The organism is Pseudomonas sp. 22515 (assembly GCF_052044625.1).
In the GTDB taxonomy this organism is placed as follows: Bacteria; Pseudomonadota; Gammaproteobacteria; order Pseudomonadales; family Pseudomonadaceae; genus Aquipseudomonas; species Aquipseudomonas alloputida.
This window is the reverse complement of record NZ_JBQENN010000016.1, coordinates 24,001-81,671: the sequence shown is the minus strand read 5'-3', so window position 1 is coordinate 81,671 and position 57,671 is coordinate 24,001. Positions and strand designations below refer to the sequence as shown.

At 59.7% G+C, this 57,671-nt stretch carries 47 protein-coding genes and 2 pseudogenes (1 of these 49 running past the window's edge); 43 read left to right on the top strand and 6 right to left on the bottom strand.

What is annotated here, in order from left to right:
* From ACTJJN_RS16425 to ACTJJN_RS16230, 40 genes and pseudogenes are all read left to right on the top strand, one after another.
* Window positions 1-1,410: the 3' portion of a flagellar hook-associated protein 3 gene (locus tag ACTJJN_RS16425; protein WP_014755767.1), read on the top strand. The gene continues 156 nt to the left of window position 1, outside the view; only the last 1,410 of its 1,566 coding nucleotides appear in the window; the start codon falls outside the window, past its left edge; its stop codon occupies window positions 1,408-1,410.
* 127 nt (window positions 1,411-1,537) lie between these two features.
* Entirely contained in the window at window positions 1,538-5,116 is a 3,579-nt protein-coding gene (locus ACTJJN_RS16420) for a glycosyltransferase (protein ID WP_012051606.1), read from the top strand.
* 52 nt (window positions 5,117-5,168) lie between these two features.
* Window positions 5,169-7,886, top strand: a complete 2,718-nt coding sequence (locus tag ACTJJN_RS16415) for a glycosyltransferase (RefSeq protein ID WP_440781424.1) — start codon at window positions 5,169-5,171, stop codon at window positions 7,884-7,886.
* Between the two features lie 247 nt (window positions 7,887-8,133).
* Window positions 8,134-8,904, top strand: a complete 771-nt coding sequence (gene rfbF, locus ACTJJN_RS16410; RefSeq protein WP_012051609.1) for a glucose-1-phosphate cytidylyltransferase — start codon at window positions 8,134-8,136, stop codon at window positions 8,902-8,904.
* Window positions 8,886-9,962, top strand: coding sequence for a CDP-glucose 4,6-dehydratase (gene rfbG, locus ACTJJN_RS16405; RefSeq protein WP_033724462.1), 1,077 nt, complete (start codon window positions 8,886-8,888; stop codon window positions 9,960-9,962). The genes rfbF and rfbG overlap by 19 nt, the downstream gene beginning before the upstream one ends.
* Window positions 9,955-11,277 (top strand): lipopolysaccharide biosynthesis protein RfbH, encoded by a 1,323-nt coding sequence (rfbH, locus tag ACTJJN_RS16400; RefSeq protein ID WP_012051611.1) that lies wholly within the window; start codon window positions 9,955-9,957, stop codon window positions 11,275-11,277. Before rfbG ends, rfbH begins: the two co-directional genes overlap by 8 nt.
* A gap of 91 nt (window positions 11,278-11,368) precedes the next feature.
* Entirely contained in the window at window positions 11,369-14,857 is a 3,489-nt protein-coding gene (locus tag ACTJJN_RS16395; RefSeq protein ID WP_440781423.1) for a glycosyltransferase, read from the top strand.
* A 154-nt stretch (window positions 14,858-15,011) separates the two neighbouring features.
* Complete coding sequence (locus ACTJJN_RS16390) at window positions 15,012-16,121, top strand: N-acetylneuraminate synthase family protein (protein WP_012051613.1); 1,110 nt, start codon at window positions 15,012-15,014, stop codon at window positions 16,119-16,121.
* A gap of 2 nt (window positions 16,122-16,123) precedes the next feature.
* A complete protein-coding gene (locus ACTJJN_RS16385; protein WP_033724468.1) occupies window positions 16,124-17,953 on the top strand; it encodes a thiamine pyrophosphate-binding protein in 1,830 nt (609 codons plus the stop codon).
* On the top strand, window positions 17,953-19,083 hold the full coding sequence (locus ACTJJN_RS16380) for an FkbM family methyltransferase (protein ID WP_012051615.1): 1,131 nt from the start codon (window positions 17,953-17,955) through the stop codon (window positions 19,081-19,083). The genes ACTJJN_RS16385 and ACTJJN_RS16380 overlap by 1 nt, the downstream gene beginning before the upstream one ends.
* An 11-nt stretch (window positions 19,084-19,094) precedes the next feature.
* Window positions 19,095-20,036: an NAD-dependent epimerase/dehydratase family protein gene (locus ACTJJN_RS16375; protein ID WP_237143251.1), complete on the top strand. Its 942-nt coding sequence runs from the start codon at window positions 19,095-19,097 to the stop codon at window positions 20,034-20,036.
* Between the two features lie 70 nt (window positions 20,037-20,106).
* On the top strand, window positions 20,107-21,009 hold the full coding sequence (locus ACTJJN_RS16370; RefSeq protein ID WP_029611824.1) for a class I SAM-dependent methyltransferase: 903 nt from the start codon (window positions 20,107-20,109) through the stop codon (window positions 21,007-21,009).
* A 213-nt stretch (window positions 21,010-21,222) separates the two neighbouring features.
* Window positions 21,223-22,158 carry a ketoacyl-ACP synthase III gene (locus ACTJJN_RS16365; RefSeq protein WP_014755773.1) on the top strand — a complete coding sequence of 312 codons (936 nt, stop codon included), beginning with the start codon at window positions 21,223-21,225 and terminating at the stop codon, window positions 22,156-22,158.
* A gap of 252 nt (window positions 22,159-22,410) precedes the next feature.
* On the top strand, window positions 22,411-23,262 hold the full coding sequence (locus ACTJJN_RS16360) for a flagellin domain-containing protein (protein WP_012051619.1): 852 nt from the start codon (window positions 22,411-22,413) through the stop codon (window positions 23,260-23,262).
* A 71-nt stretch (window positions 23,263-23,333) separates the two neighbouring features.
* Window positions 23,334-23,711, top strand: a complete 378-nt coding sequence (locus tag ACTJJN_RS16355) for a flagellar protein FlaG (RefSeq protein WP_017148167.1) — start codon at window positions 23,334-23,336, stop codon at window positions 23,709-23,711.
* 81 nt (window positions 23,712-23,792) lie between these two features.
* Window positions 23,793-25,205 carry a flagellar filament capping protein FliD gene (fliD, locus tag ACTJJN_RS16350; RefSeq protein ID WP_012051621.1) on the top strand — a complete coding sequence of 471 codons (1,413 nt, stop codon included), beginning with the start codon at window positions 23,793-23,795 and terminating at the stop codon, window positions 25,203-25,205.
* Window positions 25,206-25,343: 138 nt separating this feature from the next.
* Window positions 25,344-25,739 carry a flagellar export chaperone FliS gene (gene fliS, locus ACTJJN_RS16345; RefSeq protein WP_012051622.1) on the top strand — a complete coding sequence of 132 codons (396 nt, stop codon included), beginning with the start codon at window positions 25,344-25,346 and terminating at the stop codon, window positions 25,737-25,739.
* Between the two features lie 14 nt (window positions 25,740-25,753).
* Window positions 25,754-26,050, top strand: a complete 297-nt coding sequence (locus ACTJJN_RS16340) for a hypothetical protein (RefSeq protein WP_012051623.1) — start codon at window positions 25,754-25,756, stop codon at window positions 26,048-26,050.
* A gap of 169 nt (window positions 26,051-26,219) precedes the next feature.
* Window positions 26,220-27,695, top strand: a complete 1,476-nt coding sequence (fleQ, locus tag ACTJJN_RS16335) for a transcriptional regulator FleQ (protein ID WP_003254443.1) — start codon at window positions 26,220-26,222, stop codon at window positions 27,693-27,695.
* Window positions 27,696-27,897: 202 nt separating this feature from the next.
* Window positions 27,898-29,115, top strand: coding sequence for a sensor histidine kinase (locus ACTJJN_RS16330; protein ID WP_010955092.1), 1,218 nt, complete (start codon window positions 27,898-27,900; stop codon window positions 29,113-29,115).
* Window positions 29,115-30,470 carry a sigma-54-dependent transcriptional regulator gene (locus tag ACTJJN_RS16325; RefSeq protein ID WP_012051624.1) on the top strand — a complete coding sequence of 452 codons (1,356 nt, stop codon included), beginning with the start codon at window positions 29,115-29,117 and terminating at the stop codon, window positions 30,468-30,470. Before ACTJJN_RS16330 ends, ACTJJN_RS16325 begins: the two co-directional genes overlap by 1 nt.
* A 215-nt stretch (window positions 30,471-30,685) precedes the next feature.
* The gene (fliE, locus tag ACTJJN_RS16320; protein ID WP_003254438.1) at window positions 30,686-31,018 is read left to right on the top strand and encodes a flagellar hook-basal body complex protein FliE; all 333 of its coding nucleotides are present in this window, start codon (window positions 30,686-30,688) and stop codon (window positions 31,016-31,018) included.
* Between the two features lie 15 nt (window positions 31,019-31,033).
* Window positions 31,034-32,812 (top strand): flagellar basal-body MS-ring/collar protein FliF, encoded by a 1,779-nt coding sequence (gene fliF, locus ACTJJN_RS16315; protein WP_012051625.1) that lies wholly within the window; start codon window positions 31,034-31,036, stop codon window positions 32,810-32,812.
* Window positions 32,805-33,824 (top strand): flagellar motor switch protein FliG, encoded by a 1,020-nt coding sequence (gene fliG / locus ACTJJN_RS16310; protein ID WP_003254434.1) that lies wholly within the window; start codon window positions 32,805-32,807, stop codon window positions 33,822-33,824. Before fliF ends, fliG begins: the two co-directional genes overlap by 8 nt.
* Window positions 33,825-33,986: 162 nt before the next feature.
* Window positions 33,987-34,781, top strand: a complete 795-nt coding sequence (gene fliH / locus ACTJJN_RS16305) for a flagellar assembly protein FliH (protein ID WP_012051627.1) — start codon at window positions 33,987-33,989, stop codon at window positions 34,779-34,781.
* Window positions 34,771-36,126 (top strand): flagellar protein export ATPase FliI, encoded by a 1,356-nt coding sequence (fliI, locus tag ACTJJN_RS16300; protein ID WP_012051628.1) that lies wholly within the window; start codon window positions 34,771-34,773, stop codon window positions 36,124-36,126. The genes fliH and fliI overlap by 11 nt, the downstream gene beginning before the upstream one ends.
* Window positions 36,127-36,132: 6 nt before the next feature.
* On the top strand, window positions 36,133-36,585 hold the full coding sequence (gene fliJ, locus ACTJJN_RS16295) for a flagellar export protein FliJ (RefSeq protein WP_012051629.1): 453 nt from the start codon (window positions 36,133-36,135) through the stop codon (window positions 36,583-36,585).
* A gap of 307 nt (window positions 36,586-36,892) precedes the next feature.
* Complete coding sequence (locus tag ACTJJN_RS16290; protein WP_003254426.1) at window positions 36,893-37,198, top strand: STAS domain-containing protein; 306 nt, start codon at window positions 36,893-36,895, stop codon at window positions 37,196-37,198.
* 8 nt (window positions 37,199-37,206) lie between these two features.
* Window positions 37,207-38,898, top strand: a complete 1,692-nt coding sequence (locus ACTJJN_RS16285; protein WP_003254425.1) for a fused response regulator/phosphatase — start codon at window positions 37,207-37,209, stop codon at window positions 38,896-38,898.
* A 48-nt stretch (window positions 38,899-38,946) separates the two neighbouring features.
* Window positions 38,947-39,294, top strand: a complete 348-nt coding sequence (locus ACTJJN_RS16280) for an Hpt domain-containing protein (protein ID WP_004577674.1) — start codon at window positions 38,947-38,949, stop codon at window positions 39,292-39,294.
* Between the two features lie 70 nt (window positions 39,295-39,364).
* Window positions 39,365-40,630 (top strand): flagellar hook-length control protein FliK, encoded by a 1,266-nt coding sequence (locus ACTJJN_RS16275; protein ID WP_440781422.1) that lies wholly within the window; start codon window positions 39,365-39,367, stop codon window positions 40,628-40,630.
* Between the two features lie 219 nt (window positions 40,631-40,849).
* Window positions 40,850-41,347, top strand: a complete 498-nt coding sequence (gene fliL / locus ACTJJN_RS16270; protein ID WP_010955083.1) for a flagellar basal body-associated protein FliL — start codon at window positions 40,850-40,852, stop codon at window positions 41,345-41,347.
* A 9-nt stretch (window positions 41,348-41,356) separates the two neighbouring features.
* A complete protein-coding gene (fliM, locus tag ACTJJN_RS16265) occupies window positions 41,357-42,325 on the top strand; it encodes a flagellar motor switch protein FliM (RefSeq protein ID WP_003254418.1) in 969 nt (322 codons plus the stop codon).
* A 47-nt stretch (window positions 42,326-42,372) separates the two neighbouring features.
* Window positions 42,373-42,837 (top strand): flagellar motor switch protein FliN, encoded by a 465-nt coding sequence (fliN, locus tag ACTJJN_RS16260; protein ID WP_003254417.1) that lies wholly within the window; start codon window positions 42,373-42,375, stop codon window positions 42,835-42,837.
* A gap of 12 nt (window positions 42,838-42,849) precedes the next feature.
* Window positions 42,850-43,284, top strand: a complete 435-nt coding sequence (gene fliO, locus ACTJJN_RS16255) for a flagellar biosynthetic protein FliO (RefSeq protein ID WP_012051632.1) — start codon at window positions 42,850-42,852, stop codon at window positions 43,282-43,284.
* Window positions 43,284-44,039 carry a flagellar type III secretion system pore protein FliP gene (fliP, locus tag ACTJJN_RS16250; RefSeq protein ID WP_012051633.1) on the top strand — a complete coding sequence of 252 codons (756 nt, stop codon included), beginning with the start codon at window positions 43,284-43,286 and terminating at the stop codon, window positions 44,037-44,039. Before fliO ends, fliP begins: the two co-directional genes overlap by 1 nt.
* Before the next feature lie 21 nt (window positions 44,040-44,060).
* On the top strand, window positions 44,061-44,330 hold the full coding sequence (gene fliQ, locus ACTJJN_RS16245; RefSeq protein WP_012051634.1) for a flagellar biosynthesis protein FliQ: 270 nt from the start codon (window positions 44,061-44,063) through the stop codon (window positions 44,328-44,330).
* 7 nt (window positions 44,331-44,337) lie between these two features.
* Complete coding sequence (gene fliR, locus ACTJJN_RS16240) at window positions 44,338-45,114, top strand: flagellar biosynthetic protein FliR (protein ID WP_012051635.1); 777 nt, start codon at window positions 44,338-44,340, stop codon at window positions 45,112-45,114.
* Between the two features lie 2 nt (window positions 45,115-45,116).
* The gene (gene flhB, locus ACTJJN_RS16235) at window positions 45,117-46,259 is read left to right on the top strand and encodes a flagellar biosynthesis protein FlhB (protein ID WP_014755781.1); all 1,143 of its coding nucleotides are present in this window, start codon (window positions 45,117-45,119) and stop codon (window positions 46,257-46,259) included.
* Window positions 46,260-46,483: 224 nt separating this feature from the next.
* Window positions 46,484-46,720, top strand: a pseudogene (locus tag ACTJJN_RS16230) (FHIPEP family type III secretion protein); the annotation flags it as partial.
* A 180-nt stretch (window positions 46,721-46,900) separates the two neighbouring features.
* On the opposite strand, the gene ACTJJN_RS16225 reads toward ACTJJN_RS16230, so the two are convergent.
* Genes ACTJJN_RS16225 through ACTJJN_RS16205 form a run of 5 tightly spaced genes read right to left on the bottom strand, consistent with a single transcriptional unit; the run spans window position 46,901 to window position 52,694 of the window.
* Window positions 46,901-47,815 (bottom strand): D-alanine--D-alanine ligase family protein, encoded by a 915-nt coding sequence (locus ACTJJN_RS16225; protein ID WP_012051638.1) that lies wholly within the window; start codon window positions 47,813-47,815, stop codon window positions 46,901-46,903.
* A complete protein-coding gene (locus ACTJJN_RS16220) occupies window positions 47,812-48,975 on the bottom strand; it encodes a cysteine desulfurase family protein (RefSeq protein ID WP_012051639.1) in 1,164 nt (387 codons plus the stop codon). Before ACTJJN_RS16220 ends, ACTJJN_RS16225 begins: the two co-directional genes overlap by 4 nt.
* A gap of 10 nt (window positions 48,976-48,985) precedes the next feature.
* Window positions 48,986-49,864, bottom strand: coding sequence for an LPD16 domain-containing protein (locus ACTJJN_RS16215; protein ID WP_012051640.1), 879 nt, complete (start codon window positions 49,862-49,864; stop codon window positions 48,986-48,988).
* 33 nt (window positions 49,865-49,897) lie between these two features.
* Window positions 49,898-51,064, bottom strand: coding sequence for a PLP-dependent transferase (locus tag ACTJJN_RS16210; protein WP_014755784.1), 1,167 nt, complete (start codon window positions 51,062-51,064; stop codon window positions 49,898-49,900).
* Between the two features lies 1 nt (window position 51,065).
* Window positions 51,066-52,694, bottom strand: a complete 1,629-nt coding sequence (locus ACTJJN_RS16205) for a B12-binding domain/radical SAM domain-containing protein (protein WP_012051642.1) — start codon at window positions 52,692-52,694, stop codon at window positions 51,066-51,068.
* 93 nt (window positions 52,695-52,787) lie between these two features.
* Between ACTJJN_RS16205 and ACTJJN_RS16200 the strand changes: the two genes are divergently transcribed.
* The gene (locus ACTJJN_RS16200) at window positions 52,788-53,846 is read left to right on the top strand and encodes a D-alanine--D-alanine ligase family protein (protein WP_012051643.1); all 1,059 of its coding nucleotides are present in this window, start codon (window positions 52,788-52,790) and stop codon (window positions 53,844-53,846) included.
* Here the strand turns inward: ACTJJN_RS16200 and ACTJJN_RS16195 are convergent.
* Entirely contained in the window at window positions 53,841-54,536 is a 696-nt protein-coding gene (locus ACTJJN_RS16195; protein ID WP_017148172.1) for a GntR family transcriptional regulator, read from the bottom strand. The two genes, ACTJJN_RS16200 and ACTJJN_RS16195, sit on opposite strands and share 6 nt — an antisense overlap.
* 415 nt (window positions 54,537-54,951) lie before the next feature.
* On the opposite strand from ACTJJN_RS16195, the gene flhA reads away from it, so the two are divergent.
* Window positions 54,952-57,081: a flagellar biosynthesis protein FlhA gene (gene flhA / locus ACTJJN_RS16190; protein ID WP_440781421.1), complete on the top strand. Its 2,130-nt coding sequence runs from the start codon at window positions 54,952-54,954 to the stop codon at window positions 57,079-57,081.
* A gap of 11 nt (window positions 57,082-57,092) precedes the next feature.
* Window positions 57,093-57,671 (top strand): annotated as a pseudogene (gene flhF, locus ACTJJN_RS16185) (flagellar biosynthesis protein FlhF); the annotation flags it as partial.

Here is a 57,671-nt window from a genome sequence, read left to right as displayed (position 1 = left end):
CAGCAGCAACAGAACATGCTCGACCAATACACCCGCAACGTTACCAATGTGCGCAACGCCCTGGGCACCGCAGAAAGCACGCTGAATGCGATTGGCACCATCCTGCAGCGCGTCAATGAGCTGGCCATCAGTTCGGGCAACGCCGGTTTCACCGATGCAGACCGCAAGGCCAATGCGACCGAGCTGGCGTCGCTGGAGGATCAGCTGTTCTCGTTGATGAACAGCAAGGATGAAAGCGGTGCGTACCTGTTCTCGGGGTCCAAAGGTGATACACCGCCTTATGTGCGAAACGCTGATGGTACTTATACCTATCAGGGCGACCAGGGCAAACTGAACCTGCAAGTCGGTGACATGCTTACCCTGGCAGCTAACGAGACAGGCTACGATGCCTTCGAGCAAGCGCTCAATACAAGCCGTAGCGAAACCAGCCTGGTGTCGCCGGCCACCGACGATGGCCGGGTCAATTTGTCCAATGGCCAGGTGAGCGGTAGCGCGACGTATAACGACCGCTTCCGCAGCGGCGAGCCGTACACCATCGAGTTCACCAGCAGCACGCAGTTCAAGATCACCGATGCCGAAGGCAAGGACGTGACGCTGGAAGCCAGCCAGGGGGGCACCTTCGACCCCAATGGCAAGAACACTACGATCAATTTCCGAGGTGTTGACCTGCGCCTGGACATCACCCTCCAGGAGGGCGATGCAGCCGACCCTGATGCGGCCATTGCCGGTCATGTCTTTAGCCTGAGCTCGAAGGCAGATGAAATCAGCGGCACCCGTAGTGCAGGCAACAGCTCGTCGGCCCAAGTGACAGGCGCGACCATCACCGATGCGCAAAAGTACAAGTCCGCATTCCCTGAGGGTGCTGTACTGAAGTTCACCAGCGCTACCGAGTTCGAGCTTTACGCCTCCCCCGTGAGCGCCGACAGCAAACCGATTTCCAAGGGCACGCTCAGTGGCAACACGGCGACCGCCATGGGGGTCGAGTTCACGCTTTCGGACACGCCGAGCGCGGGCGACAGCTTTGGCATCAAGGTCGACACGCATCAAACTCAGAACGTCCTCGATACCATCAGCCAGTTGCGTGCGGCACTGGCCACCCCGGTCGATAACGACCCTGCGGCCAGGCAGAGTTTCCTGGCATCGCTGGACTCGGCGATTGGCAACATCGCCAGCGCCACCAACCAGGTCAGTTCCTCAATATCGTCGATTGGCGGCCGTGGCCAGGCGATCGATGTACAGGTGGAAACCAATGAGGCACTGAGTGGCGAAAACGCCAAGACCCAGAGCTCGATTCGTGAGAGCGATCCGGCCGAGGTGATGATTCGTCTTCAGATGCAGTCCAACATGTTGCAGGCCTCGTTGCAGGCGTATGCCAAGATTGCCGGTCTCTCGCTGGTCAATTACATCTGATGTTCGCGGGCATTTGCCCGTCATGACGCAAGGACAGGCCGGCCAGGGCTGATAACGACCGGCCGGTTCGCCCTTCTGAACGCCTGCTTGTTCCCAAGCGCACCGCCCCTCCATCAAGGTCGTCATCGTGTCAGAGCAGCCACTCGTCAGCATCGCCATTCCTGCCTTCAATGCCGATTTCTTTCAAGCCACCTTGGTCAGTGCGCTTGGCCAAGACTACCCCAACCTGGAAGTCGTCATTTGCGATGACAGTGCTGGTGTGGAAATCGAGGCTATCTGCCAGGCGCTCGGCAAGGGTACGGCGGTGCCCGTGCGCTATACCCGCAACCCGGTTCGGTTGGGTTTTGCACGTAACCTACAAGCATGCCTGGAGCAGGCCAACGGGGCGTTGGTGAAGTTTCTGTGTGATGACGACCTGTTGCTCGACAGTTGCATCAGCCGGCAAGCACAAGTGCTGACGCAGTGGCCCCAGCTCAGCATGGTGATCGGGCAGCGCCTGCTCTGGTCTGCTGATGACATCCTCCTGCCTTCCCGTGCGCTCAACAGCGTGATTGCGCCGCAAAGTGCCGTGCTTGTGGGTACGGACTTGCTGGCCAGCATCGCCGAGAATGTCCCGAATCTGTTCGGCGGTATCAGCCATGTGCTGTTCCGTCGGGCCCAGGTGCTGGAGTACCTGCCGCAACTGGTCCAGGGTGGCCAGGGGTTCGCCGCACGACTGGACCTGGCCTTGTATGCATGTCTGTTGCGCCGCGGGCATCTGGCGAGCCTGGAGCGCATACTGAGTGTGGAGCGCATCCACCCAGGCCGGCTCAGTCATCACTCCAGCATGACCGAGGCCTACAGGCATGAAACCGAATGGCTGCAGCAGATGCTGGCGGCGCGCACCGGCGAGTCGGCGCCGGCCAATGGCTGGGTCCGTTACCTGCCGCTGGAGGCTTACGACCCTGAGGCCGACCAGGCCTGGGAGGAGTTGGACATCCGCCGCTTCCATGCCGGCCAGGTCGCCAATTTCTCGCAGCAGGTAGGCACTCACGCACTCAGCTTCACCGAGCTCTATGCCGAATGGCTGGCCTGCCGCAACCTGTCTGACGGGCAGTTGCGGTTGCTGCCAAAGCGGATCGAACAGTGGCCAGCACAGCCCGGCATCGTTCCGATCGTAACCTGTCGCGAGGGCGATGAAAGCGCACTGCGTGCCACCCTGGACTGCCTGGCTGCACAATCCTATGCCGCCAGCCAGGTGTTGGTGCTGGTGCCTGATTGCTTCGACAGGGTTGACGCGCCAGGCGTGCACTACCTGGCCTTGAGCGGTAGTGGGTACGCTCAACTCAACCAGTGGCTGGCAGATACGCGCGTAGCCGACTGGGTGCTGCTGTTGCGTGCCGGTGATCGCCTACGGCCGCATGCGCTGGTCGTCATGGCCGAGCGTATGGCGCTGCGCGCCGAGAGCATGTGCCTGTACACTGATGAAGACACCTTTGGAGCCCTGGCACCCGGCAGCCCGATTTTCAAGCCGGACTTCAACCTCGATTTGATGCGCAGCGTGCCCTATGTGGGCCGTACCCTGGCATTCAAGCGTACGGCGCTGCTGGCACTGGAAGGGTTCGACACCCAGTTCGAGAGCCTGGCGCCACAGGACCTGCTATGGCGAATGGTCGAGGCTCATGGCTTGCACGTGGTAGAGCATGTCGCGCAGATGCTGGTGCAGTGCCAGTGGGGGTACACAGACTGGATGGGCGAGCCGGCAGGGCAGGCTGAGGCGGCGCGCGTGGTCGAGGCGCACTTGCGTCGCATAGGCGTCGACGCTTTGGTTGAGGGGGCTGCCGGCAGCTTGGTTACGCGTGTGACCTATCGGCATGAGCAGCAGGCTAGTGTTTCGATCCTGATCCCCGCAGGGGCCAACCTGAATGCGCTCAGGCGTTGCGTCGAGTCGCTGTTCCAGTACACCGAATACAGCCAGTTCGAAGTGCTGGTCATCGCCAATGGCGACGAGCCGCAGGCTGTCACCGAGTGGTTGGCGGCGATGCGTGGCCTGGGCAGTGACCAGTTGCGCGTCATCGATGTTCAGGCGCAGGGCAGGGCGGCGATCCTCAATCAGGCCAGTCAGCATGCTCATGGAGCTTACTTACTGTTGCTCGCACCGGAGTGTGCGCTGTTTGAACCGCGCTGGCTCACTACCTTGATGAGTCAGGCGCAGCGTCCCGAGGTCGGCCTGGTGGGGCCGGCGCTATGCGGCAGCAACGGCGAGCTGGTTTCTTCCGGCCTGGTGCTCGGTCTTGGCGGCGGTACAGCAGGTAGCCCATTCTCGGGCAGCTTCCTGACAGCCGAGGGTTACATGGGGCGCCAGCAGTTGGTACAGAACTGGAGCGCACTAAGCCTGGATTGCCTGCTCATTCGCCGGACACTGTTCGAGGAGCTTGAGGGGCTGGACACCTCGGCCTTCCAGGTCGCGTTGTTTGACGTTGACCTCTGCCTGCGTGCGCGTGAAAAAGGCTTCCTGTCGGTGGGGACACCCTTTGCTCGCGTCATGAGGCTAGCGGGTGCTGCTGCTGTCGGGCTGGCTGACGAGCTTGCCAGAGCCGACCGGGACGTTGCTTACGACCGTTGGCTGAGCCGCATTGCCCGGGACCCGGCCTACAACGACAACCTGAGCCTCAAGTTCGCCAACTTCAACCTCGAACCAGGCCTGCGCAGTGGCTGGGACCCCTTCATTGCCCGTGCCATGCCGTCAGTGCTGGCGTTGCCGATCAATACAACGGCAGTAGGGCATTACCGGGTAATTCAGCCATTCACCGAACTTGAGCGGGCGGGCTGGATTCAGGGGCGGGTCAACCATGTCTCACCAGGCATTATCGAGCTTGAGCGTGAAAAACCCGATGTGATGATCCTGCAATGTCGTTACATGCCGGGCAACATCAGGGAAATGGCGCAGTTCAAACGCTTTTCGCATGCGCGGATGATCTACGAGCTGGACGACTACATCATCGATCCGCCGAAAAAGAACGACCATGCCCGCAACCTGCCCAGCAATCTTGCGGAGTTGGTGGCCCAAGGCATCGGGCAGTGTGATCGCTTGGTGTGTTCGACCGAGCCGCTGGCTGATGCGTTATCCAGCATGCATCAGGACATACGCGTAGTGCCCAACATGTTGTCCGCCGCGCTGTGGGCTGGCCTTTCCAGTCAGCGTCAGACCAGTATCCGGCCGCGAGTCGGATGGGCGGGTGGCACTAGCCATCGTGGTGACCTGGAGCTGTTGCAAGAGGTAGTGAAGGCGCTTGCCAACGAGGTTGACTGGATCTTCTTCGGCATGTGTCCGGACCCCTTGCGCCCCTATGTGAAGGAGTTTCACAAGGCGGTTCAATTGGCGGACTACCCGCGTAAGCTCGCCAGCCTCAACCTCGACCTGGCGTTGGCACCGTTGGAGCAGAACCTGTTCAACGACTGCAAGAGCAACCTGCGCTTGCTGGAGTACGGTGCGTGTGGTTTCCCGGTGATCTGCAGCGACACCAAGGCCTACGCCGGCTACCTGCCATGTACCCGGGTCAAGGACAACACCACCGAGCAATGGCTGGACGCGATTCGCATGCACCTGGCTGACCCGCAGGCCAGTTACCGTCAGGGTGATGCGCTGCGCGAGGAAGTGCTGCGTGACTACATGCTGATGCCGCACCATTTGCAGCATTGGGCCAACGCCTGGTTGGCAGACTGAACGTTGGCGTGGGGTGATGCCCGCGCCTGATTGACAATTGGACAGGTGCAATATGATCGATACCGCAATCGGCTCGCGCAATGATGTGACCGTTGTTTTGCTGGGCGAGGATCAGGCGCACAGCCGCGTCCGCGCGCAGCACTACTACCAGCAGGCTCAGGTGCCCTGTGTGGCGTTTGACTTGCCGCCTGGGTCGAGTTCGGCTGGGTTCGTTCAGGCCCTCGCGGAATGTCTGGCGGGGCTCGCCACGGCTTATGTGGTGCTGGCGCTGGATACCGACTTCGTGCTGGCCTCGTCTCTGGACAATGCAGCGGCGTGTCTGCACGCGCAACCTGGGGTGGTGGCTGCGCAAGGCCAGTTGTTGGGCTACAGGCCTGCGAGTGGCAAGGTCGAGTACTACCGGGTAGGTTCGGCATTTGCACCTGCCCTTGCCGAAACCGCTACAGCCAGGCTTTTGCAGTACGCCCAGTCTGGGCAGCAAGCCTGGCGTGCGGTCATGCGTGTGTCGACTTTGCAAGCCGTGTTGATGGCTTTGCCAGACAGCCTGGATGCGCCTGCCGTGCGTGTGGCGATGTCCCTTGCAGTGTTGGCTCAAGGGCCGGTTGCACACCTGGCCCAGACCGATGTGGTGAGTGAGCATGAGCCCGCCGGCTACAGTCCGGTAGAGCGTGAAGAGCGCCTGACTCAGCTGGTACGCGGCCTACGCCAGTGGGACGCTGAGCTGTATCGGCTATGTGGTGACGAACAAGGCTTCACGGCCCTCAACCGGTTTGTGCGCAGCACCTACGATCTGAGTGCGGCGTCGTTGATCTTCACGTCCAGCTGGCGCAGTGTTATCGATGACCCTGAGCGGTTGTTCGAGCCACATCAGGACGTACAGCTGCCCTATTACAATGGCGCCCTGTTTGCACGGTTGACCGAGCTTGAGTTTCTCTGCCACGCATGGCCGACCAGCCCGCAGCAGCAACGTGCGCTGGAAGGGATCTGGGTGCAGCAGCGTGACTTGCTGCAAGCGCACCCCAACGATACTGCTGAAAGCCTGAGCCACCGCTATTGGCAGGCCTTGGCGTTGAGCCTGTTCAACCGCGAGGTCTGCCATCTGCTGTTGTCCACGCTGGACAGGGCAGAGGAAGCTGCGCATGTTCGTGAGCTGACGGATTGGCTGGCACGCCTCGAACAGGTCCCGGGTATCCATGAGCAATGCCGTTTGCAAGGTACTCCGTCGGGTCAGGTGATCGATGCCATCGCTGCCGCTACACCGGATGAGGCGGGGCGCCAGCGCGTGCTCCGGTACCTGGCAAAGCACCCGGCCGAGCAGATCGCCTTCGTGGTTCTCGATCTTGAAAACGACGATCAAGCGCTTCAGGCTACGTTCGACAGCCTGCTTGCCAGCGGCATACGCAATTTCAAGCTGCTAGTGCTCAAGGCTGGCAAGCCACCGGCCATCACCACGCCGCGCGACACGCTGCATTTCATTCAGGTCAGTGACAGCAATTGGGTGAATCACCTGAATCAGGCGGTACGACAGTTGCCGAGTGCCTGGCTGATGCTGCTGAGTGCTGGTGATGTGCTGCTTACCGGAGGTCTGTTGCGCCTGTCGGTGGAGCTTGTCGACGCCCCGGCCTGCCATGCCATCGCCGCCAATGAAGTCCAGCGTGACAGTCAAGGGCGTTTGCACAGCGTCGAGCGCCCAGGTGCGGACCTCGATCTGCTGCGCAGTCAGCCTGGGTTGATGTCTCGGCATTGGCTGGTACGTCGCCAGGCGGTACTGGACCTGGGTGGGTACAGTGAAACCTGCCGCGAGGCGCTGGAGCTCGACCTGCTGTTGCGACTGGTAGAGGCCCAGGGCTTGAGCAGCCTGGCGCACATGGCCGACTATCTGGTAATCGGTGAGCAGGGCGATAGTGCACTGGATGAGGAAGCTGCCAAGGTGGTTGGTCGGCATCTGACGCAATTGGGTTATCGCGCGCAGGTGAAGATACAGGCAAATGAAGGGTTGTCTATCGACTACCGCCATTCGTCCACGCCGTTGGTAAGCGTGCTCGTCGCGAGTGAAGGCGATGCCTCGCAGCTGCAGGCTTGCCTGCGGAGCGTGCTGCAGCGTACCCGTTACCCACGCTATGAAGTGCTGGTGGTGTGTGCCGAGCACGAGGTTGCGGCGCTGCAGCCGTTCGCCGGCAAGGTGCATGTTCTGGTCGGTCAGCCGGGCGGGTCGCGCAGCCAATGGCTGAACCTGGCGGCGAGCCAGGCACGAGGGGCTTATCTGGTCCTGGTGTCTGAGCGCAGTCAGGTCATTACCCCTGCCTGGATCGAGGCGCTGCTCAATGAGGCTCAGCGCCCGGAAGTGGGTGTGGTCGGTGCTTGCCTCGAGGGGGGCGATACTGCGCTTCTGCATGCAGGTTATGCCTTGCTGCAGGGGCCGCAGGTGGCTTCGCCCTGGCAGGGCATGAAGCCGCTAGCGAGTGCTGAAGCCCGGTGGCCATTGGCAGTGCGCGGTTGTCAGGCGGTCAGTGCCGACTGCCTGATGGTGAGCAAGGAGGTGTTCGAGCATTGCGCGGGTTTGCAGGTTGCCCAAGGTGCCGATATCGACTTGTGCCGGGCCGTTGTCGAGGCCGGGCAACTGGTGGTCTGGACGCCGCAAGCCAGGCTGCTGCTCAGCGCCCTGCCTGAAGCGGATCGTGCGTTGGCGCAGGCGCTGTTCGATCGCTGGCCCTCGGCCTTCAGCGAGCAGGCTGCGTCGTCCTTAGGCTGGCTGGAACAGGTTGAATAGGTCGAGGCGGATTATTGACAGGGCTGCAAGCTGACATCGCAGCCCTGTGGTGCCTGTTTCGACACTACCCGCGAGCCCGGCCGTTCAAGGCCGGCTCCACGCTTGAGCGGTATCTCCCGCTGCACGCGCATTTACCTTGCCCGGTCAGGCTGATTGGCAATCTTTTTGCTAGACAACGGCAACGTACTGAATTGGTCAGTATTTTGTCAGCCCGCTATGGGCGTCAGCCTGTCAAGGTGTGTCGACAATGAAAGCAGTCATCCTGGCCGGTGGCCTGGGTACCCGTATCAGTGAAGAGTCGCATCTGCGCCCGAAACCGATGATCGAAATTGGTGGCAAGCCCATCATTTGGCACATCATGAAAATCTACTCCCACCACGGGATCAACGATTTCGTGATTTGCCTCGGTTACAAGGGCTATGTGATCAAGGAGTACTTCGCGAACTATTTCCTGCACATGTCAGATGTCACCTTCGACATGTCGGAAAACCAGATGCATATCCACAACCGTCATGCCGAGCCTTGGCGAGTCACGCTGGTGGACACTGGCGAGAATACGGCAACTGGCGGGCGCCTCAAGCGGGTACGCGATTACGTTGGCGACGAAACCTTCTGCCTGACTTACGGCGACGGCGTTGCCGATGTGGACCTGCCAGCCCTGATCGATTTCCACAACCGCCATGGCAAGCTGGCGACCGTCACTGCCGTTCAGCCGCCCGGGCGTTACGGTGCACTGGATGTGCGGGGTGAGCAGGTGCATGGCTTCCAGGAAAAGCCACTGGGCGACGGCGGCTGGATCAATGGTGGCTTCTTCGTGCTCGAACCTGGGATCTTCGACTATATCGAGGGCGACGCTACCACTTGGGAATATGAGCCGATGCGTGCCTTGGCGCAGGATGGCCAACTGATGACCCACGTGCACCGTGGCTTCTGGCAGGCCATGGACACGCTGCGCGATCGCAGTTACCTGGAAGAGCGCTGGAAGGCCGATGAAGCACAATGGCGCATCTGGTCATGAGCCGTAGCTTCTGGTCGGGGCGTCGGGTTTTCCTGACAGGGCACAGCGGCTTCAAAGGCGGCTGGCTAGCCCTTTGTCTGCGGGAGATGGGCGCCGAAGTGTATGGCTACTCGCTGGCCCCCGATACCTCGCCCTCGCTTTATGGCAGCGCCAGGCTGGCTGAGTGCGTGGCTGGCGAGTTTGCCGATGTTCGTGATGCTGACCGGTTGCTGCGCAGCGTTGCGGCATTTCGCCCCGAGATTGTCCTGCACCTGGCCGCGCAGCCGTTGGTGCGCGAGTCCTATCGCAGCCCGGCGCAAACATACGCCACCAACGTTATCGGCACGCTCAACCTGCTTGAAGCCGTACGGAAGTGCGACGCGGTGCGTGCCGTACTGGTTGTCACCAGTGACAAGTGCTACGAGAACCGCGAGTGGCAATGGCCATACCGCGAGCAGGATGCCTTGGGGGGGCATGACCCCTACAGCAGCAGCAAGGCGTGCGTCGAGCTGCTTTGCGCCTCATGGCGCGAGTCATTCCTGCGCGAGCGCGGTGTGGCGCTTGCGACAGCGCGTGCGGGCAACGTGATCGGTGGTGGCGACTGGTCAGCAGACCGGTTGCTGCCCGATATCCTGCGTGCCTGGGAAGCCGGGGAGTCGGTGACCTTGCGCTATCCCGATGCCGTGCGCCCGTGGCAGCACGTACTCGACCCGCTTGAGGGCTACCTGCTGCTGGCCCAGGCGTTGATCGCGCGTGGTCAGGACGTGGCAGAGGCCTGGAATTTCGGCCCTGACAGCGGTGGGACGGCAACCGTGGGTGAGTTGGTCCATGCCATGGCGCAGTTGTGGCCAGGCGAAGCGGGTTGGTCTGTCGACCCGTACGTGCAGCCCCATGAAGCAGGCTTGTTGACCCTTGACTCCTCCAGAGCTCGCCAACGCTTGGGCTGGCGGCCCAAGTGGGGCCTGAAGCAATCGTTGCGTCACACCCTTGAATGGCATCGCGCCTGGCGCGATGGCCAAGACATGCAGCAATACTGCCGCACGCAAATAGCGGCACACGAAGGTGAGTTCAATGACTGATCAAACGGCGCAGCAGTTGCGCCAGCAAATTACCGAGCTCGTTGGCCGTTATGCCGAGTTGGAGCTGGCCGCGCCCGTTTTTGTACCTGGCCAGCATGCGGTTCCGCCCTCTGGCAAAGTCATTGGCGCACCCGAACTGCAAGCCATGACCGAAGCGGTACTGGACGGCTGGTTGACCACCGGGCGCTTCAACCAGGCATTCGAAAAACGCCTGGCACGCTACCTGGGGCGGCGTGGCGTACTCACCGCCAACTCCGGCTCTTCGGCGAACCTGTTGGCGTTTTCCGCCTTGACTTCGCCACGCCTGGGGGATCGTGCCATTCGTAAGGGGGACGAGGTGATTGGCGTGGCGGCGGGTTTTCCTACCACCGTCAACCCGATCCTGCAATTTGGTGCCGTGCCGGTCTTCGTCGATATCGAGATGGGTACGTATAACGTCGACCCGGCCTTGATCGAGGCGGCAATCAGCCCGCGGACCAAGGCGATCATGCTGGCCCACACGCTGGGCAACCCGTTCAACCTGGCCGTGGTACGAGAATTGTGCGACCGCTACGGTTTATGGTTGATCGAGGACTGCTGCGATGCGCTCGGCGCCACCTACGATGGCCGCCAGGTAGGCAGCTTCGGCGACCTCGGTACGCTCAGCTTCTATCCGGCCCACCATATCACCATGGGCGAGGGCGGGGCGGTTTTCACCGATTCTCCGCTGCTCAAGCGTATCGTCGAATCGTTCCGTGACTGGGGGCGTGACTGCTATTGCGGACCAGGCGAAGACAATACCTGCAGCAAGCGTTTCTGCTGGCAGCTGGGCGACCTGCCGCAAGGTTATGACCACAAGTACACCTATTCCCACCTGGGCTACAACCTCAAGATCACCGACATGCAGGCTGCCTGTGCGTTGGCACAGATGGACCGGGTGGACGATTTCATCGCTGCACGCAAGCGTAACTTTGCCTGGCTCAGCGAGCGCTTGTCCGGGTGTGTGGAGCAGCTGATCCTGCCACATGCCACCCCCAACAGCGACCCGTCCTGGTTCGGCTTCCCGCTGACGCTGCGGGATGGTTGTGGCGTCGAGCGGCTGGATCTTTTGCGTCATCTCGATGCGCAGAAGGTGGGTACTCGCCTGCTGTTCGCTGGCAATCTTACACGACAGCCCTACATGAAAGACCAGCAATACCGGGTAGCCAGTGACCTGACGGTGACAGACAAGATCATGAAGGACACCTTCTGGGTCGGTCTGTGGCCAGGGCTTGGCGAAGACCATCTTGAGCATGTGGCCGACAGCATCGAAGCCTATGTACGGAGGCTGCGTTGATGGGCGTATTCGCGTGTGAACGGTTTGCCGGGCGCGGCCGCAGGTTGTTCGCCCGAGCCAGCGTCGCACGCCCGTCGTTGCCACATCCAGGATGCAGCTTGTGAGCACTCAGCACTATCCGCCATTGCACGTTGTGTCGCCGCGCCCGTATTACATCGTTGCGCCCGCCTACCGGCATAACTCGGCCGGTATCCGGGTGATGCACATGTTGTGTCACCTGCTGAACCGGTGCGGCCAGGATGCCTACCTGTACAGCTCCACGACCAACCCGATGTGGCACACCCCGCTGCTCACCAATGAGCTGAGGCAGCAGCATGAGCAGGCCGGGCGCCAGCCTATCGTGGTGTACCCGGAGGTGGTCTCGGGGAACCCGACCAACGCACGGTCGGTAGTGCGTTACTTGCTCAACGTGCCAGGGTTGATCGCAGGGGATACGGAGTTTGCCGACTCGGAAATGATCTTTGCCTACGGTGAGCATCTGCTGCCCAAGGGGGCAGGGGCTGAGCGCATACTGTTTCTGCCGCCGATCGACACGTCGCTGTTCAACAACCATGGCAACCCCTATGACGGCCATCGCAAAGGTTGGCTGATCTATCCGGGGCGCCATACCCATGCACTTCAGGAACACCCCGAGCTGGCGGCGAGGTGCACGCTCATTACCAACGAATGGCCAGCCACCCCTCGGGAAATGGCTGAGCTGTTCCGGCGCAGTGAGGGCATTTATTGCTTCTCTTCCACCGCAACTGCGCTGGAAGCGATGTTGTGTGGTTGCCCGGCCGTGGTGCTCAAATCGCCCTTTTTCGATGGTACGCCGCTTGGTATTGGCGAGTTCGGCACACACGGGCTGGCCTTCGAAGACACGCCTGAGGCTATCGAGCATGCCCGATCGGGTTTGGCCATCGTTCAGCAAAAGTACGCTGACTTGCAGGGCCGGTTCTGGGAACAATTGGCCAGTTTCATCGAACAGACCCAGGCCATGCCTTGCACAGACCTGCAACCAGATGCCATGCAGGGGGCAGGTCGGCCAGATGCACAGGTTGCCCAGTGGCTGCGGTCCCGTCGCCCTACTGATGCCCAGGCAGAGCTGATCGCCCGGCGTCTGGAAGACAGGCGCGTGGATTTGCCCTGGTTCGATTTCGTCATCATCCCGGACGGCCCGCCAGCTGCGGTCGAGGCGACGCGCAAAAGCCTGCTGGGGCAGATGTATCAGCAGGTCGCCGTCCACTTGCCCGCTGATTGCGAGCTTGCCACGCTTAACCAGTTGGTCCTGCAACAAGGGACCGGGCAGTGGCTCTGCTTTGTGCGTGCGGGTACCACGTTCACACCATTCGGGCTGTTGATGCTCGCGCTGGAGCTGCTCGACGGCGACCAGGTGCGTGCGGTGTATGCCGATGAGCTGGTTACCACCCCACAGGGCACCCAGCATGCACTGCTGCGCCCCGATTTTAATCTCGACATGCTGCTGGCCAGCCCGGCCCAGCTGGCGCGGCATTGGTTCTATCGTCGCGAGGTATTCCTCGGCGCCGGCGGTTTCGACCTGGCCTGCGCGGGGGCGGCGGAGCTGGCGTTGCTGTTGCACTTGATCGAAGATGCCGATGGCCTCGACGGGTTGGCTCATGTCTGCGAGCCTGTGTGCATTTCGCCGGGCGAGGCGCCTGTTCACAGCCCTCAGGAACAGGCGGTGCTGCTGCGCCATTTGCAGCGGCGCGGCTATACCCAGGCGCAGGTGCGCATGCACCGGCCAGGCATTCATCGCATCGATTATGGTCACGCCGAGCAGCCATTGGTTTCGCTGGTTGTGCCATGCGGCGGGCGTCTCGATCACGTACAACGCTGCGTGCATGCGTTGCTTGAAAAGACCCGTTACCCCCACTTCGAGATTTTGCTGGTAAACGATGGCAGCGGGAGCCCGGCTACCCGAGCCTGGCTGGCTGGCCTTGTGGCGCGGGAGCAAAACCGGGTCAGCGTGCTGAGTGACGCGTCGGTACGTGACCATGCCTCGGCCTGTAATCTGGCGGCCAGGCATGCGCGGGGCGAGTACTTGGTGCTGCTGCACGAGGATACTGTGGTTGTGCACGATGACTGGCTGGATGCTTTGCTCAACCACGGCCAGCGCCCGGAAGTAGGCATTGTCGGCGCCAGGTTGATGCATCCCAATGGCATGGTCGAACAGGCTGTGCAGGTCCTGGGCTTGAACGGCCCTGGCAACTCGGCGTTTTCCGGGCTTGTGCAGGATGAGGGGTACATGCGCCGGCTTGAGCTGGATCAGAACCTGAGTGCCGTGTCTGGCGCTTGTCTGCTGATTCGCCGGGCGCTTTACCAGGGTGTGGGTGGAATGGACGAGCGCCTGACGCAGCGCACGGGTGCCAGCCTTGATCTATGCCTGAAGGCGCGGCAGGCTGGTTATCTTACGGTGTGGACCCCCCATGCTGTGTTGGTGTGCGAAGGGCAGGGTGGGTGTCTGCCTGCCGAAGCGGTCGAGGCCGAACAGGAAACGGTGTATGGCAGGTGGCTGCCTGTCATCGCCCGCGATCCGGCCTACAACCGCAACCTGTCTTTGCAGGGGGCGGGTTTTGAGCTCGAGACTGACCCGGGCCTGACATGGAACCCCCTGAGCTGGCGTCCGTTGCCCGTACTGTTGAGCATGCCGGGCGAACTTGCCGGCGCCGCTCGTAGCCGAATCGTCGATCCTGCCTTGTCCATGAGTATTGCCGGCCTGGCTGATGTCCGACTGGCCTTGCGGCCTTATCTGCCCGCCGAGGTGGAGCGGTTGCAGCCCGACAGTTGGGTCATGGGGCGGCCGGCAAACGACGCGCAAATTCAGGCGTTACGTTGCAACGCCCGGTTCTCCCGCGCATTCAAGGTGGGTGATGTGAATGCCGACTTACCTGGCCTGGCTGAAGACGATATTGCAGGTGCGCTGCGGTGGTCTGTCGGCGTTGTGGACCGGCTGGTAGTGCCAACCCAGGCTTTGGCTGAAGCGCTGCAAGGCTTCTGCGCCGATATTCGTGTCGTGCCGGATCGTCTGCACCCGGCCCGCTGGGGGGCGTTGGCCACTCGACGGCAGCCAGGTAGTCGCCCTCGTATAGGGTGGGTGGGTGAGCAGTTCGACGCCCGCGTTCAGCGCCTGATGCTGGAGATCGTTCAGGCCATGCGTGCTGATGTGGACTGGGTCTGTCTGGGTGAATGCCCGCCCCAGTTGCAGCCCTACCTGCGCGAGTTACATGGCCCGGTGCCCTACGATGACTACCCGCAAAAGCTCATGTCGCTGGGGCTCGACCTGGCGCTGGCACCTCTAGGCGATGGCTGGCTTGACGCGTGTCGCAGCAATGTGCGGCTTCTGGAATATGCCGCGTGCGGCTATCCGCTGGTTTGCAGTGACGTGTTGCCCTATCAAGGGTTGCCCGTGACCCGGGTCAGGAACACGGCCGGTGACTGGGTCAGTGCTATCCAGGCGCACCTTGCCGAGCCTGCTGCTAGCGCAAGGGGCGCGCAAGCACTGCGCGAGCAGGTGCTGGCACGGCACATGCTGGATGAAGGGTATGCACGCCAATGGCTTGACGCCTGGCTGCCAGGTTGAGGGCAGACCACACACTGAGAGCGAACAGTCAACCATTCCAACAGCCGCCGGGCACGTCCCAAGGCGGCGTGTACTGCCGGCATCAGCCGCACATAAAACACAGCATGCCTTGGGGTCAAATCGACCTGGCCCACGGCAACCAGGGGAGTATCCGGTGAAAACCATTAGTCAGCGTGACAAAGATCTGTTTGAAAACCTGTTCGTACTGGAGCTCGCCAACAATCATTGGGGCAAGCTGGAGCGCGGGCTGAAAATTGTCCGCGACCACGGAACGATCGCGCGTTACAACAACGTCAAGGCTGCCATCAAGCTGCAGTTTCGCGATGTCGATGAGTTCATTCATCCTGATTTCAAGGGTACCGCAGACCTTCGCTATGTGAAGAAGACCGAGGACACTCGCCTGACCAAGGCAGAGTTTGCCCGCATGGTGGAAGAAGTCCGCAACCTGAGCTGCATTCCCATGGCGACCCCATTCGACGAAGCCTCGGTCGACCTGTGCGTCGAATTCGACATGCCGATCATCAAGATCGCCAGTTCCGACATGAACGACTGGCCGCTTATCGAGAAAATCGCGTCCACCCGCCGGCCAACCATCATTTCCACGGGCGGCGCATCGGAAAAAGACCTGGACGATATCGTTCGCTACTTTGAAAAGCGTGATATCCCGCTGGCCATCAACCATTGTGTTTCGCTGTACCCCAGCGAGGACGACGAGCTGCAGCTCGACCAGATCGACTACCTGCGCAACCGTTACCCTGGGCATGTCATTGGCTTGTCTACCCATGAGTACCACGACTGGCACTCGTCCATGCTCATTTCCTACGGTAAAGGTGTACGTACCTGGGAAAGGCACATTGATATCCAATACCAAGGTGTGCCGGTTTCCAACTACTGCTCGCTCCCTGAGCAATGCGATACCTGGTACAAGGCCTTCCACAAGGCCAAGGAAATGTGCGGGGGTGTCAGCGGCACTCGACGCATCATTTCGCGTAAAGAAACCGAGTACCTCAATGCACTCGTGCGCGGTGCCTATGCACGTCGGGACCTGTCGCCGGGCTACGTGCTGAACCGGGACGAGTTCGAAAAGGACTTCTACCTTGCAATCCCGCTGCACAAAGGGCAGCTGTCCTGCCGGGAAGTGATGAACGGTGAAACGCTGCTGCAGCCGATCAAGGCAAACGAACGCCTGACCATCGACCACATTGACGGGCCTTACAGTGAAACCCCGGCACTGAAAGAACTGATCCTGGGCCGAGGGCTGTGATGATGGCGACCGTATCCCAGCAAATTGCGCAATGGTTAGTTCAGCAAGGGGTCGAACAGGTTTTCACCGTCACCGGCGGCGGTGCCATGTTCCTCAACCAGGCCTTGGGTGGCCATGAGCAGCTGCGTTGCACGTTCATGCACCATGAGCAGGCTTGTGCCATGGCCGCCGAAGGTTATGCGCGCATCACCGGCAAGCCGGCCGTGGTGATGTTGACGACCGGTCCGGGCTCTATCAACGCGCTCAACGGCGTGCATGGGGCGTTCACCGACTCCATCCCCATGATCGTGCTGTCCGGCCAGATCAAGCGCGAAACCTGTGTGTCTTTCCAGGATGTGCCAGGCCTGCGTCAGTTGGGTGACCAGGAGGGGCCGACCATCGCCATGGCCAGCCCGGTCTGCAAGTACGCGCAGATCGTGCGTTCGGAGCAGGATGTGGAGGTCATGCTGCCCAAGGCGTTCGCCGAAGCAGTAGGCGGTCGCCCCGGGCCTGTCTGGCTCGATATCCCACTGGATATCCAGCAATCCAAAGCACAGCTCGATATCCCCGCGCCATCGCTGATCCAGTCGCCTCGAGCCGAGGATTTGCGCGCCGCCTGCCGTGATATCGTCGGCAAGCTGTTGCAATCGCACCGCCCAGTGGTGCTGGGCGGCACTGGCGTGCGCCTTTCACGCACCGAGCAACGGCTGCTGGCGCTGGTGGAGCGCTACGGCATCCCCCTGGCGACCGCCTGGACCCATGATCTGATCGCGTCTGATCACCCATTGTTCGCCGGTCGCCCTGGCACTATCGGTACCCGTGCCGGCAACTTCTGCTTGCAGGCGGCTGACTTTGTGCTGGTGCTTGGGTCGCGTCTGAATGTGCGGCAGACCAGCTACAACTGGCAGGCATTCGCCAAGCACGCCTGGGTGGCTCAGGTCGATATCGACGCCGCTGAGCTGAACAAGCCCACCGTGCGCCCGGACTTCGGCGTTGCCGCCGACCTGGCAGACTTCCTCGATGTCTTCGAGCAAGAGCTGGCAAAGGCCACCCTGCAGAGTTTTGCGCCGTGGGTGCAATGGTGCCAGCACATCGGGCGTACCTATCCGGCATCGGCGGAGCACACGCAAAAAGCCGATGGGCCTTTGAACCCGTACCTGATGGTGCAGCGCATCTTTGCGCAGATGCGTGCGGATGACATCGTGGTGTGTGGCAATGCGTCAGCCTGCATCCTGCCATTCCAGATAGGCGCCTTGCAGAGGGATCAGCGCCTGTTCAGCAACTCGGGCTCCGCGTCGATGGGCTATGACCTGCCTGCGGCCATTGGTGCGGCGACGGCAGCCAAAGCGGAAGGTGCACGCCGGGTGATCTGCTTTGCCGGTGACGGCAGCCTGCAGATGAACATCCAGGAACTGCAAACGCTCAAGACCATCGGCGTCAATGTGATCGTGATTGTGCTCAACAATCGGGGTTACCTCTCGATCTGGCAAACACACGAAAACTTCTTTGGCCGGGTGATCGGCGCCACGCCTGAATCAGGCGTGGAATTCCCGAACTTCACTGCCGTGGCCAGCGCTTATGGCCTGCGCGCCGAAAGCATCGCTACACAGGGCGACCTGGCGCGGCTTGATGCACTTCTGGAAAGTGATGGCCCGATGTTGATCGACCTGCACGTCGACCCTCGGCAGGAGTTCGTGCCGCGTATCAAGTCGCGGGTCGATGCCAACGGGGCGTTCGTCACTCCGGAACTGGATGACATGCACCCGTTCCTCGAGCCGGAAACGATGGCGCAAATTCGGGCAGAAGCTGCAGCGCTGCGTTCCGTCCCCAACACCGATAAAGGTGGTATGTGATGGCTGAGAAGAAAAATCGCTTTCAAGACTTCATTGCTCTGCGTGACCGGGCAACTGATGTCGTACCTGCGCGCATCGACACAAAGCGGCCGTTGTGGATCTTCGGCGCGGGGAACTTCGGTCGTAGCCTGGCCGCCGCCGCACAGCAGCAAGGTATTGCTGTTGGCGGCTTTGTAGAGACATCGCCACGCATCGATTCGGCCCTAGGGTTGCCCGTATTGAACTGGCACGCACTGGCCCTTCAGGCGCCCGAAGCGCAACTTGCACTCGGTATTTTCAACCGCGATGCGCCTTACGATGAGTTGTTGTCGATCGTTGCCGAGGCAGGCTTTGCCAAGCCATTGATGCCTTGGGAGTTGTACGAACAGTTCGCTTCGGCCCTGGGGTGGCGGTTCTGGCTGAGCAGCCGTAGCTACCTGCTGGACGCCATGGAGCGTATCGGGCGCGTGGCAGACAAGCTGGCTGATGATGAAAGCCAGCAGCTTCTTTATCGGATGTGTGCATTCCGGCTCGGGTTAGACCTGGAGTACGCCAGCTTCCTGTCGGAGGAGGAACGGTACATCAATGCGCTGACGTTGCCGGCCTTGCAGGGGCGCGATATCACGTACGTCGATTGTGGTGCCTACGACGGTGACAGCTACGAAGAGTTGATTGCCTGGCCCGAAATTTCCTGCAACCGAGCGTTTCTACTTGAGCCTGACCCTGAAAACTTCGCTCGGTTGGTGCAGCGAGTGGGGGCTGAAGATACCCGCGCAATTTGTTTGCCATTGGCGGCCGCTGAGCATTACGGCATTCTCACTTTCAACGCTGGCCAGGGTGAGGCTTGCTCTATCAGCCAGCACGGTGGGGGCGTATCGATTGCTGCCGTCGCCTTGGATCAGATGCTGCCAAGCGCGCCGGTCGACCTGATCAAACTGGATGTCGAGGGCGCTGAAGCACAGGTGTTGCGTGGTGCTGAACAGATCATCCGGCGTTGCCGTCCGGTACTGATCGTGTCGCTGTACCATAACCCTCAGGATGTGTGGGAACTGCCGGAATTGCTGTTCGAGTTTTGCTCCGATTACCGGTTCCATATTCGGCAACACTGCCCGAACACGTTCGAGTCGGTATTGTACGCAGTGCCGAACTGATGAACCTGCTATTGACCGGCGGTACCGGCTTTTTTGGCAAGGCGCTGTTGCGCCACTGGCTGGAAATCGCCGATGCAGGTTTGCAGGTGCCATCGGTAACGGTATTGAGCCGGTCGCCAGAGGCGTTTCTGACCCGGCATCCTGAGTTTTCCGGCCTGGCGTGGCTGCATCTGCACTGTGGGGACATACTGCAGCCCGCGTCCTTTCCTGAAGCAGCAGGCTTCACGCATGTGTTGCACGCGGCAGCCGATTCGACCGCCGGCGCGCAGCTCACGCCATTGCAGCGCTATATCCAGATCGTCGATGGCACCCGTCATGTGCTGGATTATTCCGTCAGGCAACGTATCCCGCGCTTGTTGATGACCAGTTCCGGTGGCGTGTACGGCCCCCAGCCGCAGGGCATGGAGCAGATTCCCGAGGATTACCATGGCTTGCCCGACCCGTTGGAGCCTGCCCATGCCTATAGCGTTGCCAAGCGCTGCGCCGAGCATCTGGGCATTTTGTACCAGCAGCAGTTTGGCCTGGAGGTGGTCATCGCCCGCTGTTTCGCCTTCGTCGGCAGGGACCTGCCGCGCGATGTGCACTTCGCGATAGGCAATTTCATTCGCGACGCCCTTGAATCGAACGCCATACGCGTCAGCGGGGATGGAACGCCTGTGCGGTCTTACATGGACCAGCGTGACCTGGCTCACTGGCTGGATGTGATGCTGCGTCAAGGTCGCGCGGGCACTGCTTACAACGTCGGGTCGGATAAGGCGGTGACGATCGCTGAGCTCGCTCATCAGGTGCGTGACGTGCTGTCACCACAAAAACCTGTGCACATCGCAGCTGCACAGGCTGCCGTGGGGAGTTTCCGGAACCGGTATGTGCCGTGCATCGACAAGGCGCGCTCGGAGCTCGGGTTGCAGTTGCGTCATGGCTTGCAGCAGTCGATCAAGGACGCGGCGATTTAGAGGGCTGCCCGGTTGAACTGGCCGCGGCGCAATAACCCCATTTTTACCTGGACATGCTAGGTCTGACTTCATGATCAACGATGTGTTTCCCGCCAGTGCACGCGAACGCGTTGCTACCCGGTGCGTTTGCTGTGGGTCGGCGCAGTTGTCGCGGTCTCCTGCGGTGCTGATGCCTTTTGTGTCGCATCGGGCGCTTGGTTGGGCGCCTGCCGTCATCGACGACAGTTGGGGGTTGAACAGTATCCCTCAGGGAACGGCCTACTGCGTGTGCAATACCCTTCACTGCGCGCGGTGTGAGTTCCTGTTTCTGGATATCCGGTTTTCGGAACGGGAGATGCAGCGCCTCTATGACGGTTACTACGGCAAGGCTTATGAAGATTTGCGAGAACACTATGAGCCAGGCTTCAGGGAGCGCAACAAAGCACTGAGCGCGCCCAGCGAGCTGCTTGGCCTGACCCGTTCATACATTCTTCGGCATATCGCGCCCACGCAGGTTCTGGATTGGGGTGGAGGGGATGGCTCCAATACACCTTTCAAAGGGCAGGGCTATTCGACCGATATCTACGATATCGACAAAAAGCCCACCGTGCCCGGTACCAGCAGCGTGACCAAGGACGAGGTGCGAGGCCGCTCCTACGACTTGATCGTGTGCCGGCATGTGCTTGAGCATGTTCCTTATCCAACGGACACACTTGCGCAGATAAGCGCCTGCATGCACGACGATACGTTGTTGTACGTTGAGTTACCCCACGAGGTGTTGATGGTTGGCAACAATCAGGTTTCGGCTGAGCAAAAGCGGCACTGGCATGAACATATCAACTTCTTTTCGGTGGCAGCGCTTACCCATCTGTTCGCACTTGGCGGTTTCACCGTCCTGGATATTCAGTCAACCGCGTTTGCCAGCGATGCCAAGCTGGGTTCGGCAGGGCACCTGCTTCAGGCGGTTGTGAAAAAGGCACCTGGAGGCGCGTGACCTTAGGGGGATGAGGCGCTCGGGCTGCGTGAAAATCATGCAAAAGCGGCCCCGGCATTGCGGCATTTGCAGCTTTGGTCGTATAACCGTGACTTGGCAGTCGAAACGTGCATCTTTAATCTATCAAGTCAGCGGGCAGCTACGTCGATGGCCTGACGAGGCCAGTTTCAGGCCCGATCCCGCACTATCCGCCATGTCAACCGGGAAGCCACAATGATTGGCATTAAAAGCATCGCCAGTTACGTACCTGTGAATGGTGTAGACAACTACGCCCAAGGTGCGAAATTCGGCAAGGATCAAGAGTTCATTTTCGGCAAGATCGGTTCCACCTTCTTGCCGCGCAAGGATGCCAACCAGGAAACATCCGATCTTTGCGTCGAGGCAGCCAATGCATTGTTTGCCGCCAACCCGTCGCTGAATCCAGCTGCCATTGACGCAGTGATAGTGGTCACTCAGAACGGCGATGCCGAAGGTCTGCCGCATACCGCGGCGATTGTTCAGCACAAGCTCGGGCTTTCGACCGCCGTTGCGGCCTTCGATATTTCACTGGGCTGCTCGGGCTATGTCTACGGCTTGTATGCGATGAAGGGTTTCATGGAGGCCGCGGGCCTCAAAAACGGCCTGCTGATCACTGCCGACCCTTACTCGAAGATTGTCGACCCGGAAGATCGCAATACCACCATGCTGTTTGGTGACGCCGCTACCGCCACCTGGATGGGTGAGGACGCTGCCTGGCAATTGGGCAAGTCGTTGTTCGGCAGCGATGGCGCGGGTGCCGAGCACTTGCGTACCACCGATGGCAAGTTCTTCATGAATGGTCGCCAAGTCTATAACTTTGCCTTGGTCAAGGTGCCGGCGCACTTGCAACAGTTGCTTGAAGCCAGCTCACTGCAGGCCGACGACATCGACCTTTACTGCCTGCATCAGGGCAGCGCGGCGATCGTGGATGCCGTTTCGTCGCGCTTCGATGAAGGCGAGCACAAGCAGAAGTTCGTCAAGGATATGGTCGAAACGGGCAATACCGTGTCCTCGAGCATACCGCTGCTGCTGGAAAAGCACGTGCTTGGCTCCGGCTGCAAGCGCGTGGCGCTGAGTGGCTTCGGGGTGGGCTTGTCGTGGGGCTCGGCCATTATCGAACGCTGTGACTGACCGTTCGTCGCCTTCAACAACGCCGTCATCGTCTGACGGCGTTTTACTTTCTATCCTGCATCAAAATGGCGCCTGTAAATTGGCGTCAACTCCTTGATTTCATTGGGCTGGCACGGTGCCAGCAATTTTTTTTGAAATTGCGCTAAAGCAAGACGCCCTGACGACGATAACTATTACGAAGGTTCTCTGTGCCACCTCCGGCGAATTGCCAAGGCCGGAAGCCGTAGTACCCAATCCAACGAGGAATTCGTCATGGCTTTGACTGTAAACACCAACACCACCTCCCTGGGCGTTCAGAAGAACCTGAACCGGGCTTCCGATGCACTGGGCACCTCGATGACCCGTCTGTCTTCCGGCCTGAAAATCAACAGCGCCAAAGACGACGCTGCCGGCCTGCAGATCGCTACCCGCATGACTTCGCAGATCCGTGGCCAGACCATGGCGATCAAAAACGCCAACGACGCTATTTCCATCGCCCAGACTGCTGAAGGCGCGATGCAAGAGCAGACCAACATCCTGCAACGTATGCGTGAATTGGCTGTTCAGTCGCGAAACGACAACAACAGCGAAGCAGACCGCGATGCACTGGATAAAGAATTCCAGTCGATGCTCAAAGAGATCGACCGTATCGCCGGTTCGACCCAGCTGAACGGCAAGAACCTGCTGGACGGTAGCGCCAGCGACATGACCTTCCAGGTTGGCTCCAACACCGGCAGCGACAACCAGATCACCATCAGCCTGAGCGATGCCATGAACACCACTGGCGCGCTGAGCGGCCTGAGTGGCCAGAGCATCACCGGTGCTGACAGCGCCGCTGCCGAAGCGACCTTCACCGCCGCCCTGAGCGCTATTGATGACGCGCTGAACGCGATCAACAGCACCCGTGCCGATCTGGGTGCCGTTCAGAACCGTCTGACCAGCACCATCAACAACCTGCAGAACATCAACGAAAACGCCGAAGCCGCCCGTGGCCGTGTACAAGACACCGACTTCGCCGCCGAAACTGCTCAGCTGACCAAGCAGCAGACCCTGCAGCAAGCTTCCACTTCGATTCTGGCCCAGGCCAACCAACTGCCATCCGCCGTACTGAAGCTGCTTCAGTAATCGCTGATGGTGATCGGCGGGGGAGTGCATTCTAAGGCACTTCCCCGCCTTTTCGTTATGAGGTGGTAGACATGGACATGAGCGTCAAGCTGAATCTGTCCTACCCGGCATCCCGCCCCGCCGAACAGGCTGGCGAAAAACCGGTTGCTCGCGCTGAGGAGGCTTCGCGCGGCGGCAGTGACACGCTGGTACCCAATGCCATCAGTGCTGCCGAGCACAGCAATGATGCCGAAAAAGTGAAAAGCGCTGTTTCGGAAATTGAAAAGTTTCTCAGCGCCACCCGACGCAACCTGGAATTCTCCACGGACGAAGAATCCGGAAAGATCGTAGTTAAGGTCATCGCCAGTGAAACCGGCGAGTTGATCCGCCAGTTGCCTTCTGAAGAGGCATTGCGGATTGCGCATAACCTGAGCGATGTAAACAGTATTTTGTTCGACGCCAAGGTTTGATCGGCGGAGAATGTGCTAAAGCAGGAATCACGTCAGGCTTGCAGGAGCAGGCCCTGACGGTCAACAAAGAGGGATAACTGTATGGCGAGCACCCTGGTTTCCAGTATCGGTCAAGGTACGGGTCTGAATATCACCGAAATGGTCGCGGCGCTGGTCAATGCCGACACGGCGGCCAAGAAGGCGCAGATCACTCGGCAGACCAGCAACAATACCGCGATGATTTCCGGTGTGGGCTCGCTTCGCAGTGCCCTGACGGCGTTTCAGGACGCCATGGCAAAGCTGAACAGCTCCACCAGCCCCGCTTTCAATGCGTATGCCGCCAAGTCGGCCAATGAGTCGGTGGTCAAGGTGACGGCTGGCAATACGGCAGTGGCAGGCAGCTATGACATTGTGGTCAACAAGCTGGCGACCGGTTCGAAAGTGGCCAGTGCCCCGATTGCTGGTGGTGCGGCTGCAACGGTTACCGGGGGGACGCTGACCATTGAGCAGAATGGCAATACCTATGAGCTCGAAGTTGAAGATGGCGCCTCGTTGCAGTCCGTGCGCGACCAGATCAACAAAGAGCTGGCCGTTCAAGGCATCTCCGCCAACATCGTGAACGGCAAGGACGGTGCGCGGCTGGTGTTCAGTTCAACCACCACCGGTGCCGATACCGACCTCATGGTCAGTGGCGTCCCTGAGCTTGAGATCGACGGTACTCAGCAGATGTCGGATACCGGCGCCGGGTTCATTACCGCCATGGCGCAGGATGCCGAGCTGACCATCGACGGCCTGGTGGTCACCAACAAGAAGAACACCATTACCGACGCCATCAGTGGCATCACGCTGGAGTTGACGGGCGTCAGCGCCAGGTCGGGCGCCGACGGTGTGCCCACCAATGTCTCGGTGTCGCAGGACAATGATGGCCTGAGGAAGTCGGTTCAGTCGTTCGTCGATGCCTATAACACGTTGCAGAAAACCATTACTGCGCTGACAACGTCCACGCGTGATGAGGATGACAACCTGTCGCTCGGCCCGTTGAGCAACGACCCGACCACCCGTTCGCTGGTCAACGATATTCGCAAGGTGCTGTCGGAGGTTGGGGCGGGTGACCAGCTGACGACCCTGAGCCAGTTGGGTATCAACACCACGAAAGATGGCACCCTCGAGTTCAACTCGACCAAGTTCACCGCGGCGATGAACGACAAGAAGCTGGGCTCCGAAGTTCAGGAGTTGTTCACCGGTTCCAATGGGCTGATCGAGCGCATGAACAAGGCCATCGATCCGTACAACTCCACGGACGGCAGCTTGGCCACACGCAAGAGCAACCTGGATAAGGTGGCGAAGAACCTGGCAGACCAGCAGACTGCGCTGGATCGTCGCACCGAGGCTTTGACCGAGTCGCTGACCAAGAAGTGGGTGGCAATGGACACCGCCGTGGCCAAGCTGAATGCCCAGGCCGACCAGATCAAATCGGTTTTCGACGCTATCAACGCTCAGGCCAAGAACTCCTGATCGTTCTCGCCTTTTGCCATGTAAAAGCCCGGCAGCGACCCTTGTCGCTCCGGGCTTTTTGCGTTGGCACTAAAGTTTTTTGACGCTCAGGCGATACACAGGTACAAGCAACCTTTTTCGCTGCAACGAGGTAGATCCATGAACCCGATGTTGGCCCTTCGGCAATACCAGAAAGTCAACGGCGTGGCGCAGACGTCCGAAGCCAGTCCACACCGCCTGGTACAGATGCTTATGCAGGGCGGCCTGGATCGTATGGCCCAGGCCAAAGGTGCCATCGCGCGCAATGACATTGCGCAGCGAGGTATTCTGCTCGGCAAGGCCATCGACATCATCGGTGGGCTGCGTGAGGGGCTGGACCTGGAAAACCATGGTGACAACCTGGCTGAACTGGATAGCCTGTATATCTACATGAGTCGCCGCCTGACCGAAGCCAATCTCAAAGGCGACCCGACCATCATCGACGAGGTCGCGCGCCTGCTGATCACTGTAAAGGAAGGCTGGGACGCAATCGGCGACCAGTCGTCGGCCTCCTGATAAAGGAGCAAGACATGAGCGAAGTAATCACCCGAATCGAACAGACCCGCGACATGCTGTTGGCGGCGTTGGCCGACCGCGACTGGGAGGCGGTGGGGGAGTTGGACCTGGAATGCCGTTTGCGCATCGGTGACATGGTGTCCGAAGCCAAAGGAAATGAGGCGGACGTGAGTGCCAGTCTCGAGGAATTGCTGGTCGTTTACCGCCAACTAATCGAGGTTGCAAGTGGCGAGCGTCAATCCTTGGTCAATGAAATGACGAAAATCCGTCAGGCGAAGAACGCGGCAAAGGTATACCATTTGTTCACCTGACCACCGATGTTGCAAAAAGCCGTGCGCCATTAATTTGACTGATCGGTGTTTTTTGACTTTACTAGTGGCTGTTTTCGAATTTCAGACGTCCGAACACTGACCATTCAGTCGGAATGATGTCGAGCACGCCCCTGCAGGGCGCCGATATGACTAGGGAAGTTGCTATTGCATGTGGCGTGAAACCAAGATTCTGCTGATCGATGACGACAGCGCGCGCCGCCGCGACCTTGCGGTGGTGCTGAACTTCCTCGGCGAAGAAAACCTCGCATGTGCCAGCCATGACTGGCAGCAGGCGGTCGAGCCATTGTCCTCGAGCCGCGAAGTGCTGTGCGTGCTCATCGGCACCGTGAATGCTCCGGGCAATCTCCTTGGGCTGCTTAAGACAGTGGCTACCTGGGATGAGTTCCTTCCGGTTCTGCTTTTAGGTGAAATTTCTTCTGCCGAGCTGCCGGAAGACCTTCGCCGCCGGGTGCTTTCCAACCTGGAAATGCCGCCAAGCTACAGCCAGCTGCTGGATTCGCTGCACCGTGCCCAGGTTTACCGCGAAATGTACGACCAGGCGCGCGAGCGCGGTCGCCAGCGCGAGCCCAATCTGTTCCGTAGCCTGGTGGGCACCAGCCGTGCCATTCAGCACGTGCGGCAAATGATGCAGCAAGTGGCGGATACCGACGCCAGCGTGCTGATCCTGGGTGAGTCGGGCACCGGCAAGGAAGTGGTAGCGCGCAACCTGCACTACCATTCCAAGCGCCGTGAAGCGCCGTTCGTGCCGGTCAACTGTGGCGCGATCCCGGCCGAGCTGCTGGAGAGCGAACTGTTCGGCCACGAGAAGGGCGCCTTTACCGGGGCCATCACCAGCCGTGCCGGGCGTTTCGAGCTGGCCAACGGCGGTACCCTGTTCCTCGACGAAATCGGCGACATGCCGTTACCGATGCAGGTCAAGCTGCTGCGTGTGCTCCAGGAACGTACCTTCGAGCGCGTGGGTAGCAACAAGACCCAGAGCATCGACGTGCGCATCATCGCTGCGACGCACAAGAACCTCGAAACCATGATCGAGGACGGCACCTTCCGCGAAGACCTGTACTACCGCCTGAACGTGTTCCCTATCGAAATGGCGCCGCTGCGTGAGCGGGTGGAAGACATCCCGTTGCTGATGAACGAGCTGATTTCGCGCATGGAGCACGAGAAGCGCGGTTCCATTCGCTTCAATTCCGCCTCGATCATGTCGCTGTGTCGTCACGGCTGGCCGGGCAACGTGCGCGAGCTGGCCAACCTGGTCGAGCGCATGGCGATCATGCACCCGTACGGGGTCATTGGCGTGTCGGAACTGCCGAAGAAATTCCGCTATGTCGATGACGAAGACGAGCAGATGGTCGACAGCCTGCGCAGCGACCTGGAAGAGCGCGTGGCGATCAATGGCCACACACCCAATTTCAGCAACCACGCCATGCTGCCGCCCGAAGGCCTGGACCTCAAGGACTACCTGGGTAGCCTGGAGCAGGGGCTGATCCAGCAGGCGCTGGACGATGCCAACGGTATCGTTGCGCGCGCGGCTGAACGTTTGCGTATTCGCCGTACCACCCTGGTCGAGAAAATGCGCAAATACGGCATGAGCCGCCAGGGCGGTGAGGAACAGGCGGAAGATTGAAGCCTGGCGGTTGCCTATGATGGCTTCTTCGCGGGCACGCCCGCTCCCACAGGATCGATACACATCTTCAATTCAGTGATATCCCTGTGGAAGCGGGCGTGCCCGCGAAGAGGCAGGCATAAATCCCTATCTCCGGCACGGCTATTGCTACATCGCTGGCAACACACCGTTTTTATGACGGTCAGCCACGCGAGAGAGCACGATGCCCCAGGCCGCCCACGTATCCCGAGCCCCCGATCAGCAGGGGCAAACCCCGGTCGCGCAGGACAGCGGCCAGGGTATCGCGCAAGCCTTCGCCCTGTTCAATCAGGTGTCCAGCCAGCTGAGCCAGTCCTACAGCCTGCTTGAAGCCCGGGTCAGTGAACTCAAAGGTGAGCTGGCCGTGGTCAGCGCCCAGCGCATCGACGAACTGAGTGAAAAGGAACGCCTGGCCAACCGCCTGCAGAACCTGCTGGACTTGCTGCCCGGCGGGGTGATCGTGATCGACGGCCAGGGCCTGGTGCGCGAAGCCAACCCGGCCGCCTGCGAGTTGCTCGGTGAGCCTCTGATCGGTCAATTGTGGCGTCAGGTAATCGCCCGTAGCTTTGCCCCGCGCAAGGACGACGGCCACGAAGTCTCGCTGCGCGACGGTCGCCGCCTGTCGATCGCCACCCGCTCACTGGATGCCGAGCCTGGCCAATTGGTGCTGCTCAACGACCTGACTGAAACCCGTCGCCTCCAGGACCAGCTGGCTCGCCACGAGCGGCTGTCGTCGTTGGGGCGCATGGTTGCCTCGCTGGCCCACCAGATCCGCACGCCGCTGTCGGCAGCCATGCTGTATGCCGGCCACCTGGCCGACAACGAGCAAGCGCTGAGCGCGCAAACCCGTCAGCGCTTCGCCGCGACCTTGAAGGAGCGCCTGCACGAACTGGAACACCAGGTGCGCGACATGCTGGTGTTTGCCCGTGGCGAGTTGCCGCTGGGGGATCGGGTGACCCCGAAAGCGCTGTTCCAGGCCCTGCAACAGGCGGCCCAGGCGCATGTGCAGGGGCACGCCGTGCGCTGGCAGTGCGACAGTCATCTGGGTGAGCTTTTGTGCAACCGCGACACCCTGGTCGGTGCCTTGCTCAACCTGATTGAAAATGCCCTGCAGGCCAGCGATGGCCCGGCACGGCTGAAGGTGCACCTGTACCGCCGCGAACGTAGCTTGCACCTGTGCGTCAGCGATGCCGGCAGTGGCATCGATGCAGGCTTGCTCGGCCGTTTGGGCGAGCCGTTCCTCACCACCAAGGCCACCGGCACCGGCCTGGGCCTGGCCGTGGTCAAGGCGGTGGTGCGTGCGCACCAGGGCACGATCAACCTGCGCTCGAAGGTCGGCCGTGGTACCTGCGTGCGGGTAGAGCTGCCATTGATCGACGGGCAATTGGCGGAGGGGGTGTAATGGCAATCAAGGTGCTGCTGGTCGAGGATGACCGCGTATTGCGCCAGGCGCTGGGCGATACCCTGGAAATCGGCGGTTTCGCCTACCAGGCCGTGGGCAGTGCCGAAGAAGCGCTGGAGGCCGTACTGGATGACGCGTTCAGCCTGGTGGTCAGTGACGTCAACATGCCCGGTATGGACGGGCATCAGTTGCTCAGCCAGCTGCGCCGCCAGCAGCCACAGTTGCCGGTGCTGTTGATGACGGCGCATGCCGCCGTCGAGCGTGCGGTCGAGGCCATGCGCCAAGGCGCCGTCGACTACCTGGTCAAACCGTTCGAGCCCAAGGCGCTGCTCAGCCTCGTAGAGCGGCATGCCGCCGGGCGTGTGACCGGCGAAGAGGGGCCGGTGGCCTGCGAGCCGGCCAGCCGCCAGTTGCTGGAGCTGGCGGCCCGTGTGGCGCGCAGTGACTCGACCGTGCTGATTTCCGGCGAGTCCGGTACTGGCAAGGAAGTGCTGGCGCGCTACATTCACCAGCAGTCGCCGCGTGCGGCGCAGCCGTTCGTGGCGATCAACTGCGCGGCGATCCCCGACAACATGCTCGAGGCCACCCTGTTCGGCCACGAGAAGGGTGCCTTCACCGGCGCTATTGCGGCTCAGGCGGGCAAGTTCGAGCAGGCCGAAGGCGGCACCCTGCTGCTCGACGAAATCTCGGAAATGCCCATGGCCTTGCAGGCCAAGCTGCTGCGTGTGCTGCAGGAGCGCGAGGTGGAGCGGGTAGGCGGGCGCAAGCCGATCAGCCTGGACATTCGGGTGCTGGCCACCACCAACCGCGACCTGGCCGGCGAAGTGGCAGCCGGGCGCTTCCGCGAAGACCTGTACTACCGCCTGTCAGTGTTTCCGCTGGCCTGGCGCCCGCTGCGTGAGCGGCCGGGCGATATCCTGCAGCTGGCTGAGCGCTTGCTGGCGCGCCATGTGGCCAAGATGAAGCACACCCCGGTGCGCCTCTCGCCAGCGGCTCGGGCCTGCCTGCAAGCCTATGCCTGGCCGGGCAACGTGCGCGAACTGGACAACGCCCTGCAGCGGGCGTTGATTCTGCAGCAGGGTGGCGTGATCGAGGCGGCGGATTTTTGTCTGGCAGGCGCCATTCCATTGTCAGCTGGCACCGAGCCATCTCTCGACGTGGTTGCTGATGCCGGCGGGCTGGGGGATGACATGCGTCGTCACGAGTACCAGATGATCATCGACACCCTGCGCGCCGAGCGCGGCCGCCGCAAAGAGGCGGCCGAACGCCTGGGGATCAGTCCACGTACGTTGCGCTACAAGCTGGCGCAGATGCGCGATGCCGGGTTTGACGTCGAGGCCAGCCTGTTCGGCTGACAGGCCAATCATCTTCAACTGGCGCGGACCTCTGTGGGAGCGGCCTTGCGTCGCGATAGGGGCGCAAAGCGGCCCCGGCGATCTTTGCGNCCGCTCCCACAGGAATTGTGTGATCCCTGGGAAATGAGTTGCGAAGGCTGGCACCTTTGTTGCTTTAGGTAGGTCATTCGCCGCATGACTGTCAAAAAAATGCGGCCGCAGGAGAGAGAAGGGTCATGAGCCAAGGTGTTGAATTCAATCGTCTGATGTTGGACATGCGGGCCATGCAGGCCGATGCCATGTCGCTGCCCAAGGTAACGGCCGCCCCCGAGCTGGCGCCAGGGCAAAGCACCTTCGCCGACATGCTCGGCCAGGCCATCGGCAAGGTGCATGAGACGCAGCAGGCCTCGACCCAACTGGCCAACGCGTTCGAAATCGGCAAGAGCGGCGTCGACCTGACTGACGTGATGATCGCTTCGCAGAAGGCCAGCGTGTCGATGCAAGCCATGACCCAGGTACGCAACAAGCTGGTCCAGGCGTACCAGGACATCATGCAGATGCCGGTTTGAGGACGGATGTAACCCATGGCTGAAGCAGTCGTCGAAAACGCCCCCGCCAAAGCTGGCTCGCCAGCGGCCAAGCCGCCGCTGTTTGGCATGGCGTTTCTGGAAAACATCTCGCAGATGCCCATGCTGCGCCAGATCGGCCTCATGGTCGGCCTGGCGGCCAGCGTGGCCATCGGCTTTGCCGTGGTGCTGTGGTCGCAACAACCCGATTACCGTCCGTTGTACGGCAGCCTGTCGGGCATGGACACCAAGCAGGTCATGGACACCCTGGCCGCTGCTGACATCCCCTATAACGTGGAGCCCAACTCGGGGGCCCTGCTGGTCAAGGCCGACGACCTCTCCCGTGCGCGCCTGAAACTGGCAGCCGCCGGCGTGGCGCCGAGCGACGGCAATGTCGGCTTCGAGCTGCTCGACAAGGAGCAGGGCCTGGGCACCAGCCAGTTCATGGAAGCCACCCGCTACCGCCGCAGCCTTGAAGGCGAACTGGCCCGTACCGTTTCCAGCCTCAACAACGTCAAGGCTGCGCGCGTGCACCTGGCCATCCCGAAAAGTTCGGTGTTCGTGCGTGATGAACGCAAGCCCAGCGCCTCGGTACTGGTCGAGCTGTACCCAGGCCGTGCACTGGAAGCCGGGCAGGTGATGGCCATCGTCAACCTGGTCGCCACCAGCGTGCCGGAACTGGATAAGTCCCAGGTCACCGTCGTCGATCAGAAAGGCAACCTGCTGTCCGAACAGATTCAGGATTCCGCGCTGACCCAGGCCGGCAAGCAGTTCGACTACAGCCGCCGGGTGGAAAGCATGCTCACCCAGCGTGTGCACAACATTCTGCTGCCGGTGTTGGGCAACGACCGCTACAAGGCCGAGGTGTCCGCCGACCTCGACTTCAGCGCGGTCGAGTCCACCTCCGAACAGTTCAACCCCGACCAGCCGGCGTTGCGCAGCGAGCAGTCGGTCGACGAACAACGTGCCAGCAGCCAGGGCCCGCAAGGCGTGCCTGGCGCGCTGAGCAACCAACCGCCAGGCGCCGCTTCGGCACCGCAGACCACCGGTGGCGCGGCTACCCCGGCTGCCGCCATTCAGCCTGGCCAACCGCTGGTGGATGCCAACGGTCAGCAGATCATGGACCCGGCCACCGGTCAGCCGATGCTCGCGCCGTACCCGTCAGACAAACGTCAGCAAAGCACCAAGAACTTCGAGCTGGACCGTTCCATCAGCCACACCCGCCAGCAGCAGGGGCGCATGACCCGCCTGTCGGTAGCGGTGGTGGTGGACGACCAGGTCAAGATCGACCCGGCCACTGGCGATACCACGCGGGCACCGTGGGGGGCCGAGGACCTGGCGCGCTTTACCCGCCTGGTGCAGGACGCAGTCGGCTTCGATGCCAGCCGTGGCGACAGCGTGACGGTGATCAACGTGCCGTTCGCCGCCGACCGTGGCGAGGAAATCGCCGATATCGCCTTCTACCAGCAGCCCTGGTTCTGGGATATCGTCAAGCAGGTGCTGGGTGTGGTGTTCATCCTGGTGCTGGTGTTCGGCGTGCTGCGGCCAGTGCTGAACAACATTACCGGGGGCGGCAAGCAGGCTGCCCCGGACAGCGACATGGAGCTGGGCGGCATGATGGGTCTGGATGGCGAACTGGCCAACGACCGCGTCAGCCTGGGTGGCCCGACAAGCATTCTGCTGCCTAGCCCGAGCGAGGGTTACGAGGCACAGCTCAACGCAATCAAAGGCCTGGTGGCCGAAGACCCGGGCCGTGTGGCTCAGGTCGTGAAAGACTGGATCAACGCCGATGAGTGATAACCGAGCCGTTACCGCCAAGCTGAGCCGCGTCGACAAGGCGGCGATCCTCCTGCTCTCGCTGGGCGAGACCGATGCGGCCCAGGTGCTGCGGCACATGGGCCCGAAGGAAGTGCAGCGGGTGGGTGTGGCCATGGCGCAGATGGGCAATGTGCACCGTGACCAGGTCGAACAGGTGATGAGCGAGTTCGTCGACATCGTCGGCGACCAGACCAGCCTGGGCGTCGGTTCTGATGCGTACATCCGCAAGATGCTCAACCAGGCCCTGGGCGAGGACAAGGCCAACGGCCTGGTCGACCGCATCCTGCTCGGCGGCAATACCAGCGGCCTGGACAGCCTCAAGTGGATGGAACCGCGTGCCGTGGCCGACGTGATCCGCTACGAGCACCCACAGATCCAGGCCATCGTGGTCGCCTACCTCGACCCGGACCAGGCCGGTGAAGTGCTGAGCAACTTCGACCACAAGGTGCGCCTGGACATCGTCCTGCGCGTGTCATCGCTGAACACCGTGCAACCCGCGGCGCTGAAGGAGCTGAACCAGATTCTCGAGAAGCAGTTCTCGGGCAACTCCAACGCTGCGCGTACCACCCTGGGTGGCATCAAGCGGGCGGCCGACATCATGAACTTCCTCGACAGCTCGGTGGAAGGCGCACTGATGGACGCGATCCGCGAAATCGACAGCGACCTGTCGGAGCAGATCGAGGACCTGATGTTTGTCTTCAACAACCTGGCCGACGTCGACGACCGGGGCATCCAGGCGCTGTTGCGCGAAGTGTCCTCCGACGTGTTGGTGGTGTCGCTCAAGGGCGCCGACGAGCGGGTCAAGGACAAGATCTTCAAGAACATGTCCAAACGTGCTTCGGAGCTGCTGCGCGACGATCTGGAGGCCAAAGGGCCGGTACGGGTCAGTGACGTGGAAACCGCGCAGAAAGAAATCCTCACCATTGCCCGGCGTATGGCCGAGGCCGGCGAGATCGTCCTCGGCGGCAAGGGCGCCGAGGAAATGATCTAAGGTATTCGCGATCCCATAGCCGACGCCGCCTTTTGTAGGCGCGGGTTTGCCCGCGAAGGCGTCGGCCCTGGCAATCGAGGTTGTCGCTGCCGACGCATTCGCGGGTGAACCCGCTCCTACAAGGGACCGTGTTGGCCGAACATGGTTTGAGAACATGACAGCATGCCTACCAAAGAACACCACCCCAGCGACCTGATCCGCGCCCGCGACCTTGAGGGCGTGGACGTGTGGACGCTGCCCAGCTTCGACCCGGAACCGGAGCCTGCGCCCGAGCCAGAGCCGGAACCCGAGGTCATCGCGGAAGAAGTCGAGGAAGTGCCGCTGGAAGAAGTCCAGCCGCTGACCCTGGAAGAGCTCGAAGCCATCCGTCAGGAGGCCTACAACGAGGGCTTCGCCACCGGGGAGCGCGAGGGCTTCCACAGCACTCAGCTCAAAGTCCGCCAGGAGGCCGAAGAGGCCCTGAAGGCCAAGCTGGAAAGCCTCGAGCGGCTGATGGCCAACCTGATGGAGCCGATCGCCGAGCAGGACACGCAGATCGAGAAAAGCCTGGTGCACCTGATCGCGCACATGAGCCGTCAGGTGATTGGCCGCGAGCTGCGCAACGATTCCAGCCAGATCACTCAGGTGCTGCGCGAAGCGCTCAAGCTGCTGCCCATGGGCGCGGACAATATCCGCATCCACCTCAACCCGCAGGATTTCGAGCTGGCCAAGGCCCTGCGCGAACGCCATGAGGAGAACTGGCGGCTGTTGGAAGACAGCGCGCTGCTACCGGGTGGTTGCCGCATCGAGACGGCCCACAGCCGTATCGATGCCACCATGGAAACGCGTATCGAAAAAGCGGTGGCGCAGCTGTTCGACCAGTTGCACGACCATTCCCTGCACCCGGCGGCGCCAGACCTGTCGATAGACCTGGACGCGCCGGCCGAGCGTGCCGTGGACAGCCCAGATGCACCTTGAACGCACCAGTTTCGGCAAGCGCCTCGGCTCTTACGCTGAGGCCATCGCGCTGCCGGCCCAGCCCATCGTCGAAGGCCGCTTGCTGCGTATGGTTGGCCTCACCCTGGAAGCCGAAGGCCTGCGCGCAGCAGTCGGCAGCCGCTGTTTGGTGATCAACGATGACAGTTATCACCCGGTGCAGGTCGAAGCCGAAGTCATGGGCTTTGCCGGGCCCAAGGTGTTTCTGATGCCGGTGGGCAGTATCGTCGGCATCGCGCCGGGGGCCCGGGTAGTGCCGCTGGATGACGGCGGCCGCCTGCCCATGGGCATGAGCATGCTGGGCCGGGTGCTCGACGGCGCTGGCCGTGCGCTGGATGGCAAGGGCGGGATGAAGGCCGAGGACTGGGTGCCGATGGACGGCCCGGTGATCAACCCGCTCAACCGCGACCCTATCAGCAAGCCGTTGGATGTGGGCATTCGCAGTATCAACGGCCTGCTTACCGTCGGCCGTGGCCAGCGGCTAGGCCTGTTCGCCGGTACCGGGGTGGGTAAATCGGTGCTGCTGGGCATGATGACCCGTTTCACCGAGGCCGAAATCATCGTGGTCGGCCTGATCGGTGAGCGGGGGCGCGAGGTGAAGGAGTTCATCGAGCACATCCTCGGTGAGGAGGGCCTCAAGCGCTCGGTGGTGGTGGCTTCGCCGGCCGACGATGCGCCGCTGATGCGCCTGCGCGCCGCCATGTATTGCACACGCATTGCCGAGTACTTCCGCGACAAAGGCAAGAATGTGCTGTTGCTGATGGACTCGTTGACCCGTTTCGCCCAGGCCCAGCGGGAAATTGCCCTGGCCATCGGCGAGCCACCGGCCACCCGGGGTTACCCGCCCTCGGTGTTCGCCAAGCTGCCCAAGCTAGTGGAGCGGGCAGGCAATGGCGAACCTGGCGGTGGTTCGATCACTGCGTTCTATACCGTGCTGTCTGAAGGCGACGATCAGCAAGACCCGATCGCCGACTCGGCGCGGGGCGTGCTTGACGGCCACTTTGTGCTGTCGCGTCGGCTGGCTGAGGAGGGCCATTACCCGGCCATCGACATCGAAGCGTCGATCAGCCGGGTCATGCCCCAAGTGGTCGATGCCGACCACTTGCGCCAGGCGCAGAAGTTCAAGCAACTGTGGTCGCGTCTGTCGCAAAGCCGCGACCTGATCAGCGTGGGGGCTTATGTGGCCGGCGGTGATCCGGAGACCGACCTGGCCATTGCCTTGCAATCGAAGCTGGTTGAGTTCCTGCGCCAAGGCCTGGGCGAGAATGTGGGCATGGCGCAGAGCCGCGAACAGCTGGGGGCGATTTTCACGCCCCCGGCAGGTTGATGAGCCATGGCGCTGCCCGGACGTGCCGCGCGCCTGGCGCCGGTGGTGGACATGGCCGAAGAGGCCGAGCGCAAGGCGGCTCAGCGCCTTGGCCATTTCCAGCAGCAGGTGGCCACGGCCCAGGCCAAGCTGGCTGAGCTGGAGCGCTTTCGCGAGGATTACCAGTTGCAGTGGATCAACCGCGGCGGGCAAGGGGTCAATGGCAGCTGGCTGGTCAATTATCAGCGTTTTCTGGGGCAGCTGGAAACGGCCATGACCCAGCAGCGGCAAAGCCTGGTCTGGCACCAGAACAACCTCAATAATGCCCGTGGTGCCTGGCAGCAGGCCTATGCCCGGGTGGAAGGTTTGCGCAAGCTGGTACAGCGCTACCAGGACGAGGCCCGGCGCGCTGAAGACAAGCGCGAGCAGCGCTTGCTGGATGAGCTGTCGCAGCGCCTACCGCGGCAAAACCCTCTATAGGTGTTCGCCGCAGGCCTTGCAGCGGAATAATTGGCCCGAAACAAATGCGATGTCTTGCCCGCGAATGCGGTGGCGGCTGCGACGGTGTATGACCGGGTATATTGGCTGGCAGGTCCGGCCTATTCGCGGGTGAACCCGCTCCTACCACGGTATTGGGCGACACCACCGATTGATGTAGGAGCGGGTTTACCCGCGAAGAGGCCGTACAGGCCATCAAAGCCACGAGCCTGCATCCGCTTGCCACCCCCACCATCGCCTGCTAAACCTTAGAGCAGTTGCATCCGCCATCATCGAAGGAATCGCTAGCATGGCAGTCGAGACTGATTTTTCGCAGGACGGGAAAAAGCTGACCATCAAGATCAAGGGGCGCTTCGATTTCGGCAAGCATCAGGAGTTTCGCGACGCCTACGAACGCCAGCCCAGGCGCCCGGATTCGGTGGTCGTCGACCTGAAGGACACCACCTACCTCGACAGCTCCGCGCTGGGCATGCTGCTGTTGCTGCGCGATCACGCGGGCGGCGACGAGTCGGATGTGCGGGTAGTGCATGCCAGCTCCGACGTGCGCAAGATTCTCGCTATCTCCAATTTCGAAAAACTCTTCGATATCAGTTGAGCGCCGACATGCCGGCCGAACAGGCGTTGACCGTGCTGGTCGCCGAAGACAGTGCTGTCGATCGCCTTCTGCTTGCGCAGATCGTGCGCCGCCAGGGGCATCAGGTATTCACTGCGGAAAACGGCGAGCAGGCGGTAGCGCTGTACCTCGAGCGGCGCCCGCAACTGGTGCTGCTGGACGCCCTGATGCCGGTCATGGATGGCTTCGAGGCGGCGCGGCAGATCAAGGCATTGGCTGGCGAAGCGCTGGTGCCGATCATTTTCCTGACGTCGCTGAATGAAGAAGAAGGCCTGGTGCGTTGCCTGGAGGCGGGGGGCGATGATTTCATGGCCAAGCCCTACAGTGCGGTGATCCTCGCTGCCAAGATTCGCGCCATGGATCGCCTGCGTCGCTTGCAGGCAACGGTACTGGAGCAGCGCGACCAGATCACCCGGCATCACCATCACCTGCTTAACGAGCAGCGGGTGGCCAAGGCGGTGTTCGACAAGGTGGCCCACTCTGGTTGCCTTTCAGCGCCCAACATTCGCTACCTGCAATCGCCTTACGCGCTGTTCAATGGCGACCTGATGCTGGCGGCATTTACCCCGGCCGGCGACATGCGTGTGCTGCTTGGCGATTTCACCGGTCACGGCCTGCCGGCGGCGGTCGGCGCCATGCCGATGGCTGAGGTGTTCTACGGCATGACCGCCAAGGGCTACGGCATGGCGCAGATCCTGCGCGAGATGAATGCCAAGCTCAAGCGCATCCTGCCGGTGGACATGTTCTGCTGTGCGCTGCTGCTCAACCTCAGCATGCAGCGCGGCTCGGTGGAGGTATGGAATGGCGGTATGCCTGATGGCTATCGCCTGTCGGTGGATGGCCAAGTGCTGTCGGCACTGAGTTCGCGGCACCTGCCGCTGGGCATTCTGGCCGCTGAGCGCTTCGATGACAGCACAGAGGTGTTGCCGCTGGCACCGGGCGAGCGCCTGTTGCTGCTGTCAGACGGTGTGCTCGATACCGCCGACGACCAGGAGCGCCTGTTTGGCGTACAGCGCCTGCGAGCGGTGCTGGCCGACAACCGCGACCCTGTGCAGTTGTTCGATGAGCTGATGCTGGCCCTGGAGCGTTTTGGTGGGCAGCCACGCGATGACATCAGCTTGTGCGATATTCGCATGTTCACTGCCGAGGAGCGGGTGCCGGCACCGATGATCTACTCTGATAGTGGCCGCTCCAGCCCGCTGGACTGGTCGCTGAGCTTCGAAGTGCGTGGCGAAAGCCTTAAGCGCTTCAACCCTGTGCCTTACCTGGTGCAGTTGTTGCAGGAAATTCATGGCCTGCGCGCACGTACCGGCAACTTGCACAGTGTGCTTAGTGAGTTGTATGCCAATGCGCTGGAGCATGGTGTGCTGGGCCTGGACTCACAGCTCAAGCGCGATGTGCAGGGCTTTACCGACTATTACCAGGAGCGCGCCCGGCGCCTGGGCTCGCTGACCGAAGGCTTTGTAAGCATCGATTTCAAGGTTGAACCGCATGGCGGCGGTGGGCGTCTGATGATCGAGGTGCGCGACAGCGGTGCCGGCTTCGACGTGCAGCAAGTGCTTGCGCGGCCTTCGCTGGATCAGGGGCTGAGCGGTCGCGGTCTGAATCTGGTGCGGCAGTTGGCCAGTGACGCGCGCTGGAGTGAAGGCGGGCGTTGCGCGCATGTGGAGTTCGTATGGTGAGCCACGGGTTGGCTCGGGCATAATCTGGCTTGATCAAGGAGTGAACAAGTGACTGACATGCATATTGACCACAAGGTACTCAGTGACCTGCGTGAGGTCATGGAAGATGGCTACCTGCAGTTGGTGCAGACTTTTCTCGACGACTCAGAGCGGCGTCTTGGCCAGCTGCACGCGGCCAAAAGCGCCGAGGAGCTTGGCGCGGCAGCCCACAGTTTCAAGGGCAGCAGCAGCAACATGGGCGCGGTGGCCTTGGCCAGCCTGTGCCAGCAGCTCGAAGAGCGCGCACGGCGGCCCCCGTTATATGGAATTGAAGACTTGATCAGCCGCATCGACATGGAATTCGTCGTGGTGCAGCACTTTTACCGCGGTGAGCAGCAACGTATTTCCGCAGGCTGATACGCGAGTTGGCGCGAGTCTTGCCTGTCTCTGCCCCGATGATTTTTGTTTCTGGCGCGGAGACCGCTCGATGCCTGTCGCACCCAACCCTTTGTTGCAAGCCAATGCCATTGCCAAGACCTCGCGTTCGGCCGCCGTGCAGGCGGACAAGCCGCTGCAGGCGCTGGGCGACAAGGGCGATGCCTTTGGCCAGGTGATGGCCAGGCAGGGCCGCGACAAGGTTACCGGGCAGGACGACAAGGTTGCTCAAGCCAAGCCCAAGGACAAACCTGATGCGGCAGCCGGCGGCAAGAAAGACCCGGCTGGCAAAGCTGCAGTTGCCGATGACGGCAACAAGTTGCCAAAAGAGGATTCGGCCCAGGCCGATACGGGTGTGCGTGATGCCAGCCTGGTGGCCGGTCAGGTCACTGATGCCCAGCCCGGCGCACAACTGATCCAGGCGCAGGCCGAGGCGGTGGCGCCCGTGCTGCAGGCGGCCACGGCGCAAACCCAGGTCGCCGCGGCACTGCCTGAAGAGCCGTCCGGCGAGGAGGCCTTCGATCCGGATGCTGACCCTCTGGCCAACCTGCCAACCCTGCGCTTCGCGCTGGAGCACAGTGCCCAGGCCAAGGGTGGCACCTCGGCACATGCCCTCGATGCTGCCCAGGCTCAGGGCGAGGAAGGGCAGGCGGCCGTCAATACCTTGGCGAATTTGGTCGAGAATGCCGATGGCGAAAGCACCGAATCCGGTGACAAGGCTTTTGGCAGCTTGCCTGAGGACGGCCTGAAAGACACCAAGAGTGCCAGCAGCGACACCCGCATCGATGATTTTGCCAACCGCCTGGCCAGCCTGACCCAGGCGGCCACGGCCAAGACCGCCAATGCCGTGCCGGCCAATGCGAACCCGCTGCATCAGCCATTGCCAATGAACCAGAACGCTTGGGCAGAAGGCCTGGTCAACCGGGTCATGTACCTGTCCAGCCAGAACCTCAAGTCGGCTGATATCCAGCTGGAGCCAGCAGAACTCGGTCGCCTCGACATTCGCGTCAATGTTGCGGCGGACCAGGCGACCCAGGTCACCTTCATCAGCGGCCACGCCGGCGTACGTGATGCCCTCGACAGCCAGGTGCACCGCCTGCGCGAACTGTTTGCCCAGCAGGGGTTGGCGCAGCCGGATGTCAACGTGGCTGACCAGTCGCGCGGGCAGCAACAACAGCAGGGGCAGGCGCAGGGCAGCAACTTTTCCGGGGTGGCGGCGCGCCGCTCCGAGCAGGGTGGGGTCGAGGCGGTCGATAGCGCCCGGCCTTTGGAGCAGCAGGTGGTTGTCGGCGACAGTGCGGTCGATTATTACGCCTGATAACGGTTGGCCTGGGCTGGCTTCTTCGCGGGCGAGCCCGCTCCAACAGGCGTTTCGTTGATTTCGAACCCTGTGCGGTAGCTGTGGGAGCGGTCGTGGCCGCGAAGCAGCCAGCACCGCAAAACCTGCTGGAATCCATCCCCTGCAAAATCTGGCATAACACTTGCTCAAGCCAAGCCATCCTCCCTTGAACCCCCCGATGGACGACGGATTATTGGCATGGCGAAGAGCGAAGCAGTCAAAGACCCCGCCACTAAAGGCAAACTCAAGCTGATCCTGCTGGCTGTCGTCGGCCTTTTGCTGGCGATCGGCCTTTCGGTGGGCGCTACCTGGTTCATCATGCACAAGAGCGAGCCGGCTCCGGCCGCCGAGGCCACGGCCAGCAACGTCAAGCCAGGGGCGATCTACGAGGCGCTGACCCCGGCCTTCGTGGTCAACTTCAACCAGAACGGCCGCCAGCGCTACATGCAGCTGAGCATCACTCTGCAGGCGCGTAACCAGGCCGACCTGGATGCCCTCAAGGTGCACATGCCGGTGATCCGCAACAACCTGGTGATGATGTTCTCCGGGCAAGGGTTCGACACCCTCGCCAGCAGCCCGGTAGGGCAGGAGATGCTGCGCCAGAAGGCCACCGCGGTGGTCCAGGAAGTGGCGCAGAAGGAAGTCGGCAAGCCGGTCATCGACCAGTTGCTGTTCACCAATTTCGTATTGCAGTAGGAGTCCGCAATGGCCGTACAGGACCTGCTGTCCCAGGATGAAATCGATGCCCTGTTGCACGGTGTCGACGACGGGCTGGTGCAGACTGAGAGTGCATCCGAGCCTGGCAGTATCAAAAGCTACGACCTGACCAGTCAGGACCGTATCGTGCGGGGTCGCATGCCGACCCTGGAAATGATCAACGAGCGCTTCGCCCGCTACACCCGTATCAGCATGTTCAACCTGCTACGCCGCTCCGCGGACGTGGCCGTGGGTGGCGTGCAGGTCATGAAGTTCGGCGAATACGTGCACTCGCTGTACGTGCCCACCAGCCTCAACCTGGTCAAGATCAAGCCGCTGCGCGGCACATCGCTGTTCATCCTCGACGCCAAGCTGGTGTTCAAGCTGGTGGACAACTTTTTTGGCGGCGATGGCCGCCACGCCAAGATCGAAGGGCGTGAGTTCACCCCGACCGAACTGCGTGTGGTGCGCATGGTGCTGGACCAGTGTTTCGTCGACCTCAAGGAAGCCTGGCAGGCGATCATGCCGGTCAGCTTCGAGTACATGAACTCCGAGGTCAACCCGGCCATGGCCAACATTGTCGGCCCCAGCGAGGCGGTGGTGGTGTCCACCTTCCACATCGAACTGGACGGCGGCGGCGGCGATCTGCACGTGACCATGCCGTACTCGATGATCGAGCCGGTGCGGGAAATGCTCGACGCCGGTTTCCAGTCGGACCTGGACGACCAGGACGAGCGCTGGGTCAAGGCCCTGCGCGAGGACGTGCTGGACGTGGCCGTGCCAATGACCGCCACGGTCGCCCGACGCCAGCTGAAGCTGCGCGACATCCTGCACATGCAGCCGGGTGACGTGATCCCGGTGGAACTGCCCGAGCACCTGGTGCTGCGCGCTAACGGGGTGCCAGCGTTCAAGGCGCGGCTGGGCTCGCACAAGGGCAACCTGGCCCTGCAGATCATTGACCCGATCGAACGCCGCTGACGGTGTGCCGGTCGCTTACAACGAATTGAATGCCTGTCGAGGAAATCATGGCTAACGAAAACGAGATCACCTCCCCAGAGGACCAGGCACTGGCCGATGAGTGGGCCGCAGCGTTGGAAGAAACCGGTTCTGCCGGCCAGGCCGACATCGATGCACTGCTGGGCGGGGACACCGGCAGCAGCGGCCCGGGCCGCCTGCCGATGGAAGAATTCGCCAGCTCGCCGAAGCCGAACGAAAATGTCAGCCTCGAAGGCCCTAACCTGGACGTGATCCTGGATATCCCGGTGAACATTTCCATGGAAGTGGGCAGCACCGAGATCAACATCCGCAACCTGCTGCAGCTCAACCAGGGCTCGGTGATCGAGCTCGACCGCCTGGCTGGCGAGCCGCTTGACGTGCTGGTAAACGGCACCTTGATCGCCCATGGCGAAGTAGTGGTGGTCAACGAAAAGTTCGGCATCCGCCTGACCGACGTGATCAGCCCCAGCGAACGTATCAAGAAGTTGCGCTGAGTGAAGGGCACGATGCGCGCCATCGCCGCGGCAGCGGTGCTGTTCGCCAGCCACGCTTGCCTGGCTGCGGCCACGCCAGCGGCCACCCCGGTGGCTCAACCTGGCAGTCTCGGCGGGCAGTTGGCGCAGATGGTCTTGGGCCTGCTGCTGGTGGTGGGCCTGATCTTCTTCCTGGCCTGGCTGCTGCGGCGCCTGCAGAGCACCGCTGTGAAGGGTGGGCAGGTGATCGAGATTGTCGGCAGCCGTGCCATCGGCCCGCGTGACCGCCTGCTGCTGGTGCAGGTAGGCAAGGAGCAGATCCTGATAGGCCATACCCCCGGCACCATCGAGGCCCTGCATGTACTGGCCGAACCCGTGGAAGTACCGGCAAGCGTCCGTCAGGCGACGCCGGAGTTTGCCCAGCGGCTGATGGAGCTGATGGGCAAGGACCCTAAGGACAACAAGTGATGAGCGGCGCGCTGCGTACGTTGTTGACTCTGGCGCTGCTGCTGGCTGCGCCGCTGGCCCTGGCCGCCGACCCGCTGTCGATTCCGGCCATCACCCTGTCCAACACCCCGGACGGGCAACAGGAATATTCGGTCAGCCTGCAAATCCTGCTGATCATGACCGCGCTGAGTTTCATCCCGGCGTTCGTCATTCTGATGACCAGCTTTACCCGCATCATCATCGTGTTTTCGATCTTGCGCCAGGCCCTGGGCCTGCAGCAGACGCCCTCGAACCAGTTGCTCAACGGCATGGCGCTTTTCCTGACCATGTTCATCATGGCCCCGGTGTTCGAGCGAGTGAACCAGGATGCCCTGCAGCCGTACCTGAAGGAGCAGATGACTGCCCAGCAGGCGATCGACAAAGCCCAGGGCCCGCTCAAGGACTTCATGCTGGCGCAAACCCGGCAGAGCGACCTTGACTTGTTCATGCGCCTGTCCAAGCGCACCGACATCGCCGGCCCCGACCAGGTGCCGCTGACGATCCTGGTGCCGGCATTCGTCACGTCGGAGCTCAAGACCGCGTTCCAGATCGGGTTCATGATCTTCATCCCGTTCCTGATCATCGACATGGTCGTGGCCAGTGTGCTGATGGCCATGGGTATGATGATGCTGTCGCCGCTGATCATCTCGCTGCCGTTCAAGATCATGCTGTTCGTGCTGGTCGACGGCTGGGCGCTGATCATGGGCACCCTGGCCAGCAGTTTCGGCGGCGTCTGACGCCGTCAAGGAGAGCCGCCGATGACACCTGAAGTTGCTGTCGACCTGTTCCGTGACGCCCTGTGGCTGACCACCCTGCTGGTCGCCGTGCTGGTTGTGCCAAGCCTGTTGGTGGGTCTGGTGGTGGCGATGTTCCAGGCAGCCACGCAGATCAACGAGCAGACCCTGAGCTTTCTGCCGCGCCTGCTGGTGATGCTGATCACGCTGATCATTGCCGGGCCGTGGCTGGTGCAGAAGTTCATGGAGTACATCACCAGCCTATACACCAGCATCCCGCAGCTGATTGGTTGACGCGACAATGCTGGAACTGACCGATACGCAGATCGGCACCTGGGTCGCCACCTTCATCCTGCCGTTGTTCAGAGTAACGGCGGTGCTGATGACCATGCCGATTTTCGGTACCCGCATGTTGCCGGCGCGGGTGCGCCTCTACGTGGCAGTGGCGATTACTGTGGTGATCGTGCCTGCACTGCCACCGCTGCCTGAATTCGACCCGCTGAGCCTGCGCGGTTTGCTACTGTGCGCCGAGCAGATCATCGTTGGCGCGCTGTTTGGCCTGGCCTTGCAGTTGTTGTTCCAGGCTTTCGTGATTGCCGGGCAGATTGTTGCGGTGCAGATGGGCATGGCCTTCGCCTCGATGGTTGACCCCGCCAACGGGGTCAACGTCACGGTAATCAGCCAGTTCATGACCATGTTGGTGAGCGTGCTGTTCCTGTTGATGAACGGGCACCTGGTGGTGTTCGAGGTGCTGACCGAGAGCTTTACCACCTTGCCGGTGGGGAGTGCGCTGGTGGTCAATCACTTCTGGGAGCTGGCCGGACGCATGGGTTGGGTGTTCGGTGCTGGGCTTTTGTTGATCCTGCCGGTAATCGCTGCGCTGCTGGTTGTGAACATCGCCTTTGGCGTGATGACCCGTGCGGCACCGCAGTTGAATATCTTCTCGATCGGTTTCCCGTTGACCCTGGTCATGGGCATGGCCATTTTCTGGATCGGCCTGGCCGATATCCTCTCCCACTACCAGGCATTGGCCAGCGAAGCGCTGCAATGGTTGCGTGAATTGGCAAGGGCGCGCTGATCATGGCGGAAAGCGAGAGCGGTCAGGACAAGACAGAAGAGCCCACCGAGAAGCGCAAGCGCACTGCCCGCGAGAAGGGAGAGATCGCGCGCTCCAAAGAGTTGAACACCGTGGCGGTGACGTTGGCCGGCGCGGGTGGCTTGCTGGCGTTTGGTGGGCACCTGGCCGAGACCTTGCTTGCCATGATGCGCATGAATTTCAGCCTGACCCGCGACATCATCGTCGACGAGCGCGCCATGGGGGCCTTTCTTCTGGCTTCGGGCAAGATGGCCATCTGGGCGGTACAGCCGATACTGATCCTGTTGTTCGTGATCGCCTTTGTCGCACCCATCGCCCTGGGCGGTTTCCTGTTTTCCGGCAGCCTGTTGCAGCCGAAATTCAGCCGCATGAACCCGTTGTCGGGGATCAAGCGCATGTTCTCGATGAATGCCCTGACCGAGTTGTTGAAGGCGCTCGCCAAGTTTTTCGTGATTCTGGTAGTGGCGATAGTGGTGCTGGTCAACGACCGCCAGGCGTTGCTCTCCATTGCCAACGAGCCTTTGGATCAAGCGATCATACACAGTGTTCAGGTGGTTGGCTGGAGTGCGCTGTGGATGGCGGCAGGGTTGTTGCTGATTGCGGCGGCGGATGTACCATTCCAGCTGTGGCAGGCACACAACAAGCTGAAGATGACCAAGCAGGAGGTGCGTGACGAGTACAAGGACTCCGAAGGCAAACCCGAGGTCAAACAGCGTATTCGCCAGCTGCAGCGCGAGGCTTCGCAGCGGCGCATGATGGCGGCGGTGCCTGATGCAGACGTGATCATCACCAACCCGACGCACTATGCGGTGGCCTTGCAATACGACCCGGAGAAGGGTGGGCTGGCGCCACTGTTGCTGGCCAAGGGGACCGACTTCATTGCCTTGAAGATCCGCGAGATTGGCGTGGAGCACAAGGTCCAGATTCTCGAGTCGCCAGCGCTGGCGCGGGCGATCTATTACTCCACCGAAATTGAGCAGGAAATCCCTGCTGGCCTGTACCTGGCGGTGGCCCAGGTGTTGGCGTATGTGTTCCAGATTCGCCAATACCGATCCGGCAAAGGCAAGCGCCCAGAGCCGCTGAAAGACGACCTGCCGATCCCGCCGGACCTGCGCCGCGACAGTTGACCTTGTATCACGGCTTCTGGCCCTTTCGCGGGCGCGCCGGCTCCCACACGGTGGTGGACACCTGTCGGTGGTTGGGCGCAGGCCGTCGTGTAGGAGCGGGTTCACCCGCGAAAGGGCCGGTACCAGCCACATAAATCCCTCGCCGAGCAAAGTTGGAAAGCTTCTTGCAAAGCCACGCCCAGGCGCCCCCTGGGCGTCAAAGTTTTGCATCAAGAGGACGCGCGGTGGATCGCACTCAGTTAATCAGCAACGCCCGCAACAACCTGGCCGGGCTCGGCCGGGGCAACCTGGGGGTGCCGCTGTTGCTGCTGGTGATGTTGGCAATGATGATGTTGCCGATACCGCCGTTCCTGCTCGACGTGTTCTTCACCTTCAACATCGCCCTGTCGATCGTGGTGCTGCTGGTGTGTGTATACGCCCTGCGTCCGCTCGACTTTGCGGCGTTCCCGACCATTCTGCTTTCCGATTCCGCCGGATTTGCGGCGTGACAGTTGAAAGTTTCTTGACCGTTTCTGGGATTGCTCAAGATCGAGCGCCGTTTGAGCGGCGCTTAATCTCAATTGGGTGATCAATAAATTACCATCCGAAAAACACCAACGACATCCAATAGCCTGATGGTACGAATTATACTTGTTGTTCGGTCAGCAGTATTGGCTAGGATCCAAGTTGTTTAAGATAAGTACCAGTTTGTCAAATTCGATACCATGTTGCTGGCATGCTTTCGGAAAAAGACTATGGCTTGTAAGCCCGGGAAGGGTGTTAAGCTCAATAAGGTACGGCTCTGTGTTGTGGACGATGAAGTCTGCTCTAAAGTAATCAAGCTCAAGTGCCTCAGCGATAGCAGAGCAGTAGTTGGTGACTAGTTGATGGGTGCTCCTGTCTAGGATGGAGAGGGTGGCATTCGTCTTGGTGGATATGAATTTCGCATCATAAGAGAAGAAATCACTCTCAAATTCAACTGTATAGATGGGTAGCGTGGATTTGTTTAAATAGCATACGGATAACTCGGGCCCACTTATAAATTCTTCTATTAGAATTCCAGTGTGAAATTTTGCTGCTGCGTTTATAGCAGGCTGGAGGTCAGCTTTGAGGTCGCGGACCAGAGACACACCGAAGCTACATCCTTCACGGTTAGGTTTGACGATGCAGGGTGTTCCTAGGCGTTCACTGATTTCTTCAAAACAAACGTCATCACCGTTTTTCGAGTAAAGATAGTTTGCGACATTTATTCCAAGTCCTCTTGCAATATGCTTCGTTAGAAGCTTGTCCATGCAGATTGCGCTGGCCTGAGGAGAAGGGCCATTATATGGGATCCCTAGTCCTTCTAAATATGCTTGTGCCATCCCGTTTTCACCGAAACCGCCATGAAGCGCCAAAAAGACTCTGGTGAATTTAGCGAGGTCCAGACTAAGCAGTTCTCTATAGTCCGAAATGGTGAAAATCTCATGGCTGATTTGGAGGGTTTTCAACGATTGTGAGACAGCTTCGGAAGTTTGAAGGGAAACCTCCCGCTCCGAGGAGTTTCCACCCGTTATAATTGCAATATTTTCAATCATTTCATTTGCCCCCTATGATTTAAGTGGATAAGCTGAAGCACCTTTTGTGAAAGCGATTCTGCACCTGCTCGAACGGTTTTGATGTCCATGTCGCTGGTAAAGGATAAGCGGATCGCACTGTTGGCCCTCATTGCGCTGTGCCCAATCCCGGTGATGACGTAAGAGGGGGAAAGATTGTTAGAGTTGCAGGCTGATCCGGAAGAGATGCAGACGTTTCTCAAGCAACTAATCAAGGTTTCTGAGCGCATCCCAAGAATGGAAATATTCAAGATGTGAGGTGTCGAAACAGCGTCTGGAGAATTAATTAGGAACGCGATGTCATGCTTGTTTAGTGTTTCAAGTATTGCATTTCTCAGTTGTTTCGCAGCGGACCATGAGGCAGGGTAATCCTTGTTCTTTAGTCGACGTGCCGCAGCGCCGAATCCGGCGATCAGTTGAGTGGGAAGTGTGCCGCTACGGAGTGAAGATTGACCGCCGCCAAATGTGAGAGGACGCAAACGAGAAAAGCTGGAGGAAGAAACATAGAGGGCGCCGATGCCCTTTGGCCCTTCGATTTTATGGGCTGAAATCGAAGCGCAATCTACGCCAAGTTCTTTGACGTTGATAGGTAGCTTGCCCAACGCTTGAGCGGCATCGATATGGAAAAGTGCATTTGAGTTTTCTAATGCCTTTTTGATTTCTAGAAGGTTTTGAAATGTGCCTATTTCGGAATTCACATAAGAAATAGAGAGCAGTGATGTGTTTTCATCCAGTAGGCTGTTTAGATGCGTTAGATTGACTCGTCCGTCTGAATCGATTTTCATTCGTCGAATCTCTATGTTGCGTTTTTCTAATTCTTCTGCGGCTAAAAGACTGGATTTGTGGTCGATAGGGCATATAATTATATTGCTTCTTGCGGTGGTGGCGCTTCCAAGAATCGCAATGTTATTGCTTTCCGTGGCGCCAGATGTGAAAACTATTTCAGCCGGTGTGCAGCCTAGCAGCTCAGAAATATGTGAAGCACTTTCAAAGACAGCACTCCGTGCAAGACGGCCTAGAATGTGCGCAGATGAGGGGTTTCCGTAGTTGATGTTGTCATATTTCGCCATTTCCTTTATGACGTCATCAGCGCACGGAGTAGTGGCTGCAGCATCTAGATAGATTACCGAGTCTGGTTGCATGGCTGGCCTCTCAAGTTCTATAGGTGACGATATGGATGCCTTTGCTGTATATTTCTTCGGTCGTGAGCTCCCCGCTCCCTCCCAGATCTGCCACCAATATGCTTACAGGATCGAACTCGTAAAGTGAGAGGGCGATCTCAACTCCCTTTCTAATTGGAGCATGGCATTCATTTGGGGCGAGGAGAATCAAAAGGCGAGCGCCTGCTCTATAGGCTTCGGAAATCATTTCTGTTATTTCACCTGCGCAACCGGTCATGCCGCAACTGACCAGTGGTAAAGGTGTGCCCGAAGAGTCAGTGAATGAAATCTCGGACATTTCTGGTTGATCTGGAATACATCGTTTCTCGAGTTTTCCTTGCTTCACCAGTCGAGAAGCCTCATTTTGAAAGCGATTTTTCAACCATGTCTCGGGGAAACAAAGTGTATGTTTGCGACTGGGTGTGATATTTTTTGTAGTGACGATTGAGGATGAGTTAAGGTGCGTGAGGTAGCTTGTTGGAAGTTGCTTGAAGTGGTTGTAAAATTCGGCCCTATAGTCTTGAGTGATTTTGTCGCTTGGGACGTATTGCCAATCGTTGATCAAAAGGAGTAGGTTTCCGCTTTGGTTATTCTTGACTATATGGTGCTCTGCGAATTCTATAGCTAACTTCCAAGAATAGGTGGGAAATATGCCCACTCGCTCCTTGATTTGTGCTTTTAATGTAGGGTCTTGTATGTCCTCAAAGACTCCTGGTGCCAGTCGATCGCTCTGTTTGTCATAAAATAGCATGAAGTGGCCGGCCATGATGTGAGCGGCATTCAAGGGTTCGGCATCCATGAAGTTGAAAATGCGACTTTTTAGCTCGGCTTCTGTAAATGCAAAGCTTTCATGTGTCGTTATTTTTTTCATAATTTATCCTTGCGGGTAGTTTTGGGGTGAGGGTTATTGAGTAAATGCATTGGTAAGATCGCGAGTTAATTCGTCTGGGTCTTCAAGTCCGAGATATATCCTTGCGCACTCACTGTTAATGCCTAGTCTTTTTGCTGAGGGCATGTCGCGAGTATCAATAAGATTGACGAGGCTTGTCGTGCCGCCCCATCCATAGCCGATCTTTATTAGGTTTAGTCGGTTCAGGCGAGATATCAGTTCGTTGCGAGAGCATGAAAATTCAACGGTGAAAAGGCTGTTGAATCCATAGATCATCGAGTTTTGTAGGTGGAGCTCAGTGTTTTGGAGAATGGGATGTATTGCCTGTTTTAAAAGAGGCAGTGGCTTGAGGCTTCTAAGTACCTTGCGAGTCGTACTCATTTGAAATGATAGGCGAGCGCCGAGCGTGCTGATTGATCGAATTGCTGCTGAGCAGGCGTGTGAGCTCACATGGTTGCCCGTTAATGCGGAGGTGGTTTTAAGGTTTACATACAGATCTTTTCGCTTGGTTATTAGTGCTCCGAGAGAGATGCCCTCTACAGCCCCGTGGTATTTGCTCATTGAAATCAAGCTGATGTCCGCGCCGAGTGATAAGGGGTGGTGAAATAGTGATGCTGCCCATGTGTTGTCGGCCACAATCAACGCTGGGTGGTCGTGTCTTGATTCGACGATCGCATTAATATTCATGACCTCGTACGTGAATGCGCCTGGGTTTTCAAATATGATTAATTTTGTCTTTAGAGTTAGTTTATTTTTTAGAGTCGCGGCTTCGCTAGGTGTGAAGTATTCAATTTTTACACCAATATTTTCAAAGTGATTCAGCAGCCATCGTGTGGAGTAAACGATGGTGTCTCCAGCAAGTACGTGATCACCTGGTTTCACGAATGTTGTCAGCAACAGGTTGAAGGCGGACTGCCCGGAAGGTGTTAAGACTGCGAACTTGCCCTTCTCGAGGTCGGCTACCCGCTGAGAAAGTTGTCGAGTCGTTGGTGTGTCAACGCCGCCATAGTACAGACCACTGAAAAGATCATTGTCTATGTCTGCTAGGCTTTCTTCATTGATGGGTGGCAACTGATCAAAGGTGTCGACTAAATAGCTGGTGCACTCCATGGCTGGCGTTTGTGTGGATTGGATTCCTCCTGTGGGGAAGAGGCCAACCTGGGCCAGTTTACTACGTGTCATCTCAGGCATCGCTTGCCTCGAACTCATTGAGAAGAAGGATTATTTCTTTAACTTCGCCAACCTGAGGTGCACAGACATTGGGTAAGGGATATTCGAGGGAGGCTTCACCGAATCTATGGAAATACTCCAGCAGTTCACCTTCGGGAGTGCCCCAGCGCAGGTAATTTTCATTCTCGCTTTCGCGGCTACTCCGCAGTGGGTGCTGGACCGCCCAGTTTGCACTTAAGGTAATAGGCTGTCCTGTCTCCTGCTTAAGCTTTATGAGTCCATTAAGCAAGTTTCGGCGACTGATATGTGCTTCACCCAAGCCAAAAAGTAATGCGCACCCGCAATCGATATGATTTGCAGCCATAAAATCCAGAGCTTGTAAGAATCGGTCTTTCCACGTTTGTTTATTGCCATCAACGTCTTTGCTCATGCCCCCAATTTCTTGTGGTTCAAGCGTTTCGAGTCCGATGAATATATACCTAAGGCCACATTTGGCTAGCCTTTGAATAACGTCCTTTTTTCTAAGAATCTGATCGATCGTGAATTGGCCTCCGAAAATGACTTCTAAAGGGGCTTTCTCAAGTAATTGACACAGCTGTGTGATTGCGACTGGGCTACCGCTAAGGAATATCGAATCTTCGACGAATGCGCTTGCCCCCTTGCTGGGGTGATCTTGCATTACTGCGCTAACTGTCTCGTTGAGTTGATTGTAGAGTCGTCGTGGGGCGCCTTGTATGTCCTGGATGTTTCCGGCAATGCTGCGGCGTTCACTGCAAAAATTACAATCATAGATACACCCAGGCCCAGTATCGCTGAATATATGTGAGGTCATGCGCCCCTCGAAAACATCAAATGAAGCGGTGACCCCAAATGTACCGACCACTGAGGGTAATTCGTCGCGCTTCAGAGGTACGCCATCACTTACAAGTGTGTTATCGATGCGTGGGAAGTCAGCGATCCATCGCCCTTCAGTTTTCATATCCAGGTTTTCTGCAATGAACGTCGCTGGGCTTTGATTGCAGCGACTAAAAAGCTCGCCAATCTCTGCAATCAATTTTTCCGCCTCTCCGGAAATTATGACGTCAAATAGTGGAGGGATTTCACACTCTCTGATAAGGCGCCCCGGCGAGGCTCTATGGTGTTTGACGAGTGAGGGTAGCCTCTTTCTTTCGTCAGCAAGGTATATCGTTTCATTAACGTGCCGCCCACCCAGTACGATGAGTAATCTATCGCCGAACATTTTTCTAGCGACTTTTGCACATTCCACTGCGCCAGGCATGCAGAGCGTCATGGCGCCAATGAATAGAATGTTGGGTCGAGATGCTTGTATTAAATTTTCATAGCGATGCATGTCATCCAGTGAGTACATGAGCAAAAAATGCTCTCTCAACTTTTTGTCGAGTCGCCCCCAGTTGCTGTTTCCCCAAGCACCTTTCCTTTGTTTAGCGAGGCTTGCCGCATAGCGGCATGCGTTAAAGAGGCTGACAGGGTCAGTGCTGTTCAAAGCCCTGCCTGATTTGTGGCCGCTGATGCATTCCGGCGCAGAGACCGCGATCGCTCGAATCTGTAGATGAGGCGTGACGATTTTGGGGGCGGACGACCGCTCGCCCAGGGTCGCCCTCTTAGTGATTTGCAAAGGCATGCTCTTCCATTCCTGAATATCGGCAAATGCCGTTGTTATTTTTTTTGGATATTGGATACAGTAGCCAAAATCTCCTGACTGAGGCCTGTCGAAATGAAACAAAATGTGATCGCACTGGTTTTTGGGGGGCGGAGCTCAGAGCATTCAGTGGCGCTACGCTCCGCCGCTACAATCCACGCGGCGCTGATGGCTCTCGGTCACAGGGTGCACTGTGTAGGGATAGATCGTGAGGGCAACTGGAGGTATCAAGGAGAGCCGTGCCAGTTCCCTGGTGCGGTTGATCGGTCGGCTCCGTTGATTTCAATTCGTCCAGGCCATCGCTCGCTCTCATACACAACTCAAGAGAGCGGCACGGTGGAGATTGGGATCGATTTGCTTTTCCCGGCACTGCATGGTCGGTGGGGGGAGGATGGAACAATTCAAGGATTGGCAGCGATGTGCGGTTTGCCGTGTGTGGGCTCCGGGGTGCTAGGTTCGGCAATGGCCATGGATAAAGATGTCACAAAGAGAATGGTCCAGTCTGCCGGGCTTGTTGTGGGGCCTTGGCTGGCCTTGAACTCCATGCGTCCTTGGGAGGAACTGGTTGAGTGCCTGGGTAGCAGCACGCTCTTCGTAAAGCCCGCTACTTCGGGCTCATCGATTGGTGTGTCTAGGGTCTCCAACGCCTTGGAATATGCTGCGGCATTTGCTATTGCAGCACGAGAAGACACAAAGGTGCTGGTGGAGGCTGCTGTCTGTGGAAGAGAGATAGAGTGTGGTGTGCTCGAGCTTGAGGAGGGTTTGATGGCCTCGGTGGTGGGTGAAATAATCAAAAAGGAAGGGCACGCCTATTACGATTATCAGGCGAAATACGATTCCAACAGTGTGACAGGTCTTCGTGTGCCAAGCTTGTTGCCACCTGACATTGTCGCGCGCATCCAGGCTTTATCTGTCCAGGCGTTTAGATGCCTTGAACTGAAGGGGTACGCCAGGGTGGATTTTTTCTTGACAGAAGAGGGTGAGATTATTCTCAATGAGATCAATACCTTACCCGGATTTACGAGTGCCAGTATGTACCCGAAGATGTTTGAGTGCTCCGGTTACCCTCCGCCGAAGTTGGTAGGAGCGCTAGTCGAATATGGGCTCTCATCAGCATCTAAAGAACGTTTATGACACGTCCTGCCGACGCCGCTTCTCAAGAAACGTAACGATTGCATCTCGTCCCTCGGCAAGGTGCTCGGCTAAAAATTGCTTGGCGGCTTCGCGATCACCCTTGGCGCAAGCGCTCAAAATGCTTTTATGATCCTGTTGCGATTTCTTGTGATAGTCGAGATTTGTCAACAAAAAACGAAGATGGCGATCCACCGAGTCATGAAGGGACTTAATTAATGCAAGTAACCTGGGGCGCTTTGCTTTTGAATAAAGAAAGTGATGGAATTTTTCATTGAGTTCGCTAAGGTGGTGCGGGTCGGTGGCATGCTCCATGGCAGATATGAGTTCGTACATCTGCGCCAGATCATTTTCTACGATGTTGTCAAAACCAAAGTCCAAGGCGGTGCATTCTGCCATGATCCGCATATCATAGATCTCGACAATGTCTTCAATCGTCATGATCGCTACAGAGGCCCCTTTATGGACTTCGTAGGTAACAAGCCCTTCGGCCTCCAACTGCCTTATGGCGTCCCTTATCGGCATTCGACTCAAACCGAATTTTGAGGCTAGCTCTTCTTGGCGCAAAGCCGTACCTTCGGCTATTGCGCCAGAAAGTATGCCTTCGCGTAGCGACTCGACTACATAATCCATCGCGGTTTTATGGCGATGTTTGTCAGGAACGATAAAGCTATCGAGAGAGTTTGCCACCATGTTCTCCGGGTCAAGCGATGTAGTCAAAAGCGCTGGCGAAGGTATCACAGACTCACTAGAGCTACCAATCGAGTAATTGGCATGATGTTCATGCCTTTGAGCAGTCATTGGCTCCCTACATCCGCATAGAAACCATGAGCTTTTGCATGATCAAGTCGCTCAGAATTTTTTTGCAGTGGGCCTCCCTCTCTTTGGCTTTTCAAGAGGTTCAGCCTTGGGCCTTTGCCGTTGAGGCGAGTGGGGCGGGAGGTCTCGTTTCTCTCGGTGATTGCCTGCTGATGAGCCATCAGCCAACGCGATGGAGTTCGCCCGGTTCATCTTTTCGTGTGGGTGTCAGCCAAAGTTGGAAAGCTTCTTGCAAAGCCACGCCCAGGCGCCCCCTGGGCGTCAAAGTTTTGCATCAAGAGGACTCGCGGTGGATCGCACTCAGTTAATCAGCAACGCCCGCAACAACCTGGTCGGGCTCGGCCGGGGCAACCTGGGGGTGCCGCTGTTGCTGCTGGTGATGTTGGCAATGATGATGTTGCCGATACCGCCGTTCCTGCTCGACGTGTTCTTCACGTTCAACATCGCCCTGTCGATCGTGGTGCTGCTGGTCTGTGTATACGCCTTGCGCCCGCTCGACTTCGCTGCGTTCCCCACCATCCTGCTGGTGGCCACGTTGTTGCGCCTGGCCCTGAACGTGGCGTCCACCCGTGTGGTCATGCTGCATGGCCAGGAGGGCCACGGCGCTGCCGGTAAAGTGATCCAGGCCTTTGGTGAGGTGGTGATCGGCGGTAACTACGTGGTCGGTGCGGTGGTGTTCGCCATCCTCATGATCATCAACTTCGTGGTGGTGACCAAGGGCGCCGGGCGTATCTCGGAAGTGAGTGCGCGTTTCACCCTCGACGCCATGCCCGGCAAGCAGATGGCCATCGACGCCGACCTCAATGCCGGCCTGATCGACCAGGCCCAGGCCAAGCACCGCCGTGCCGAGGTGGCGCAGGAGGCCGAGTTCTACGGTTCGATGGACGGTGCCAGCAAGTTCGTGCGCGGCGACGCCATCGCCGGCTTGCTGATCCTGTTCATCAACCTGATCGGTGGCATGCTCATCGGCATGCTGCAGCACAATATGTCGTTCAGCGAGGCCGGCAAGGTCTATGCCCTGCTGACCATTGGTGACGGTTTGGTGGCGCAATTGCCATCACTGCTGCTGTCCACCGCCGCCGCGATCATGGTCACCCGTGCTTCAGGCTCTGAAGACATGGGCAAGCTGATCAATCGGCAGATGTTCGATTCGCCCAAGGCGCTGGCGGTGTCGGCGGGGCTGATGATCGTCATGGGCCTGGTGCCGGGCATGCCGCACATTGCCTTCCTCAGCCTCGGCCTGATGGCGGCCGGCGGCGCCTACCTGGTGTGGAAGAAGCAGCAACAGGCCAAGGTCAAAGCCCAGCAAGAGGCGCAGCGTCAGCAGGACCTGCTGCCCTCGCCACAGCGTGCGCTGGAAACCAAGGAGCTGGGTTGGGACGACGTCACTCCTATCGACATGATCGGCCTGGAGGTCGGCTATCGGTTGATCCCGCTGGTCGATCGCAACCAGGGCGGCCAGTTGCTGGCGCGGATCAAGGGCGTGCGCAAGAAGCTGTCGCAGGACCTGGGCTTCCTGATGCCCACCGTGCACATTCGTGACAACCTCGACCTGCAACCCAGCGCCTATCGCCTGACCCTGATGGGGGTGATTCTGGCCGAGGCGGAGATCTACCCGGACCGCGAACTGGCGATCAACCCTGGGCAGGTGTTTGGCACCCTCAACGGTATTGCCGCGCGCGACCCGGCGTTTGGCCTGGAAGCGGTGTGGATCGACGTCGGCCAGCGCTCACAGGCGCAGTCGCTGGGTTACACCGTGGTCGATGCCAGCACCGTGGTGGCCACCCACCTCAACCAGATTCTGCAGAAACACTGCCACGAGCTGATCGGCCACGAAGAGGTTCAGCAACTGCTGCAGGTGCTGGCCAAGGCATCGCCTAAACTTGCAGAAGAGCTGGTGCCGGGTGTCATTTCCTTGTCGGGGCTGCTCAAGGTGCTGCAAGCCCTGTTGTCGGAACAGGTGCCAGTGCGCGATATTCGCAGTATTGCCGAGGCTATCGCGAACAACGCCGGCAAGAGTCAAGATACCGCCGCACTGGTGGCGGTGGTGCGCGTCGGATTGTGTCGCGCCATCGTGCAAAGCATTGTCGGCGTTGAGTCGGAGCTTCCAGTGATTACCCTGGAGCCAAGGTTGGAACAGATTTTGCTGAATAGTCTGCAAAGGGCCGGGCAGGGTCAGGAAGATGGTGTTCTTCTGGAGCCTAGCATGGCCGAGAAGCTGCAACGTTCGCTGATCGAGGCGGCCCAGCGCCAGGAAATGCAGGGTCAGCCGGCCATCCTGCTGGTCGCCGGCCCGATCCGCGCCATGTTGTCGCGTTTCGGTCGCCTGGCTGTACCGAATTTGCATGTTCTGGCGTATCAGGAAATACCGGACAACAAGCAAGTCACCATCGTTGCCACCGTGGGCCCTAACGGCTGAGGTAGGGGATAATGCAAGTTAAGCGATTTTTCGCCGCCGATATGCGTCAGGCCATGAAACTGGTCCGTGACGAGCTGGGCGCCGATGCCGCAATCATTGGCAACCGCCGCATTGCCGGTGGTGTCGAGCTGACGGCCGCGCTGGACTACAAGCTGTCCGCCCTGGCCCCGCGTGTGCCCAACGCCGAGCTGGAAGAAGAGCTGCGCAAGACCCACACGCGCATTGCCACTGCCCAGGCCGAGCTGGACCAGCGTCAGGACAGCAGCGACAACAACCGCCAATTGTTCGCCGGGCAATCTTTGACCGCTGCCGAACCGTTGATCGAGCCGCACGTCGATGCCCCTGAGGCCGCCGCCGTACCGGCTGCTGCGCCGGTTGACCCGCGCCTGTTCGATGCCATGCGCTCGGAGCTGTCGGGCCTGCGCGAGCTGCTGGAAGTGCAACTCGGTTCGCTGGCCTGGAATCAGCTGCAGGGCAGCAAGCCGCAGCAGGCCAACCTTTGGCGCCGCCTGCAGCGCATCGGCCTGTCCGGGCCGATCGCCCGCGAGCTGCTGGACCTGACCGCCGAGATCGAGGAACCGCGCCAGGCC

Excerpts from the sequence above, each read along its gene's own strand:
- ACTJJN_RS16220 (WP_012051639.1), bottom strand. The coding sequence starts at position 48,975 with ATGCAACCAGACTCGGTAATCTATCTAGATGCTGCAGCCACTACTCCG.
- ACTJJN_RS16290 (WP_003254426.1), top strand. The coding sequence starts at position 36,893 with ATGGCAGTCGAGACTGATTTTTCGCAGGACGGGAAAAAGCTGACCATC.
- ACTJJN_RS16275 (WP_440781422.1), top strand. The coding sequence starts at position 39,365 with ATGCCTGTCGCACCCAACCCTTTGTTGCAAGCCAATGCCATTGCCAAG.
- ACTJJN_RS16395 (WP_440781423.1), top strand. The coding sequence starts at position 11,369 with ATGCAGCTTGTGAGCACTCAGCACTATCCGCCATTGCACGTTGTGTCG.
- ACTJJN_RS16325 (WP_012051624.1), top strand. The coding sequence starts at position 29,115 with ATGGCAATCAAGGTGCTGCTGGTCGAGGATGACCGCGTATTGCGCCAG.
- fliH (WP_012051627.1), top strand. The coding sequence starts at position 33,987 with ATGCCTACCAAAGAACACCACCCCAGCGACCTGATCCGCGCCCGCGAC.
- fliQ (WP_012051634.1), top strand. The coding sequence starts at position 44,061 with ATGACACCTGAAGTTGCTGTCGACCTGTTCCGTGACGCCCTGTGGCTG.
- ACTJJN_RS16225 (WP_012051638.1), bottom strand. The coding sequence starts at position 47,815 with ATGATTGAAAATATTGCAATTATAACGGGTGGAAACTCCTCGGAGCGG.
- fliN (WP_003254417.1), top strand. The coding sequence starts at position 42,373 with ATGGCTAACGAAAACGAGATCACCTCCCCAGAGGACCAGGCACTGGCC.
- fliI (WP_012051628.1), top strand. The coding sequence starts at position 34,771 with ATGCACCTTGAACGCACCAGTTTCGGCAAGCGCCTCGGCTCTTACGCT.
- rfbF (WP_012051609.1), top strand. The coding sequence starts at position 8,134 with ATGAAAGCAGTCATCCTGGCCGGTGGCCTGGGTACCCGTATCAGTGAA.
- ACTJJN_RS16415 (WP_440781424.1), top strand. The coding sequence starts at position 5,169 with ATGATCGATACCGCAATCGGCTCGCGCAATGATGTGACCGTTGTTTTG.
- fliR (WP_012051635.1), top strand. The coding sequence starts at position 44,338 with ATGCTGGAACTGACCGATACGCAGATCGGCACCTGGGTCGCCACCTTC.
- ACTJJN_RS16370 (WP_029611824.1), top strand. The coding sequence starts at position 20,107 with ATGATCAACGATGTGTTTCCCGCCAGTGCACGCGAACGCGTTGCTACC.
- ACTJJN_RS16215 (WP_012051640.1), bottom strand. The coding sequence starts at position 49,864 with ATGAAAAAAATAACGACACATGAAAGCTTTGCATTTACAGAAGCCGAG.
- fliD (WP_012051621.1), top strand. The coding sequence starts at position 23,793 with ATGGCGAGCACCCTGGTTTCCAGTATCGGTCAAGGTACGGGTCTGAAT.
- ACTJJN_RS16355 (WP_017148167.1), top strand. The coding sequence starts at position 23,334 with ATGGACATGAGCGTCAAGCTGAATCTGTCCTACCCGGCATCCCGCCCC.
- ACTJJN_RS16195 (WP_017148172.1), bottom strand. The coding sequence starts at position 54,536 with ATGGTGGCAAACTCTCTCGATAGCTTTATCGTTCCTGACAAACATCGC.
- rfbG (WP_033724462.1), top strand. The coding sequence starts at position 8,886 with ATGGCGCATCTGGTCATGAGCCGTAGCTTCTGGTCGGGGCGTCGGGTT.
- fliG (WP_003254434.1), top strand. The coding sequence starts at position 32,805 with ATGAGTGATAACCGAGCCGTTACCGCCAAGCTGAGCCGCGTCGACAAG.
- fliF (WP_012051625.1), top strand. The coding sequence starts at position 31,034 with ATGGCTGAAGCAGTCGTCGAAAACGCCCCCGCCAAAGCTGGCTCGCCA.
- fliE (WP_003254438.1), top strand. The coding sequence starts at position 30,686 with ATGAGCCAAGGTGTTGAATTCAATCGTCTGATGTTGGACATGCGGGCC.
- fliJ (WP_012051629.1), top strand. The coding sequence starts at position 36,133 with ATGGCGCTGCCCGGACGTGCCGCGCGCCTGGCGCCGGTGGTGGACATG.
- ACTJJN_RS16285 (WP_003254425.1), top strand. The coding sequence starts at position 37,207 with ATGCCGGCCGAACAGGCGTTGACCGTGCTGGTCGCCGAAGACAGTGCT.
- flhB (WP_014755781.1), top strand. The coding sequence starts at position 45,117 with ATGGCGGAAAGCGAGAGCGGTCAGGACAAGACAGAAGAGCCCACCGAG.
- fliL (WP_010955083.1), top strand. The coding sequence starts at position 40,850 with ATGGCGAAGAGCGAAGCAGTCAAAGACCCCGCCACTAAAGGCAAACTC.
- ACTJJN_RS16365 (WP_014755773.1), top strand. The coding sequence starts at position 21,223 with ATGATTGGCATTAAAAGCATCGCCAGTTACGTACCTGTGAATGGTGTA.
- ACTJJN_RS16330 (WP_010955092.1), top strand. The coding sequence starts at position 27,898 with ATGCCCCAGGCCGCCCACGTATCCCGAGCCCCCGATCAGCAGGGGCAA.
- ACTJJN_RS16200 (WP_012051643.1), top strand. The coding sequence starts at position 52,788 with ATGAAACAAAATGTGATCGCACTGGTTTTTGGGGGGCGGAGCTCAGAG.
- fliO (WP_012051632.1), top strand. The coding sequence starts at position 42,850 with ATGCGCGCCATCGCCGCGGCAGCGGTGCTGTTCGCCAGCCACGCTTGC.
- ACTJJN_RS16385 (WP_033724468.1), top strand. The coding sequence starts at position 16,124 with ATGGCGACCGTATCCCAGCAAATTGCGCAATGGTTAGTTCAGCAAGGG.
- fliS (WP_012051622.1), top strand. The coding sequence starts at position 25,344 with ATGAACCCGATGTTGGCCCTTCGGCAATACCAGAAAGTCAACGGCGTG.
- ACTJJN_RS16210 (WP_014755784.1), bottom strand. The coding sequence starts at position 51,064 with ATGACACGTAGTAAACTGGCCCAGGTTGGCCTCTTCCCCACAGGAGGA.
- ACTJJN_RS16360 (WP_012051619.1), top strand. The coding sequence starts at position 22,411 with ATGGCTTTGACTGTAAACACCAACACCACCTCCCTGGGCGTTCAGAAG.
- rfbH (WP_012051611.1), top strand. The coding sequence starts at position 9,955 with ATGACTGATCAAACGGCGCAGCAGTTGCGCCAGCAAATTACCGAGCTC.
- fleQ (WP_003254443.1), top strand. The coding sequence starts at position 26,220 with ATGTGGCGTGAAACCAAGATTCTGCTGATCGATGACGACAGCGCGCGC.
- fliP (WP_012051633.1), top strand. The coding sequence starts at position 43,284 with ATGAGCGGCGCGCTGCGTACGTTGTTGACTCTGGCGCTGCTGCTGGCT.
- ACTJJN_RS16380 (WP_012051615.1), top strand. The coding sequence starts at position 17,953 with ATGGCTGAGAAGAAAAATCGCTTTCAAGACTTCATTGCTCTGCGTGAC.
- ACTJJN_RS16340 (WP_012051623.1), top strand. The coding sequence starts at position 25,754 with ATGAGCGAAGTAATCACCCGAATCGAACAGACCCGCGACATGCTGTTG.
- fliM (WP_003254418.1), top strand. The coding sequence starts at position 41,357 with ATGGCCGTACAGGACCTGCTGTCCCAGGATGAAATCGATGCCCTGTTG.
- ACTJJN_RS16205 (WP_012051642.1), bottom strand. The coding sequence starts at position 52,694 with ATGCCTTTGCAAATCACTAAGAGGGCGACCCTGGGCGAGCGGTCGTCC.